General features: G+C 63.8%; 55 protein-coding genes and 1 riboswitch (2 of these 56 only partly in view). Of the genes, 36 read left to right on the top strand and 19 right to left on the bottom strand.

Annotated elements, in window-relative coordinates; translation table 11 throughout:
- Window positions 1-445, top strand: partial view of an aspartate aminotransferase family protein gene (locus NCR93_RS02600; protein ID WP_175979833.1) — the 3' end only. Its footprint begins 887 nt before the window's first position; the window shows 445 of its 1,332 coding nt (coding positions 888-1,332); its start codon lies off the left edge, out of view; it ends in the stop codon at window positions 443-445.
- Window positions 446-453: 8 nt separating this feature from the next.
- On the top strand, window positions 454-1,008 hold the full coding sequence (locus NCR93_RS02595) for a carboxymuconolactone decarboxylase family protein (protein WP_175979832.1): 555 nt from the start codon (window positions 454-456) through the stop codon (window positions 1,006-1,008).
- A gap of 16 nt (window positions 1,009-1,024) precedes the next feature.
- Here NCR93_RS02595 and NCR93_RS02590 read toward each other — a convergent pair whose 3' ends face one another.
- Window positions 1,025-1,912 carry a glutamate/aspartate ABC transporter substrate-binding protein gene (locus NCR93_RS02590; protein WP_175979831.1) on the bottom strand — a complete coding sequence of 296 codons (888 nt, stop codon included), beginning with the start codon at window positions 1,910-1,912 and terminating at the stop codon, window positions 1,025-1,027.
- A gap of 319 nt (window positions 1,913-2,231) precedes the next feature.
- Between NCR93_RS02590 and NCR93_RS02585 the strand changes: the two genes are divergently transcribed.
- Window positions 2,232-2,723 (top strand): hypothetical protein, encoded by a 492-nt coding sequence (locus NCR93_RS02585; RefSeq protein ID WP_175979830.1) that lies wholly within the window; start codon window positions 2,232-2,234, stop codon window positions 2,721-2,723.
- A 321-nt stretch (window positions 2,724-3,044) separates the two neighbouring features.
- Here the strand turns inward: NCR93_RS02585 and NCR93_RS02580 are convergent, their stop codons facing one another.
- From NCR93_RS02580 to NCR93_RS02570, 3 genes are read right to left on the bottom strand one after another with little or no spacing between them, the layout of a single operon-like run.
- Window positions 3,045-3,440, bottom strand: a complete 396-nt coding sequence (locus NCR93_RS02580; protein ID WP_008351376.1) for a hypothetical protein — start codon at window positions 3,438-3,440, stop codon at window positions 3,045-3,047.
- A gap of 8 nt (window positions 3,441-3,448) precedes the next feature.
- Complete coding sequence (locus NCR93_RS02575; RefSeq protein WP_033536569.1) at window positions 3,449-3,997, bottom strand: lipoprotein; 549 nt, start codon at window positions 3,995-3,997, stop codon at window positions 3,449-3,451.
- Window positions 3,998-4,039: 42 nt separating this feature from the next.
- Complete coding sequence (locus NCR93_RS02570) at window positions 4,040-4,969, bottom strand: peptidoglycan DD-metalloendopeptidase family protein (RefSeq protein ID WP_239294298.1); 930 nt, start codon at window positions 4,967-4,969, stop codon at window positions 4,040-4,042.
- 314 nt (window positions 4,970-5,283) lie between these two features.
- Between NCR93_RS02570 and NCR93_RS02565 the strand changes: the two genes are divergently transcribed.
- The gene (locus NCR93_RS02565; protein WP_008351379.1) at window positions 5,284-5,535 is read left to right on the top strand and encodes a GlsB/YeaQ/YmgE family stress response membrane protein; all 252 of its coding nucleotides are present in this window, start codon (window positions 5,284-5,286) and stop codon (window positions 5,533-5,535) included.
- A 58-nt stretch (window positions 5,536-5,593) separates the two neighbouring features.
- Here the strand turns inward: NCR93_RS02565 and NCR93_RS02560 are convergent, their stop codons facing one another.
- Both NCR93_RS02560 and NCR93_RS02555 read right to left on the bottom strand, forming a co-directional pair.
- On the bottom strand, window positions 5,594-6,253 hold the full coding sequence (locus NCR93_RS02560) for a DedA family protein (protein ID WP_008351380.1): 660 nt from the start codon (window positions 6,251-6,253) through the stop codon (window positions 5,594-5,596).
- A 182-nt stretch (window positions 6,254-6,435) separates the two neighbouring features.
- Window positions 6,436-7,737, bottom strand: coding sequence for an esterase/lipase family protein (locus tag NCR93_RS02555; protein ID WP_175979828.1), 1,302 nt, complete (start codon window positions 7,735-7,737; stop codon window positions 6,436-6,438).
- Between the two features lie 501 nt (window positions 7,738-8,238).
- Between NCR93_RS02555 and mutL the strand changes: the two genes are divergently transcribed.
- Together mutL and miaA are read left to right on the top strand one after the other, a co-directional pair.
- The gene (gene mutL / locus NCR93_RS02550) at window positions 8,239-10,200 is read left to right on the top strand and encodes a DNA mismatch repair endonuclease MutL (protein WP_175979827.1); all 1,962 of its coding nucleotides are present in this window, start codon (window positions 8,239-8,241) and stop codon (window positions 10,198-10,200) included.
- Window positions 10,197-11,144: a tRNA (adenosine(37)-N6)-dimethylallyltransferase MiaA gene (gene miaA, locus NCR93_RS02545; protein ID WP_175979826.1), complete on the top strand. Its 948-nt coding sequence runs from the start codon at window positions 10,197-10,199 to the stop codon at window positions 11,142-11,144. The genes mutL and miaA overlap by 4 nt, the downstream gene beginning before the upstream one ends.
- Before the next feature lie 655 nt (window positions 11,145-11,799).
- On the opposite strand, the gene purM is transcribed toward miaA, so the two are convergent.
- The gene (purM, locus tag NCR93_RS02540; RefSeq protein ID WP_008351388.1) at window positions 11,800-12,855 is read right to left on the bottom strand and encodes a phosphoribosylformylglycinamidine cyclo-ligase; all 1,056 of its coding nucleotides are present in this window, start codon (window positions 12,853-12,855) and stop codon (window positions 11,800-11,802) included.
- Between the two features lie 250 nt (window positions 12,856-13,105).
- On the opposite strand from purM, the gene hda reads away from it, so the two are divergent.
- From hda to NCR93_RS02505, 7 genes are all read left to right on the top strand, one after another.
- Window positions 13,106-13,900 (top strand): DnaA regulatory inactivator Hda, encoded by a 795-nt coding sequence (gene hda, locus NCR93_RS02535; RefSeq protein ID WP_008351391.1) that lies wholly within the window; start codon window positions 13,106-13,108, stop codon window positions 13,898-13,900.
- 11 nt (window positions 13,901-13,911) lie between these two features.
- The gene (locus NCR93_RS02530; RefSeq protein ID WP_008351393.1) at window positions 13,912-14,598 is read left to right on the top strand and encodes a histidinol-phosphatase; all 687 of its coding nucleotides are present in this window, start codon (window positions 13,912-13,914) and stop codon (window positions 14,596-14,598) included.
- On the top strand, window positions 14,591-16,168 hold the full coding sequence (gene pcnB / locus NCR93_RS02525) for a polynucleotide adenylyltransferase PcnB (RefSeq protein WP_008351395.1): 1,578 nt from the start codon (window positions 14,591-14,593) through the stop codon (window positions 16,166-16,168). Before NCR93_RS02530 ends, pcnB begins: the two co-directional genes overlap by 8 nt.
- A 78-nt stretch (window positions 16,169-16,246) precedes the next feature.
- Entirely contained in the window at window positions 16,247-16,801 is a 555-nt protein-coding gene (folK, locus tag NCR93_RS02520) for a 2-amino-4-hydroxy-6-hydroxymethyldihydropteridine diphosphokinase (RefSeq protein WP_008351396.1), read from the top strand.
- Window positions 16,798-17,478: a deoxynucleoside kinase gene (locus NCR93_RS02515; protein WP_008351398.1), complete on the top strand. Its 681-nt coding sequence runs from the start codon at window positions 16,798-16,800 to the stop codon at window positions 17,476-17,478. The genes folK and NCR93_RS02515 overlap by 4 nt, the downstream gene beginning before the upstream one ends.
- Window positions 17,479-17,516: 38 nt before the next feature.
- Window positions 17,517-18,332, top strand: a complete 816-nt coding sequence (panB, locus tag NCR93_RS02510) for a 3-methyl-2-oxobutanoate hydroxymethyltransferase (RefSeq protein ID WP_034470688.1) — start codon at window positions 17,517-17,519, stop codon at window positions 18,330-18,332.
- Between the two features lie 109 nt (window positions 18,333-18,441).
- Window positions 18,442-18,741, top strand: coding sequence for a hypothetical protein (locus NCR93_RS02505; protein WP_008351402.1), 300 nt, complete (start codon window positions 18,442-18,444; stop codon window positions 18,739-18,741).
- 18 nt (window positions 18,742-18,759) lie between these two features.
- On the opposite strand, the gene NCR93_RS02500 is transcribed toward NCR93_RS02505, so the two are convergent.
- On the bottom strand, window positions 18,760-19,692 hold the full coding sequence (locus tag NCR93_RS02500; RefSeq protein WP_175979825.1) for a CopD family protein: 933 nt from the start codon (window positions 19,690-19,692) through the stop codon (window positions 18,760-18,762).
- 461 nt (window positions 19,693-20,153) lie between these two features.
- On the opposite strand from NCR93_RS02500, the gene NCR93_RS02495 reads away from it, so the two are divergent.
- The 4 genes from NCR93_RS02495 (at window position 20,154) to NCR93_RS02480 (ending at window position 24,678) form a co-directional block, all read left to right on the top strand.
- Entirely contained in the window at window positions 20,154-20,900 is a 747-nt protein-coding gene (locus NCR93_RS02495) for a c-type cytochrome (protein ID WP_008351405.1), read from the top strand.
- A 21-nt stretch (window positions 20,901-20,921) separates the two neighbouring features.
- Window positions 20,922-22,220: a c-type cytochrome gene (locus tag NCR93_RS02490; protein ID WP_008351407.1), complete on the top strand. Its 1,299-nt coding sequence runs from the start codon at window positions 20,922-20,924 to the stop codon at window positions 22,218-22,220.
- A 92-nt stretch (window positions 22,221-22,312) separates the two neighbouring features.
- Complete coding sequence (gene trhA, locus NCR93_RS02485; protein WP_008351409.1) at window positions 22,313-22,933, top strand: PAQR family membrane homeostasis protein TrhA; 621 nt, start codon at window positions 22,313-22,315, stop codon at window positions 22,931-22,933.
- Between the two features lie 236 nt (window positions 22,934-23,169).
- Entirely contained in the window at window positions 23,170-24,678 is a 1,509-nt protein-coding gene (locus tag NCR93_RS02480) for a DEAD/DEAH box helicase (RefSeq protein ID WP_175979824.1), read from the top strand.
- Window positions 24,679-24,693: 15 nt separating this feature from the next.
- On the opposite strand, the gene NCR93_RS02475 is transcribed toward NCR93_RS02480, so the two are convergent.
- The 4 genes from NCR93_RS02475 to ggt all read right to left on the bottom strand — a co-directional run bounded on the left by NCR93_RS02475 (window position 24,694) and on the right by ggt (window position 29,542).
- On the bottom strand, window positions 24,694-25,206 hold the full coding sequence (locus tag NCR93_RS02475; RefSeq protein WP_175979823.1) for a hypothetical protein: 513 nt from the start codon (window positions 25,204-25,206) through the stop codon (window positions 24,694-24,696).
- Window positions 25,207-25,245: 39 nt separating this feature from the next.
- The gene (locus NCR93_RS02470) at window positions 25,246-26,070 is read right to left on the bottom strand and encodes a ferritin-like domain-containing protein (protein ID WP_008351417.1); all 825 of its coding nucleotides are present in this window, start codon (window positions 26,068-26,070) and stop codon (window positions 25,246-25,248) included.
- A gap of 349 nt (window positions 26,071-26,419) precedes the next feature.
- Window positions 26,420-27,754: an MFS transporter gene (locus NCR93_RS02465; protein WP_502799843.1), complete on the bottom strand. Its 1,335-nt coding sequence runs from the start codon at window positions 27,752-27,754 to the stop codon at window positions 26,420-26,422.
- A 150-nt stretch (window positions 27,755-27,904) separates the two neighbouring features.
- Window positions 27,905-29,542 carry a gamma-glutamyltransferase gene (gene ggt, locus NCR93_RS02460; protein ID WP_250532167.1) on the bottom strand — a complete coding sequence of 546 codons (1,638 nt, stop codon included), beginning with the start codon at window positions 29,540-29,542 and terminating at the stop codon, window positions 27,905-27,907.
- A gap of 460 nt (window positions 29,543-30,002) precedes the next feature.
- Here ggt and NCR93_RS02455 point away from each other — a divergent pair, with 460 nt between their 5' ends.
- Window positions 30,003-30,200, top strand: a complete 198-nt coding sequence (locus NCR93_RS02455) for a hypothetical protein (RefSeq protein ID WP_008351420.1) — start codon at window positions 30,003-30,005, stop codon at window positions 30,198-30,200.
- Window positions 30,201-30,273: 73 nt separating this feature from the next.
- On the opposite strand, the gene NCR93_RS02450 is transcribed toward NCR93_RS02455, so the two are convergent.
- On the bottom strand, window positions 30,274-30,654 hold the full coding sequence (locus tag NCR93_RS02450) for a hypothetical protein (protein ID WP_034470682.1): 381 nt from the start codon (window positions 30,652-30,654) through the stop codon (window positions 30,274-30,276).
- A gap of 224 nt (window positions 30,655-30,878) precedes the next feature.
- Here NCR93_RS02450 and glpK point away from each other — a divergent pair, with 224 nt between their 5' ends.
- Both glpK and ribB read left to right on the top strand, forming a co-directional pair.
- The gene (gene glpK, locus NCR93_RS02445; protein ID WP_250532166.1) at window positions 30,879-32,375 is read left to right on the top strand and encodes a glycerol kinase GlpK; all 1,497 of its coding nucleotides are present in this window, start codon (window positions 30,879-30,881) and stop codon (window positions 32,373-32,375) included.
- Between the two features lie 107 nt (window positions 32,376-32,482).
- Window positions 32,483-32,646, top strand: a riboswitch (FMN riboswitch).
- Window positions 32,647-32,820: 174 nt separating this feature from the next.
- Window positions 32,821-33,531: a 3,4-dihydroxy-2-butanone-4-phosphate synthase gene (gene ribB / locus NCR93_RS02440; protein WP_175979885.1), complete on the top strand. Its 711-nt coding sequence runs from the start codon at window positions 32,821-32,823 to the stop codon at window positions 33,529-33,531.
- A gap of 3 nt (window positions 33,532-33,534) precedes the next feature.
- On the opposite strand, the gene NCR93_RS02435 is transcribed toward ribB, so the two are convergent.
- Together NCR93_RS02435 and NCR93_RS02430 are read right to left on the bottom strand one after the other, a co-directional pair.
- Window positions 33,535-34,221, bottom strand: a complete 687-nt coding sequence (locus NCR93_RS02435) for an HAD family hydrolase (RefSeq protein ID WP_008351424.1) — start codon at window positions 34,219-34,221, stop codon at window positions 33,535-33,537.
- Between the two features lie 37 nt (window positions 34,222-34,258).
- Window positions 34,259-35,437 carry an MFS transporter gene (locus tag NCR93_RS02430; RefSeq protein ID WP_034470678.1) on the bottom strand — a complete coding sequence of 393 codons (1,179 nt, stop codon included), beginning with the start codon at window positions 35,435-35,437 and terminating at the stop codon, window positions 34,259-34,261.
- Window positions 35,438-35,541: 104 nt separating this feature from the next.
- Between NCR93_RS02430 and NCR93_RS02425 the strand changes: the two genes are divergently transcribed.
- From NCR93_RS02425 to NCR93_RS02360, 14 genes are all read left to right on the top strand, one after another.
- Entirely contained in the window at window positions 35,542-36,513 is a 972-nt protein-coding gene (locus NCR93_RS02425; protein WP_200889180.1) for a LysR family transcriptional regulator, read from the top strand.
- A 114-nt stretch (window positions 36,514-36,627) separates the two neighbouring features.
- Complete coding sequence (miaB, locus tag NCR93_RS02420) at window positions 36,628-37,989, top strand: tRNA (N6-isopentenyl adenosine(37)-C2)-methylthiotransferase MiaB (protein ID WP_008351429.1); 1,362 nt, start codon at window positions 36,628-36,630, stop codon at window positions 37,987-37,989.
- A gap of 21 nt (window positions 37,990-38,010) precedes the next feature.
- Window positions 38,011-39,129 (top strand): PhoH family protein, encoded by a 1,119-nt coding sequence (locus NCR93_RS02415; protein ID WP_175979817.1) that lies wholly within the window; start codon window positions 38,011-38,013, stop codon window positions 39,127-39,129.
- Window positions 39,129-39,590: an rRNA maturation RNase YbeY gene (gene ybeY, locus NCR93_RS02410; protein WP_008351433.1), complete on the top strand. Its 462-nt coding sequence runs from the start codon at window positions 39,129-39,131 to the stop codon at window positions 39,588-39,590. The genes NCR93_RS02415 and ybeY overlap by 1 nt, the downstream gene beginning before the upstream one ends.
- Window positions 39,591-39,625: 35 nt before the next feature.
- Window positions 39,626-40,315, top strand: coding sequence for a gamma-glutamylcyclotransferase (locus NCR93_RS02405; RefSeq protein ID WP_034470668.1), 690 nt, complete (start codon window positions 39,626-39,628; stop codon window positions 40,313-40,315).
- 201 nt (window positions 40,316-40,516) lie between these two features.
- Entirely contained in the window at window positions 40,517-41,422 is a 906-nt protein-coding gene (locus tag NCR93_RS02400) for a CorC family transporter (protein ID WP_008351437.1), read from the top strand.
- Between the two features lie 81 nt (window positions 41,423-41,503).
- The gene (lnt, locus tag NCR93_RS02395; protein ID WP_008351439.1) at window positions 41,504-43,171 is read left to right on the top strand and encodes an apolipoprotein N-acyltransferase; all 1,668 of its coding nucleotides are present in this window, start codon (window positions 41,504-41,506) and stop codon (window positions 43,169-43,171) included.
- Between the two features lie 172 nt (window positions 43,172-43,343).
- The gene (gene glyQ / locus NCR93_RS02390; protein ID WP_075583488.1) at window positions 43,344-44,372 is read left to right on the top strand and encodes a glycine--tRNA ligase subunit alpha; all 1,029 of its coding nucleotides are present in this window, start codon (window positions 43,344-43,346) and stop codon (window positions 44,370-44,372) included.
- Window positions 44,373-44,389: 17 nt separating this feature from the next.
- Complete coding sequence (gene glyS / locus NCR93_RS02385) at window positions 44,390-46,489, top strand: glycine--tRNA ligase subunit beta (RefSeq protein ID WP_034470666.1); 2,100 nt, start codon at window positions 44,390-44,392, stop codon at window positions 46,487-46,489.
- A 12-nt stretch (window positions 46,490-46,501) separates the two neighbouring features.
- Window positions 46,502-47,074 (top strand): D-glycero-beta-D-manno-heptose 1,7-bisphosphate 7-phosphatase, encoded by a 573-nt coding sequence (gmhB, locus tag NCR93_RS02380; RefSeq protein ID WP_008351447.1) that lies wholly within the window; start codon window positions 46,502-46,504, stop codon window positions 47,072-47,074.
- Between the two features lie 10 nt (window positions 47,075-47,084).
- Window positions 47,085-47,858 (top strand): lysophospholipid acyltransferase family protein, encoded by a 774-nt coding sequence (locus NCR93_RS02375; protein ID WP_008351449.1) that lies wholly within the window; start codon window positions 47,085-47,087, stop codon window positions 47,856-47,858.
- Between the two features lie 82 nt (window positions 47,859-47,940).
- Window positions 47,941-48,867 carry a M48 family metallopeptidase gene (locus tag NCR93_RS02370; protein WP_250433723.1) on the top strand — a complete coding sequence of 309 codons (927 nt, stop codon included), beginning with the start codon at window positions 47,941-47,943 and terminating at the stop codon, window positions 48,865-48,867.
- A 77-nt stretch (window positions 48,868-48,944) separates the two neighbouring features.
- A complete protein-coding gene (gloA, locus tag NCR93_RS02365; protein ID WP_008351454.1) occupies window positions 48,945-49,331 on the top strand; it encodes a lactoylglutathione lyase in 387 nt (128 codons plus the stop codon).
- Window positions 49,332-49,478: 147 nt separating this feature from the next.
- Entirely contained in the window at window positions 49,479-50,408 is a 930-nt protein-coding gene (locus NCR93_RS02360) for a DMT family transporter (RefSeq protein WP_008351457.1), read from the top strand.
- Between the two features lie 7 nt (window positions 50,409-50,415).
- Here NCR93_RS02360 and NCR93_RS02355 read toward each other — a convergent pair whose 3' ends face one another.
- On the bottom strand, window positions 50,416-51,429 hold the full coding sequence (locus NCR93_RS02355) for a DedA family protein/thiosulfate sulfurtransferase GlpE (protein WP_250532165.1): 1,014 nt from the start codon (window positions 51,427-51,429) through the stop codon (window positions 50,416-50,418).
- Window positions 51,430-51,580: 151 nt separating this feature from the next.
- On the opposite strand from NCR93_RS02355, the gene NCR93_RS02350 reads away from it, so the two are divergent.
- Window positions 51,581-52,441: an MBL fold metallo-hydrolase gene (locus NCR93_RS02350; protein ID WP_034470664.1), complete on the top strand. Its 861-nt coding sequence runs from the start codon at window positions 51,581-51,583 to the stop codon at window positions 52,439-52,441.
- Here NCR93_RS02350 and NCR93_RS02345 read toward each other — a convergent pair.
- Window positions 52,438-53,118: a FadR/GntR family transcriptional regulator gene (locus tag NCR93_RS02345; RefSeq protein WP_033536533.1), complete on the bottom strand. Its 681-nt coding sequence runs from the start codon at window positions 53,116-53,118 to the stop codon at window positions 52,438-52,440. The two genes, NCR93_RS02350 and NCR93_RS02345, sit on opposite strands and share 4 nt — an antisense overlap.
- 140 nt (window positions 53,119-53,258) lie before the next feature.
- Between NCR93_RS02345 and dgoD the strand changes: the two genes are divergently transcribed.
- Complete coding sequence (gene dgoD / locus NCR93_RS02340) at window positions 53,259-54,407, top strand: galactonate dehydratase (RefSeq protein WP_008351463.1); 1,149 nt, start codon at window positions 53,259-53,261, stop codon at window positions 54,405-54,407.
- A gap of 6 nt (window positions 54,408-54,413) precedes the next feature.
- Here dgoD and pabB read toward each other — a convergent pair whose 3' ends face one another.
- A complete protein-coding gene (gene pabB, locus NCR93_RS02335; protein ID WP_502799842.1) occupies window positions 54,414-56,192 on the bottom strand; it encodes an aminodeoxychorismate synthase component I in 1,779 nt (592 codons plus the stop codon).
- 37 nt (window positions 56,193-56,229) lie between these two features.
- Window positions 56,230-56,739, bottom strand: partial view of a molecular chaperone DnaJ gene (gene dnaJ / locus NCR93_RS02330; protein ID WP_008351467.1) — the end only. Its footprint extends 627 nt past the window's final position; only the last 510 of its 1,137 coding nucleotides appear in the window; the start codon falls outside the window, past its right edge — the gene reads right to left on this strand; the stop codon is at window positions 56,230-56,232.

The following is a 56,739-nucleotide window of genomic DNA, read 5'->3' as shown; positions in this document are numbered from 1 at the left end:
CTTCTTTCAGCACGGCCACACGTATATCGGTCACGCGACGGCGTGCGCCGCGGCACTCGAAGTGCAGAACGTCATCGCCGAAGACAAACTGCTCGACAACGTGAAGGCGCGCGGCGAACAACTGCGCGCGTTGCTGCGCGAGCGGCATGCGGATCATCCGTTCATCGGCGATGTGCGCGGCCGCGGCCTGTTCACCGGCGTCGAACTGGTTCAGGATCGCGCGGGCAAGATGCCGTTCGATCCGAAGCACAGGCTGCACGCGGTCATCAAGAGCGAGGCGATGAAGCGCGGCCTCATGGTGTATCCGATGGGCGGCACCGTCGACGGCCGCATCGGCGATCACGTACTCATCGCGCCGCCGTTCATCACGACGAGCGCGCAAATCGAGACGATCGTCGAGCGGCTCTCCGATGCAATCGATGGCGCGCTTTCCGTCATCCAGTGAGAACAAACATGAAGAAGCGACTTCCCGATTTCGACATCGCGCAGGCTTCCGATGCGCAAAGAGCCGTGTTGCAGGACATCGTGAGCGGACCGCGCGGCAATCTGAACGGGCCGTTTCTCGGTTGGATCTTCAGCCCGGAACTCGCGCAGCACGCGCAAAAACTCGGCGCGTTCTGCCGCTACGAGACCGGCCTGCCGCTGCGCCTTTCCGAGCTTGCGATTCTCGTGACCGCGGCGCGCTGGCGCTCGCAGGCGGAATGGCACATTCATCATCCGATCGCGCTCGATGCCGGCCTGCCCGCCGATCTCGCCGAAGCGCTGCGCACGGGAAAGACGCCGACATTCGCCGATGCCGACGACAAGCTCATCTTCGATTTCGCCAGCGAACTCTACGACACGAAGCGCGTGAGCGATGCAACCTACGACGCCGCCGTCGCACGCTTCGGGCACACGGTCGTCGTGAATCTCGTCGGCTTGCTGGGCTATTACGCGCTCGTCGCGATGACCCTCAACACGTTCGCGATGCGCGCCGAAGGGCAGACGGATCTGCCCTTCGCGGAATGACGCGCGCGCCGTCGCGCTATTCGAACGCCTTGTCGTTCGGTTCGGCGTAGAGCTTCTGCATCGCTTCGCTCATCGGAAAATCGAAGTTGATGTTCTTCGGCGGCACCGGCTTCATGAACCACTTGTCGTACATCGTCTTGATCTCGGGGCTTTTCATCACCTGACTCATGGCGTCGTCGACGAGCTTTCTGAACTCGGGATCGTCGCGACGCATCATGAAGCCGTACGCCTCCGACGACTGCGGCGTGCCGACGAGCACCCAGTCCGACGGCTTCGCCGTCAGCGAGCGCGTGCCGGCGAGCAGCACGTCGTCCATCATGTAGGCCACCGCGCGGCCGGTTTCGAGCGTCGCGCGCCCTTCGCCGTAATCCTTCGCGCTGATGATGCTCATGTTCATCTTCTTCTCTTCGTTCATCTTGCGAAGAATGCGCTCGGACGTCGTGCCCTGATTCGTCACGACGGTCTTGCCCGCGAGATCGGGAAAGTCCTTGATGCCGGAATCCTTTTTCGTCAGCAGACGCGTCGTCGCGACGAAGAACGTGTCCGAAAACGCAACCTGATTCTGCCGCGACGTGAGATTCGTCGTCACGCCGCATTCGAGATCGACCGTGCCGTTCTGCACGAGCGAAATCCGATTCTGCGATGTCACCGGAATGAAGCGCACGCGTAGATCCGGATGCTTCGTTTTCGCCTTGACCGCATCGATCACCTTGTTGCACAAGTCCTGCGAAAAGCCGATGACGTCGTTGTTCGCATCGACGTACGAAAACGGCACCGACGTCTCGCGATGCCCGATCGCGATGAGATTGGCGCTCTGGACCTTGGCAATCGTGGATTGGCCGTAGCTTGCGCCCGCAACCAGAGTTAACGCGACAGTCGATGTGAGCAACGACGCAAATTTCATGACGTCCTCTTTGAGAGTGGAATGATACATATGTTGCCATCGACAAAATTAACGCAACATATGTATTCACCCTAGGCCACATCGCACGGCGGCCTCTTGCGACTTTTACTTACAAATGTCACAGCACATGCGTCCACCGCCGTCGTCGCGCGGCGTTATAGCTGGCAGCATCCGGCGGTTACGCGCCTTAAGACACAGCTAATTTTCCGGTGCGATGATGCTTTCAACGTCAAACGCATCCAAACGCATCCAACGCATTCGCGTCCCGGCGCGACAGACAGCACCGGCGTTAAGCGAACACCTTTTCGGGAGCACTGCCGTGAAGAAGAAATCGACGAACATGAAATCCGCCCGTCCCGCGATGTCGCCGCTTCTGCGCGCGCTGACCTACAGCCGCGCCGCCCGCGAACCGATGATCGACGCGATGATGCTGCGCTGCTATGTGGCGCTCGACGCGTTTCATCGCGGACACGGATCGCAGCCGCTCTTCATGACGCTATGCCGTCACATGCTGGTCGCGGAAGAGTTGTGCCAGTTGGGCCACGCGGCGGAATGCGACCACGACATTACGCTTGCGCACGAAGCGCTCGTCGAACTGGACGCGCGTCATTCGGACGAAGGCGTCTGGACGCTCGATGCCGGTCAGCACGCACGTCTGTGCACGGCGCTCGCCGTTTTCGCGGCGCAACTGGAAGAAGCGACGCTCGAGCACATCGCGCAGGCGGAAGCGCGCATGGTCACGCAATCGCTCGTCGCGGCGAACATGCGTTCGGGTATCGGGCGTGTGGAAACGGTGTCGTCGGCCGACTGAAGATCGCTTCGCGGATCGGGACTTCCCCGCAGATGCTTATCAATTTGCGAATGTGTTTGCGAGCGTACATTCTTAGGAATGGCCATTTGCAATACTTTTTCCAGCGCACGGGGGGCAGCAGCAAAACGCGCTGAGAGACCGACAAACAGGATGGGCGGCACTCGATCAGGTCGTGGGTAAAAGCAAAGCGCGAGAATAAAAAAGCAAAGCGCGAGTTTTTGCCAACGGCGCGACGAGTCGCAGGCGAAAGAGGCCAGCGCCCCGACAAAGAAGCTCAAAAGCCGGCATTCGCCGGCTTTTTCTTTGATGCCGTTGGATCGGTCAGCGGACGGCCGCGAACACGGTGCGCGCGCACTCGCTGCACCAATGGCGCGACACCGCATCGGGAGTCGCATCCCAAACGTGACCGTACGCGCATCGCCAGCTCAAGGGCGTCGCGGCATCGACATAGCGGTGCGAAAGCAGCGCGCCGCCGCGCGCTTGCGCGATGTCCTGCAGACGCTTCGTCTCCAATTCGCGCCGCTCGGTCGCGCAATTCATGCAGCGCACGTTCTGCGCGATGTCGAGCGTCTTGTCCCAGCGATGCCCGCGCCCGCAATCCCAGAGCACAAGCTGCTTTGCGCCGGCCTGGCGCGACGCCTGATCGCGATAGCGCGACGCTTCGTCCATCAGGCGAAGGCGCGTGTCGTATGTCACCGAATCACTCATCGTCGTCATGCCGGGAATCAGCGTTGACCGCCGCGGATCGCTTCGGAACGCGACGTCGTCACCACGGTGCCATCCGGACCGAAGTGCACGTTGAACATGGCGTCCTGATTCACGCCGTCTTCGAGCCAGTGCCAGCTCCAGACGCGCTCCTTCTTCAGCCGATACTCCGCGATTTCGGTCGGCTTGCCGAGCAGTCTGCGCACTTCGTCCATCGTCATGCCGAGGCGCACTTTCGCGAAGTTCTCGGCGGTCAGCACCTGCGTCACGGAAACGAAATGCCCGCGGGGGTCGAGATCGACCATGTAGGTGTTCGTGCCCGCCGGGCCGCGCGGATATTCGAGGCGCTTGCTTCCGTCGGTGAACGTGCGCTCCGTCTCGGGTTCGCCCATTTGGTCGCGGATCTGCGCCTCGGTCGTGACGCCGGGCTGCAGGTTCTTGAGCAGCAAGTTGTCCGGCTTCACTGCATTGAAAAATGCCTTGAGCTTGTTCAACGCTTCCTCGCTCTGCTGCTGCTCGCAGCCGGAAAGCAGCGACGTCAGCGACGCCGCGGTCAGCGCGGCGATCATGATCTTCTTCACCTTTCGGCTCCCTTCCCGCCCGGCCAGGAATCAGCCGCCGGCCGCGCCGAGCAACGGCATCGGATCGACCGCGGTGCCCGACTTTCTCACTTCGAAATGCAGCGCGGGCGTGCCGCCCGGGCCGGTGCCCATGTCGGCGATGGTCGCGCCCTGCTTGACGGAATCGCCTTCCTTCACGAGCAGCTTCTCGTTGTACGCGTAGGCGGTCAGATAATCGTTGCCGTGCTTGACGATGATCATGCGCCCGTAGGAACGCAAGCCGCTTCCCGCATACACGACCTTGCCCGACGCCGCTGCCTTGACTGGCTGTCCGACCTTGCCTTCGATGTCGATGCCCTTGTTGCCGCTCGCGCCGAACTTGCGCACGACGTCGCCGTGCGCGGGCCAGACGAAGGTGCCCTTGGATGCAGTCGCGGTGACTGCGGATTGATGTTCTTCGCTGGCCGCAGCGGCGGGCTTTTCCGCCGCTGGCTTCTGCGCCACAGATTTCTCCGGCGTCGGCAGAAGCGGCGGCTGCGCCATCTTCGATCCGACGGTCGCCGAACTCACCGTCGTTGACGACGCACCCGGCGGCATCACGCGCAACACCTGCCCGACGTTCACCTGCCTGCTTTCCGGCAACGTGTTCCACTTGGCCAGATCAGCGGGCTTCTGCTTGAAGGTGCGCGAAATGCCGTAAAGCGTGTCGCCCGGCTTAACGCGATAAAAGCCCGGTTCGACGGGCGCGGGTGTCGTCGGCCCGAGCGGCACGACTGGCGCGGGCGTCACGATCGGCGACCCGCTCTGCACCACCGGCGGCGCGCTCAGCGCGGAACTTTCGACGATCGGCGCGGGCTCGCGCGGCGTCGATGAACATCCCGTCAATCCGGCAGCCAACCCCGCTGCGAGCGCCACGCCCGCGATCGCCCCGCGCGGGCCCGATCCGAAACCTTCCTTGTGCATCACCACCAGCTTTCTCATGCTTGTCGTCTTGAACTTTTTCAACCAATTCCGCCAGCATAAAACATTACAGATACAAATTCGCCTCAGTGACCTAAACGACACACTTCGCCCAAGCGCCGACCGAACCTTTTGGCAATCCAAATTTTTGACGTATTTTGCCCCGGCCATGTGTCATCTGTCGTCCGCGCTGTTTGCCGACGCTGCATCGACAATCCTTGACAGTTGACAATCCCCCGCCACGGTCATTTCCGCTACATTGCCCGCGCCCGATTGCAGGTCCCGCCTGCGTCCCGCATCTCTCAATTCGACTGGAGTCTCAACGCATGCAAATCATGCAACACGGAATCATCCTCAGCCTCATCATCGGCGGCGTGGCGGGCTGGCTCGCCGGCCTCATCATGAACGGCAGCGGCTTCGGCGTGATCGTCGACATTCTCGTCGGCATCGTCGGCGGCGTGATCGGCGGATGGCTCTTCAGCACGCTCGGCATCTCATTCGGCGGCGGCATCCTCGGCACGCTGATCACCGCGGTGATCGGCGCGGTCGTGCTGCTTTTCGTGATCCGCCTGTTCCGGCGCCGTTAAGCGGTTTCGCGGCGTGAGCGAGGCCGGCATCCGACGGCCTCGCGCATCCCGCTCTTCCTCAAGCCTTCGAATTGCGACGGCTCATCTTCCATAGCGCGCCGATCGCCACCGGCACGATGGCCGCGCCGATCCCCACCAGCACGATCACGTTCAGATACTGCTTGATGAACGGAATGTTGCCGAAGAAATAGCCGAGCAACACGAGCAACAGCACCCAGATGAGCGCGCCCAGAATATTGAAGAGCTGGAAGCGCCCGTGACTCATCGACGACACGCCCGCGACGAACGGCGCGAACGTCCGCACCACCGGCACGAAACGCGCGATCACGATCGTCTTGCCGCCGTGCTTCTCGTAGAAGTTGTGGGTTTTCTGCAGCGCGGCGCGGTCCAGAAATCGTTCGAGCACGGGAATGTTCGTATCGAAAACTTTCGGCCCGATGGCGCGGCCGATCCAGTAATTCACCGTGTTGCCGGTCACGGCCGCGATGAGCAGGAGCGCGATCAGCGCGAAGAGATCCATTTCGTGCGACGCGGCGAACGCGCCGCCGATGAACAGCAGCGAATCGCCCGGCAGGAACGGAAACACGACGAGCCCGGTTTCGCAGAACACGATCAGGAACAACACCGCGTACACCCAGGCGCCGTAATTCTGGATGAAGACACCGAGCGACTTGTCGATGTGAAGGATGAGTCCCAGGAATTGCAGCAACGTGTCCAAAAATCTTTCCTCAAAAAGTAAGCCGGCGCCGGAAAAGCGGCGCATCGGCAACAAATGCGGGAGTCGCGCCATGATACCGAAGTGGCGCGGCGCCGGGCTCGCTCACACGAATGTTCACCCGGAAGCGCGCGCAACCCGGCGCCCGAAAGCCCCACAGGAAAGATCAGGCTCCGGCCGGGTCGCTAAATTGGCAGCGCCTTGTTATAGGCCGCGATTTTCCCAAAAAATTCCTCCAGCCACTCGAGCGTCGTGCTGCCGACCGGCTGCACGATGCCGATATGATCCACGCCGGCGATCGGAGGATGAACGTACCAGACGCCCTTCTTCGGCGGATGAGCGGGGTTGTCCTCGACGAACTCGTGCGCGTGCCCGATCGGGTACTGCGCCGACGGAACCGGGACGCAACCGTCATTGGGACGCCAGTTCAGGAATCCGCCCGCAAGATCCCTTTCATTGAGGCCGAGCGCCGCGCCGCCGCCGAGGAGCAACGGGTTCATGTTCGACATCGGAACACGCGTGTCGGCGAGGCCGGGCACCGTTCCATCGGCGCAATACGACGCGTAATAAGTGTGCGGCGACGTCTTTACCCAGATGTTCTGCAGTCGGGCCGCGGCGAAGGAAAGATCGTAGATTGCGCTGTCAGTCGTCTTCCAGGCCTTGCTGAGCATGATCTTTTTGGCGTATTCGACCAGATCCTCGCCCTTCTCGCGGTGGATGCCCCACTGCTTCAAGTCGAAGTCGAAAAGCAGATCGCGGTTATCGGCGCCGCACAGGCTCGCCAGGCTCAATAGCAGGTCGGACATCGGCTCGCCGAGATCGTCTGCGACCGGGGTGCCGTTGTTGACGCCAGCGATGGACGTGATGCTATGTACCCATTGCTTGCCGCCCTTGAAGAGTTCGGAGGTGCCGGCTTCCCGCGAACTCGGCGCGAAGGCAATTTCATCCGGATCGCCATGTTCCAGCAATTGCACGAGAGTGCGGATGGTCGGACCGCCCATGCTGTGTCCGATCAGATGAACCTTGTGTTCTTCGCTCCATTCGGGAAATACGCCGGGGTACGAACGTCCATAACGTTCGTGGCCGTAACGCGCCGAATGCACCGCGCCGTAATCCACCACGCCGCCCTTCAAGAAATAATAAAGCTCGCAGGCCCGGTCCCAGTTACTGGATAACGGTCCGACCGCAGCGGTGAAAGTCTGGTAACCCCTATTATTGAGATATTCCTGAATATCGCCTGTGCCGCCGAAATAGTGATAAATCTTGCTCGTCAGCGTTTCGCGACCCCAACCGCAAAACCCATGCACGAGCACATTCGGAAAGTTGTTTCCGCTTTTACCGTTTGCCGCCACACGACTTTTCTGAGTTTTTGCTTCCGCGTTCTTATGACTGGAATGCGCGCCTGCCTGCTGGCCTTTCGTCGGCGGCGCTTCGGTCACAGCATGATTTCCAGTCGGTTTCTTTTTTTCTGAAGCGATACGGGACATGAATTATCCTTTTTCTGAAGTTTCGAAAACATAACCCAATACATTTGGCCTCCGGCGGAATCCCGTGGCTGAATCGCTCTGCATTTGCGGATAACCGGCATGATCAAAATCGTCGCGACCATACGAAAACTCTTAAACAATTAATGCCCGAAATGATTATTAGGCCGTGACGATTACCCGATTCAACGGTCGCGAACGCGGCATTCGAAACACAAACGAATTCATACTCAGCAGGAATCGCCGCCTCGATGGCAAACAAATTGGCGGTGCGAGCGAAATATTGCGTGAGTGAGATCGACGGATTGATTGCGCGCGGCCTGGCAGAACTCTCTTGCGGCGGCGTAATGCATTGTACGCGTGGACCCGAAAAAACTCAGTAATGCAAATAAATTGCGGCGCAAGAAAGTCCCGCTCTGGCCCGCGCTCTTGGATACGTGCGCGCCCGGACCGATGCAGCCGGCCACCCGAAGCCCGAACGTTGCGAATCGTTATAATTTCGCCATGTCCGACCTAAACGAAACCTCCGCTGGCGCTTCGACAGCCGATGCCGGGCGCCGTCCGCGCGCCATCGCCCCGCTGCCCGATCAGCTCATCAGCCAGATTGCCGCTGGCGAAGTGGTGGAGCGGCCTGCGTCGGTCGTCAAGGAACTGCTGGAAAACGCACTCGACGCCGGCGCGACGACACTGCGCATCACGCTCGACGAAGGCGGCGTGAAACGCATCGTGATCGCCGACGACGGCTGCGGCATTCCGCCGAACGAGCTTCCGCTCGCGCTGATGCGCCACGCGACCAGCAAGATCCGCTCGCTCGCGGAACTCGAAGCCGTTGCGACGCTCGGGTTTCGCGGCGAGGCGATTGCGTCGATCGCGTCGGTTGCGGAACTGTTCATCACGAGCCGCACCGAAAGCTGCCCGCACGCGACGCGCATCGACGCGCAAACCGGCGCCATCTCGCCCGCCGCGGGCACCGTCGGCACGACAATGGAAGTGCGCGAGCTGTATTTCAACACGCCCGCGCGCCGCAAATTCCTGAAGAGCGAGCAGACCGAGCTCGGGCATTGCCTCGACGTGATTCGCCGCACGGCGCTCGCACGGCCCGACGTCGCGATTTCAGTGATGCACAACGGCAAAGCCGTCGAGCACTGGAACGCGAGCGATCCGCAGACGCGCGTCGCGAAGATTCTCGGCGAGGTGTTCGAAACCGCGCATCTGCCGCTCGACGAACGCGCCGGGCCGCTTGCGGTCTACGGCTGCGCGGGTTTGCCGACCGCGAGCCGCGGGCGCGCCGATCAGCAATATTTCTTCGTGAACGGCCGCTTCGTGCGCGACAAGCTGCTCACGCACGCCGTGCGCGCCGCGTATGAAGATGTGCTGCACGGCAATCGCTATCCGGCGTACGTGCTGTTTCTCGATTTGCCGCCCGAATCCGTCGATGTGAACGTGCATCCGTCGAAGATCGAAGTGCGCTTTCGCGATTCGCGCTCGATTCATCAATACGTCTTTCACGCCGTGCAGCGCGCGCTGGCGCGGCATGCGGGCGCGTCGCCGGAAACGACGGCGGGCGGACACGCGGCGCAATTGCAGCCGACCGGGCCGGCTTCGTTCAGCGCAAAGCCTTTCGCCGGCACGCCGGATTCGCTCACGCTGAAAAGCGAGAACGGCACGAACTGGATGCGCCAGTCGCGCATGACGCAGGGCACGCTGCCCGTCGCGCAGCCGCTCGCGCTTTACGACGCGCTGTTCGGTCGCAAGGACATCGGCGCGGGTACGTCAGGCGCGACGACGACCATCGACACGCCGTATCCGTCGATGAACGAGCGCCCTCCCGCGCCGCTGATCGCCAGTGACAGTGCGGACAGTGCGCTCGATCACGCCGATGAACAGCCGCTCGGTTTCGCCGTCGGCCAGATTCACGGCATCTATGTTTTGGCGCAGAACGCGCGCGGCCTCGTGATCGTCGACATGCATGCCGCGCACGAGCGCATTCTTTACGAGCAATTCAAGCACGCGCTCGCCGATCGCGCGATCGCGGTGCAGCCCCTGCTGATTCCCGTGTCGATGACAGCGGAGCCGGTCGAGATTGGCATCGTCGAGGAAGAGCGCGCGACGCTCGATGCGCTCGGCTTCGATCTCGCGGTGTTGTCGCCGACGTCGATCGCGATCCGCGCCGTGCCCGCGTTGCTGAAGGACGCCGACCTGCAATCGCTCGCGCGCGCCGTGCTCGCCGATCTGCACGCGTATGGCGGCTCGCGCGTGCTCACCGAACGTCAGCACGAATTGCTCGGCACGCTCGCGTGTCATAACGCGGTGCGCGCGAATCGCCGGCTCACGCTCGACGAGATGAACGCGCTCCTGCGCCAGATGGAAGCGACCGAGCGCGCCGATCAGTGCAATCACGGCCGTCCGACGTGGTATCAGCTCACGCTCGCCGATCTCGACCGACTCTTCATGCGCGGACAATGAGCGCTTCCGCCTTGCCTGTTGCGTGTCTTCTCGGGCCGACGGCGTCGGGAAAGACCGCGGCCGCGCTCGCGTTCGCGGCGCTGCATCCGGTGGAAATCGTCAGCGTGGATTCGGCGCTCGTCTATCGCGAGATGGATATCGGCACGGCCAAGCCGAACGCCGAGGAGCGCGCGGCGGCGCCGCATCATCTGATCGATATCATCGATCCCGCCGAAACGTATTCCGCCGCGCAGTTTCGTGCGGATGCGCTGCGGCTCGTCGGCGAGATCGTCGCGCGCGGCAACGTGCCGTTGCTGGTCGGCGGGACGATGCTGTACTACAAGGCGCTGACGCAAGGTCTGAACGATCTGCCGACCGCCGATGCCGACGTGCGCGCCGCCCTCGACGCCGACGCCGCCCGCGATGGCTGGCCCGCGCTGCATGCGCGGCTCGCGGCGGTCGATCCGCAAACCGCCGCGCGGCTTGCGCCGAACGACTCGCAGCGCATCCAGCGCGCGCTCGAAATCTTCATGCTGTCCGGCCAGCCGATGTCCGCGCTGCTCGCCGCGCCGCGCGTTCAGGATGCGGATGCGCCGTATCGCTTCGTGCCGGTCGCGCTGGAGCCGTCGGATCGCGCGGTGCTGCATGCGCGCATCGCCGCACGTTTCGATGCGATGCTCGCGCACGGCTTCATCGACGAAGTGCGCGCGTTGCGTGCGCGCGGCGATCTGGATCTTTCGATGCCGTCGATGCGCTGTGTCGGCTATCGGCAAGCGTGGGACTATCTCGACGGCACGACGGGTTACGACGAGATGCGCGACAAGGGCGTTTTCGCGACGCGGCAGTTGTGCAAGCGGCAGTTGACGTGGCTGCGCGCGATGCCGGAGCGAGTCGTGGTGGATTGCTGCGCGGGGGACGCGACGGAGCGGGCGGTAGCAGCGATTAGGAAAACTTCGAAAGTCTGAAAAGTCATACTGAAATTTTGCACACGATCGTTCTATAAGCTTAGTATCAAAAGGCTTCGCTGAGCGGCGCCACTGCGCCACGGGCTTGCCAATGTCAGACAGTCACGGCCGCGGCCGAAAGCTTCCAAGGCAGGAAGGACACTTTAACGCTCCTGATGCCGCGGCTGTCGTTTCCGTCCGGCGATACAGCGTTGATGCCACCTGGCTTGAAGATGTACGTGCCGCGCTACGAGGCGCTTACGACGTTCCTTCGGGTCGATCTATCCGAAAAATACAGCGACCCACGCACGCTCGATCAATTGAGCGCGTGGTACAAGCGAGAAATCCAATCGTTTGGCGGCCATCGCTACATGTGGGTGCAGGGGACCTCTATCGGGCTGCTCACGGAGAGCGCGAACTGGATCGTCGAATACAACGGCGCGTTGTACAAGGGCGAGTTGTTACACCCGGATTGCGCCCGCCTTACCTGCCCAACGGCGTTTCGCACGTCGATCCAAGACCGGCCTATAACAAGACAGCTATGGACTTCCTCCTCAAGCAACTGGGGCCGAATCCGCAGCAAATTCGGTCGCCTTACATGCGGCCGATGTAATCCCCAAACAAAAGACCCTCGCACTCCGCGAGGGTCTTTCGTATCAGCGCGACAACGGCACTATCAAACCACCACCGTCTGCGCCTCACCTTCCTTGCTCTCGCGCACGACGCCGATCTTCCACACCTGCTCGCCCGCGCCCGACAACAGGCCGGTTGCCGCATCGGCATCTTCCGCCGCAACGATCACCGCCATGCCAATACCGCAGTTGAACACGCGATGCATCTCCGCATCCGCGACGCCGCCGTGCTTCTGCAGCCACGCGAACAGCGGCGGCAGCGGCCACGCGCGATGATCCAGCTCCGCCGTCAGCCCATCGCGCAGCACGCGCGGAATATTCTCGACGAGACCGCCGCCTGTGATATGCGCCATGCCCTTCACCGTGACGCTTTGCATCGCCGACAAGAGCGGCTTCACGTAGATGCGCGTGGGCGCCATCAGCGCGTCGGCAAGCGTTCGGCCGTCGAAATCGGCGTTGAGATCCGGATTCGCGCGCTCGATGATCTTGCGCACCAGCGAATAACCGTTCGAGTGGATGCCGCTCGATGCCAGGCCCAGCACGACATCGCCCGGCTTGATCGTGCTGCCGTCGATGATCTTGCTCTTTTCCACCGCGCCGACCGCGAAGCCCGCGAGGTCGTATTCGCCGTCCGGATACATGCCCGGCATTTCCGCCGTCTCGCCGCCGATCAGCGCGCAGCCCGCCAGCTCGCAGCCCGTGGCGATGCCCTTCACGACGTCCGCCGCGGTGTCGACATCCAGCTTGCCGCACGCGAAGTAATCGAGGAAGAAGAGCGGCTCGGCGCCCTGCACGAGAATGTCGTTGACGCTCATCGCGACGAGATCCTGGCCGACCGTGTCATGCCGGTTCAGCGTGAACGCGAGGCGCAGCTTCGTGCCGACGCCGTCCGTGCCCGATACGAGCACCGGCTCCTTGTACTTCTTCGGCACCTCGAAGAGCGCGCCGAATCCGCCGATGCCGCCCAGCACGCCGTCGCGCAACGTTTTCTTGGCAAACGGCTTGATCCGGTCGACGAGCGCGTCGCCCGCGTCGATGTCCACGCCCGCGTCGCGATACGACAAACCTTGGGCGTCCGGTGCGGATTTCGGTTGATTCATGGAGGGAGGAGCAAGAAGGTCGGTAAAATGCGATTTTACCCGATGATGACCCGTCGACGGTCGGCCAGCCGGATTTTCCCGCGCACGCCAGAATCCGCGAAGGCGCTTTTTTCGAGATCGCAGACAATCTCAGAAGCGCCCGAGCCATTGGCGCGCAGGGCCGTCCGCCGCGGCTTTGCGCGTATACCCGCAGCTCATCCGGCAGTTTTCAAGATTCGCCCGACTCAAGGCCCGACGATACCGATCTCCCGTGCAACGCCAACTGACGCTCGATCTGGGCACGCCGCCGCCCGCCACCTTCGATAACTTTTTCGCCGCCGGCAATCACGAACTGATCGCGCGGCTGCGCGAACTCGAAGGCGCGCTCGCGGCCGGGCCGGTCGCCGACCGCACGTTCTACGTGTGGGGCGAGCCGGGCAGCGGCCGCAGCCACCTGCTGCAGGCGCTCACGCACGAGGCGAACGGCCATGCGCGCTATCTCGGCCCGCAGAGCGCGCTCAACGCATTCGGGTTCGATCCGCGCGTGACGCTTTACGCCGTCGACGATTGCGACCGCCTTTCCCCCGCGCAGCAGATCGCCCTTTTCAATCTCTTCAACGAAGTGCGCGCATATCCGGCGAGCGCGCTCGTGGCCACCGGCAACGACGCGCCGCTCGCGCTCACGGTCCGCGAAGACCTGCGCACGCGGCTCGGCTGGGGCCTCGTGTTCCATCTTCAGCCGCTTTCCGACGAAGCGAAGGCATCGGTGCTGAAGCACGCGGCGCGCGAACGCGGCATCGTGCTCGCCGACGACGTGCCCGCCTATCTGCTCACGCACTTTCGCCGCGACATGCCGAGCCTCATGGCCCTGCTCGACGAACTCGACCGCTTCTCCCTGGAACAAAAGCGCGCGGTGACGCGAGCGCTGCTGCGCACGATGCTCCAGCAAACCGGCCGGGCCGCGCCCCTCGTTCCCGTATCGGCGCCGGAAGAAACGCCCGCCGATCCGAACGGCCCCGAATCCGGCCCCGCCGCGCCGGACAACGATCCGACCCGCTTCAAGTAGAATGCGCTCCCATGAACCTTGCCCTCTTTGATCTCGATCACACGCTCATTCCCACCGACAGCGACCACGAATGGGGCCGCTTCATGGTGAAGCTCGGCATCGTCGAGGCGGAATCCTTCGCGCGTCAGAACGACGCCTTCTACGCCGATTACAAGGCGGGCGTGCTCGACATCAACGCGTATCTGCACGCGATGCTGGCCCCGCTCGCGAAATACTCGCGCGAACAGCTCACCGACTGGCACGCGCAATTCATGCGCGAAGTGATCAACCCGCGCATCGTGCCGGCCGCCGTCACGCTCGTGCGCGAGCATCAGGACGAAGGCGATCTCTGCTGCCTCGTCACCGCGACGAACGCGTTCATCACCGCGCCGATCGCCGAAGCCTTCGGCATCGAAACGCTGATCGCCTGCGAAGTCGAAACGGTCGACGATCATCCGCTCGGCGCGCTCACCGGCCGGCCGACGGGCACGCCGAGTTATCGCGAAGGCAAGATCGTGCGCGTCGAGCAATGGCTCGCGACGCTCGGCAAGACGCTCGACGACTTCAAGCACAGCTATTTCTACAGCGACTCGCACAACGACATCCCGCTGCTCGAGCGCGTCACGGATCCGGTCGCGACCAATCCCGACGACACCCTGCGCGCGCACGCGCAAGCCAAAGGCTGGCGCATCCTGAACCTGTTCGACACTCGTGATTAAAAAACTCATCCGCAAGCTGTTCGGGCAAGAAACCGCCTCTGCCGACGAAGGCCACGACGTCCCCGCCGCTGCTTCCGAAGCCGCGCCGAAACCCGCTCGCAAGAGCACGCGCAAGAAAGCCGCCGCGCCCGTGAAGCGCGATCCGAACGTGCCGGTCATCCTGTCGTCGGAGATTCACGGCATCGATCCTTCGCTGATCTCGAAGAACGCGATACGCGTGACCGACGGCCTGCAGCAGGCCGGGCATCGCGCGTTCATCGTCGGCGGCGCGGTGCGCGACCTGCTGCTCGGCGTCGCGCCGAAAGACTTCGACGTCGCCACCGACGCCACGCCCGATCAGGTGCAGAAGCTCTTTCGCCGCGCGCGCATCATCGGCCGGCGCTTCCAGATCGTGCATGTGCAGTTCGGGCAGGAGATCATCGAGACATCGACGTTCCGCGCGCTCATGGACGCGCCGCCGGAGCCTTCCGCCGAACCGCCGCGACGCCTCAAGCGCGGCGAGCTCGATGCGCGCACGCACGCCGTCGATGCGAGCGGCCGCGTGCTGCGCGACAACGTCTGGGGCGAGCAGCACGAAGACGCCACGCGCCGCGACTTCACCATCAACGCGATGTACTACGATCCGGCCACGCAAACGGTGCTGGATTATCACGACGGCATGGCCGACATCCGCGCGCGCCTGTTGCGCATGATCGGCGATCCGGCCACGCGTTATCGCGAAGATCCGGTACGCATGCTGCGCGTCGTGCGTTTCGCGGCGAAGCTCGGCTTCGAGATCGATGAAGCCACGCGCGCGCCGATCAAGGATCTCGCCGACCTGATGAACAACGTGCCGGCCGCGCGTCTCTTCGACGAGATGCTGAAGCTGCTCTTGTCCGGCCATGCGCTCGCGTGTCTCACGCGGCTGCGTCAGGAAGGGCTGCATCACGGCGTGTTGCCTCTGCTCGATGTCGTGCTCGAACAGCCGCACGGCGAGAAGTTCGTCACGCTCGCGCTCACCAGCACCGACGAGCGCGTGCGCGCCGGCAAGGGCGTGTCGCCGGGCTTTCTCTTCGCGACGCTCCTGTGGCACGACGTGCAGACGCGCTGGCAGCAATACACCGCGAACGGCGACTATCCGGTGCCCGCATTGCATCGCGCGATGGACGATGTCCTCGATATGCAGACGGAGAAACTCGCGATCCACAAGCGCTACTCGTCCGACATGCGCGAGATCTGGGGTCTTCAGCATCGACTGGAAAAACGCGGCCGCAGCGCGCTGAAGCTGCTGGAACACCAAAGATTCAGAGCGGGGTATGATTTCCTGCTGTTGCGTTGCGAATCGGGCGAGCTCGATGCGGCCATCGGCCAATGGTGGAGCGACTTCATCGACGGCGATCACGCCGAGCGCGAAGCACTCCTGTCGCAAGGCGGCAAGGATCGCAACGCACCGAAGAAGCGCCGGCGCCGCAGCAACGCGAAGCGTCGCTCGGGCGAACCCGGCGCGCAGGACGAGCAAGCCGCGCAGGCAGGCAATGACGACGCGGTATCGAGTGCGGCGAACAGGCGCGAAGCCGCCGACGACGAGTAACGCCGGATTTGGTTACAGTAGCGAAGAGCGATCCTGTTCTCCCGCTTTCCGCTGTGACCCACGCGTAGGACTTCTGCCATGACGATTGCTTATCTGGGCCTGGGGGCGAATCTCGGCGATGCGCGCCAGACCCTGAAAGACGCAGTCGTGTGTCTCGCCCAGCAGCACACGATCACCGTGCTCGCGAAATCGAGCGTCTATCGCACCGCGCCGATCGATTCATCGGGCGACGATTACTTCAATTGCGTCGTCAAGCTCGAAACGAGCCTGCCCGCGCGATCGCTGCTGCGCCTGTGTCATCACATCGAGTTGCAGTTCGGGCGCGAGCGGCCGTATCGCAATGCGCCGCGCACGCTCGATCTCGACATCCTGCTGTACGGCGCATCGAGCATCGACGAAGCCGATCTCGTCGTGCCGCATCCGCGCATGACCGAGCGCGCCTTCGTGCTCGTGCCGCTCGTCGAGCTCGAGCCGGATCTCATCCTTCCTCAACGCGGTCGCGCCGATGCGTTCATCGACGGCGTCGCCGATCAGCGCATCGAGAAAGTCGCGACGTGTCAGTGCATGGTCGCGACGCAACCGCGCGGCTCCAACGCAACCGACTCCCCTTCCACGAAGACAGACTGCCGATGAGCGTTCCGCCACTCACCGTCACCGCGCCTCAACTGCGGCCGCCGCATCGTTACATCGCGATCGAAGGGCCGATCGGCGTCGGCAAGACCACGCTCGCGACGCTGCTCGCCGAACGGTGGTCGATGCGCACGCTGTTCGAGCGCCCGCAGGACAATCCGTTTCTCGAGCGCTTCTATCGCGACACCACGCGGCACGCGCTCGCCACGCAGTTGAGCTTCGCGTTGCAGCGCGCATCGCAGACGCAGGAAGCCGCCGATATCGTCACGAGCGGCGCCGCGCTGATGACCGACTTTCTCACGCAGAAGAGCGAGCTCTTCGCGCGCCTCACCCTGCCCGACGACGAGTTCCAGCTCTACAAGGACATCGCCTCGCGCATTCATGCGAGCGCGCCCGCACCCGATCTCGTCGTCTATCTGCAGGCGAGTCCGGAAGTGCTTTTTTCGCGCATCCAGAAGCGCGCGCTGCCGATGGAGCTGCAAATTTCCGATTCGTATCTGCGCGCGCTCTGCGATGCTTATAACGACTTCTTCTATCACTACGACGCGACGCCGTTGCTCACGGTGAACGCGGAGCACCTGAACCCGCTCGCCTCGGATGACGACCTCGCGCTTCTGATCGAGCGCATCGGCGCCATGCGCGGGCGCAAGGAATTCTTTGTCAAAGGCGTATCGGTCTGAATTCGCAGCCCGGCCACGCTCTCTTCAGTGAAACGACCATGACGTATCTGCAGGAAACGAATCGCGCGACGATCACCGTCCCCAAGCTCCAGACCATGCGCGAAAACGGCGAGCGCATCGCGATGCTCACGTGTTACGACGCGAGCTTCAGCGCGCTGCTCGAACGCGCGGGCGTCGATGTCATGCTGATCGGCGACTCGCTCGGCAATGTGCTGCAAGGCCACAACACGACACTGCCAGTGACGCTCGCGGACATCGCGTATCACACGGCGTCGGTCGCGCGCGGCAATCGCAGCGCGCTGATCGTCGCGGACATGCCGTTCGGCACCATCGGCTCGAAGGAAGACGCCTATGCGAACGCCGTGCAACTGATGCGCGCGGGCGCGCAGATGGTGAAGATCGAAGGCGGCGAATGGCTCGCGGATACCGTGCGCTTTCTCGTCGAGCGCTCGATTCCGGTGTGCGGGCACGTCGGTCTCACGCCGCAATCGGTGCACGCATTCGGCGGCTTCAAGGTGCAGGGCAAGTCCGAAGCGGCGGCCGAGCAGATGAAGCGCGACGCCATCGCGCTGCAGGAAGCCGGCGCGCAACTGCTCGTGATCGAAGCCGTGCCGACGTTGCTCGCGCGCGAAGTGACCGCAGCGCTCGCGATTCCGACGATCGGCATCGGCGCGGGCGTCGACTGTTCCGGACAAGTGCTCGTACTGCACGACATGCTCGGCATCTTTCACGGCAAGCGGCCGCGCTTCGTCAAGGATTTCATGCAGGGTCAGCCGAACATTTTCGCCGCCGTCGAAGCCTATGTGCGCGCGGTGAAGGACGGCAGTTTTCCCGGGCCGGAGCACACGTTTTGAGCGAATGCGGCCCCGCGCGGGCCGCGCTTCACGATCTGCGTTTTCTCGTACATACTGGCGAGCTTCTTGCGCATACGCTGCCGATAGTCACCAAAAAGCGAGAACAATCATGTGGCAGGTCCTTCCCGATGAATACGTCCGTGCCCAGCTCGCGGTCGGCTCGCTCGTCGCGCTGGGCGTGGCGCGCGTGGTGGCCGCGGGAATCGGGGCGCAGCGCGGCTGGCGCATCGCGGCCGTGACGCGCTGGTTCATCGGTGCGGCGGTCGTGTTCTGCCTGCCGCAACTGGTCGAAGTGATCTTCGTCGGCGGTTCGCATACGGCGTTCGTCGAGTTGCAGGGCAAGATCATCGGCTGCGCGGTGGCGCTGTTTTGCGCGCCCATCGTCAGTCACAGGCTCGGCTACGAGTAACGCCGCGCGTCGCCGTTTTCATCCCGCGAGCGACGAACCCGGCACGCTGTGCGACAGCACCGCCGCCGCCACGAACACACCCGCCATCATCAGCGCTTCGACGCGCATCACGTTGATGACCGTATGCGCGTCCATCGTCGATGCCGAGCGCGACAGGCGCGGCAACGCCGACCAGCGGTTGAGCGCGCCGAACGCGAGCGCCGCCGCAACCAGCAGCATCTTCACGATCAACGCATGACCCCACGCGCTCGCGGTCAGCACCGCGGCCGATCCGCCGATGCCGCGCCACGCGTTGAACACGCCCGTCAGCACGACGAACGCGACCGCGATCGACGCCGCTCGCGACATGCGCGCGACCGTGCGGATCAGATATGCGCGCGCAAGCGACGTATCGAGCGCCGGCAACACGAACGCACCCGCGATCACAATGCCGCCCCACGCCGCCGTCGCGAGCAGATGCAGCGTCTGAACCGCTTCGGCGAGCGAGAACGCGCCGGCATCGGCGGCATGGCCGATCGCCGATTTGCCCGCCGCGACGATCAGCGCGGCAACGAGCGCCATGCCGATCCGCGTACCGGAAAGCGCGCCGCCGCCCGCCGACGCGAGCAGCAACAGCACGCTGCCCGCCAGTGCCACCGACCAGCCGATGCCCGCGTGCGTGCCCGTCGCGACGAGCCACAACGCGCCGCCCGCCTGCACGATCGGCGCGCCGCTCATCGCCGCCGCCTGCAGCCACAGCGAAGCGAAGTTGCACAGAACGAGCGCGATGGCTGCGATCGGACCGCCGCGCGCCGCCCGCAACCAGCCGCGCCGCGCGGGCGATACGGTCGCGAACGCCTGTTCGCGCGACAGCCACACGTTCAGCAGCAGCGCGCCGAGCACGCAGGCGAAGGCCAGATCGGCGAGCGCGGCGAAGGCCGTCTGCGCGAGCGAGAGAGGATCGTCGTTCATCATGCGGAACCGGGCGCGGCGTGAACGCGCATTGCTAAAGGGAAGGTCATCGAAGGAATTTTGCGGAGTCTGAATGAAGGTCCGCGGTGCAGCACAGCATCGAACATGAGCGAAACGCCTTGAATTTTTGCCGGACGCTTCCGAAACTGCATGAAGCACGTCGATCGGGCGTCTCGCATCGAGTCGAATATTTGTCGAGAGGCAATGAACCACACGCGCCTAGGAAGTTCGTCGCGGGTGGTCAATAGCCGCGCGGCATATTGTCGCGAATGCGCTGCAGCGGGACTTAGAGCGAGATTGTGTCAAATAGTCATCATCATGCATCGATGATAGAATGCCGCGTCGCATCAGAGGCTCGTCGAGCCGCTGTGGCCGTGGTCCGCCACCCACCGCCCCCTGCGTGGCCGTGGTTCGCCACCTTCGCACCGAGCCGCACGAAGCTCGGCAGGTCCCCGAATTTCATGGAGTGTCGCGTGTTTTCAAGACGCATTTTTCGTCCGCTGCTCGCTATGGCTTTTGCCTCGGCTCTGGTAGGCAGCGCTGGCGTTTTCAGCTCCGCCGCGCAGGCGCAGAACCAGCCGATCGCACCGGACACGATGGCCGCGCGCGTGCAAGGCTGTACCGCGTGCCACGGCGTTCACGGTGAAGGCACGGACAACGATTACTTCCCGCGTCTTGCCGGCAAGCCTGCCGACTATCTGTACAACCAGCTCCAGAATTTCCGCGAAGGGCGGCGCAAGTACCCGCCGATGAACTACCTCGTCACGTATCTCTCGGACGATTACCTTCATCAGATCGCGACGTACTTCTCGAACCAGCGCCCGCCGTATCCGACGCCCGTGAAGTCGAACGTGTCGGCCACGACGCTCGCGCGCGGCCAGCAGCTCGTGCTGAACGGCGATGCATCGAAGAACATTCCCGCGTGCGCGGCCTGCCACGGCAAGGGTCTGACCGGCATGCAGCCGGCCATCCCGGGTCTCGTCGGCCTGCATTCGGACTACATCAGCGCGCAAGTCGGCGCATGGAAGTCGGGCACGCGTCACGCGAAGGCGCCCGATTGCATGCAGCAGATCGCCTCGCGCCTGACGGACGACGACGTGACCGCCGTCGCCGCATGGCTCTCTACGCAAACCGCACCCGCCAACCCGGTGCCCGCGCCCGCTGGCTCGTTGAAGATGCCGCTCAAGTGCGGCAGCGAACCGCAATAAGGCGTCTGGAGCGACAACACAATGAAACGCAAGTCCCTGTTTGCACTTTCCTCGGCTGTCGTGGTGGCAGCCGTCGCAGCCGGCGCCGTCCTCTGGTCGGGCGGCGACAACCTGCATTCGGGCGGCGCCATCGCGGCGACGCCTGCCGACAAAGCCGCGCTCATCAAACAAGGTGAGTACCTCGCCCGCGCCGGCGACTGTATCGCGTGCCACACGGTTCGCGGCGGCAAGGAATTCGGCGGCGGCCTGCCGATGGCCACGCCGTTCGGCACGATGTTCACGCCGAACATCACGCCGGACGATCAATACGGCATCGGCAAGTGGACCTCCGACGACTTCTATCGCGCGATGCACACGGGCCGCTCGAAAGACGGTTCGCTGCTCTATCCGGGCTTCCCGTTCACGAGCTACACGAAGGTCACGCGCGCGGACTCGGACGCGATCTACGCGTATCTGCGCTCGGTGCCGCCGGTTTCCGAACCGAGCCGTCCGCATGAACTGCGCTTCCCGTTCAACAACCGCAACCTGCTGATCGGCTGGCGCACGCTGTTCTTCTCGGAAGGCGAGTACAAGCCGGATCCGACCAAGTCGGTCGAATGGAACCGCGGCGCGTATCTCGTCGAAGGCCTCGGTCACTGCGGCATGTGCCACACGTCGATCAACGCGATGGGCGGCCCGGTCAGCTCGGCGGCCTTCGCCGGCGGCCTCATCCCGCTGCAGAACTGGTACGCGCCGTCGCTGACGTCGAACAAGGAAGCCGGTCTGGGCGACTGGGACCTGAAGGACATCAACGATCTGCTGAAGACCGGCGTGTCGCAGCGCGGCGCGGTGTTCGGCCCGATGGCGGAAGTGGTTCACAACAGCCTGCAGTACATGACCGACGCGGACATCAACGCGATCTCGACGTATCTCAAGTCGATTCCGCAAAAGAAGGAAGCGCCGGAAGTCATGCAGCTGGAGACGTCCGAGAAGTTCGGCGGCGAACTGCTCACGCTCGGCAAGAAGGTCTACACCGAAAACTGCGCGAAGTGCCACGCGGAGAACGGTCTCGGCAAGCCGCCTGCATACCCGCCGCTCGCGAACAACCAGTCGATCCAGATGCAATCGGCCGTCAATCCGATCCGTATGACGCTGAACGGCGGTTATCCGCCGAGTACGGAAGGCAACCCGATGCCGCACGGTATGCCGCCGTTCGCACAGTCGCTGTCGGATACGGAAGTCGCCGCAGTCGTGACGTACATCCGTATGTCGTGGGGCAACCACGGCACGCCGGTGTCGCCGCAGCAGGTGAGCAACCTGCGTTCGGCGCCGCTCGACTGATGGCTTCATAGGTCCTTCGCCGGGACAGCGTACAATACGCATATGGGGCGCAGCCTTCGTGGCCGCGCCCCTTGTCTTTTGGTGAATTCGATATGCATGTCGGCGAGCGTTTCAACAGCATCAGCCATTTGATCGGCGCGCTGCTGTCGGTTGCGGGTCTGGCTGCGCTCGTCACGATGGGCGCGCTCGACGGTGACGCGTACAAGGTCGTGAGCTTCGCGGTGTACGGCGCGATGCTCTGCGCGCTCTACGTGATCTCCACGCTGTATCACTGCGCGCGCTCGCCGCGCATGAAAGCGATACTGCAGAAGTGCGATCACTCGGCCATCTACTTGTTGATAGCCGGCAGCTACACGCCGTATACACTAGTGACCTTGCGCGGTCCCTGGGGCTGGTCGCTCTTCGGCGTGAGCTGGGGGCTCGCCGCGCTCGGGATCGTGCAGGAACTCACGCTCGGGCGGCGAACCCGCAGCGTTTCGATGGTGCTGTACGTGTTGATGGGATGGCTCGCGCTCGTAGCCATTCATCCGCTCGTGACGGCGCTGCCGCCCGCGGGAACCGCGTGGCTGGTGGCGGGCGGCGTCGTGTACACCGCGGGCATCTGGTTTTTCATCAACGACGAGCGCATCCGGCACGGACATGGCATCTGGCATCTGTTCGTGCTCGCAGGCAGCCTGTGCCAGTTCGTGAGCGTCGCGCGCTATGTCGCGTGAGCGCCGGCTGGAACGGGTGCCGCAGCGTCGAAGTGTCCATCGATGCAACTAAGCGCCAGATGACGTGTCTTGATAGCACGTCGAACCTCGCGGCAACGCCCGGCGATCGCTGATCGCCAACTGGCCCGCCGCCCGATTTTCCTTCGAGCGATGCACATGCGCTCTGCCGGCCGAAACTTTTCGCCGTGGCCCATTCGCATGCGCGCCGTTCGACACAACGAATAAGCATCCAATTTATGTCCTTTGATTCACTCGGCCTGTCCGAACCTCTGCTTCGCGCCGTCAACGAACTCGGCTATTCCAGTCCCACTCCGATCCAGCTTCAGGCGATTCCTGCCGTTCTGAAAGGCGGCGATCTGCTCGCGGGCGCGCAGACGGGCACCGGCAAGACCGCCGGCTTCACGCTGCCTATCCTGCAGCGCCTGTCGCAACTCGCGCCCGTCACGGGTGGCGCCAAGCGTCCGGTGCGCGCGCTCATCCTCACGCCCACGCGCGAACTCGCCGCGCAGGTCGAAGAAAGCGTGCGCGCGTACGGCAAATATCTGAAGCTCAAGTCGACGGTGATGTTCGGCGGCGTCGGCATCAATCCGCAGATCGACGCGTTGAAGCGCGGCGTCGATATCGTCGTGGCGACGCCGGGACGTCTGCTCGATCACATGCAGCAAAAGACGATCGACGTTTCGCAGCTCGAAATTCTCGTGCTCGATGAAGCCGACCGCATGCTCGACATGGGCTTCATCCACGACATCAAGCGCGTGCTCGCGCGCCTGCCGGCGAAGCGCCAGAACCTGCTGTTCTCGGCGACTTTCTCCGACGAGATCAAGGCGCTCGCCGACAGCCTGCTCGATTCGCCCGCGCTGATCGAAGTCGCGCGCCGCAATACGACGGCTGAGACCGTCGATCAGAAGATCCATCCGGTCGATCGCGATCGCAAGCGCGAGTTGCTCACGCATCTGATCCGCGGCAACAACTGGTTCCAGGTGCTCGTGTTCACGCGCACGAAGCACGGCGCGAACCGGCTCGCCGAGCAGCTCACGAAAGACGGCATCAGCGCGCTCGCGATTCACGGCAACAAGAGCCAGTCGGCCCGCACGCGCGCGCTCGGCGAATTCAAGGCCGAGACGCTGCAGGTGCTCGTCGCCACCGATATCGCGGCGCGCGGCATCGACATCGATCAGTTGCCTCACGTCGTCAACTTCGATTTGCCGAACGTGCCGGAAGACTATGTGCATCGCATCGGCCGCACGGGTCGCGCGGGCGCGGAAGGCGAAGCGGTGTCGCTGGTGTGCGTGGACGAGCATCAACTGCTGAAGGACATCGAGCGCCTCATCAAGCGGCCGATTCCGCGCGAAGTGATTCCCGGCTTCGAGCCGGATCCGAACGCGAAGCCGGAGCCGATCCAGCGCCGCAGTCAAGGACGCGGCCAGGGACAAGGTCAAGGTCAGGGACGCCAGAATCCGCGTAACGGCGAGGGACGTTCGAGTGGCGAAGCACGCCGCGAAGGCGGCCGTCCGAACGGCGATGCACGCGGCGCGCGTCCGGCGAAGCCGAACAACGGCGGCGCGCAGCCTTCGCGCGATGCGCGCACTCACAGCAAGCCGAACGTGAACGCGGGTTCCGCGCCGCGTCGTCAGGAGCCGGTTCAGGCCGGTCAGGTCGCGAACTCGCGCAAGCCTGGCGGCAATCCCGGCGCATTGCTCGGCGGACGGCGCGACGCATTGCGATCGGGCGATCGCAGCCGTTAATGCATCTGTCGTGATTCAGGCGGCGACGCTCGCCGCCCGCTTCAGCCAGTCGAGTTGCTCGCGCCAGCGCGCGAGCGCCGATTGCGCTTCGGTCAGTTCGAAGGCGATTCCGTTCGTGAGTCGCGCATATCCCACCCGTTGAACCTCACCGCTCTCGATCGTGCCGACGAAGCACGCGAGCGGCACATCGTCGAGCGGCACGCGACGCACGTCCAGATGCACTTGATAAAACGCCTCATCGTATACGAAGGCGAGTGTCGCGCGTCCGCTCGCGGCGACAGCCTGCGCCGTCCGCGACGACGGCCACAACGCGAACGCGAGTCTGCGCGCATCCGGCGCGTACAGCTCACCGGCGCTCAACAAAGCGGTTCGCACGCGATGAGCCTCATCCGCCGCGCATAGCGAAACGGTGAAGCCGTCGTCGGCGCGAGCGAGCGCGCCGTCGAAGCGCGCGCGCAGCTCGGGCGGCCATTCATCGAAAACGGATTGCGACGAAAGCGACGGTCGGGGCGTGTTGTGATCGGTCATGAAAAGATGCCGGCTTTGCGCCGGCATCGTCGAACAAGGTTAGCGGAAGAATAACTGCGTCATCTTCGACAGCGGATAGTGCACGCCGGGTTGAATGCGCGCGGGCAGATCGAGCGGCTTGAGCAGCATCTTGATGGCCTGATCCGCCGACAGATTGCGCCGCACGAGCGCATTCACTCGCGCGGAGAGCTCGCGGTTGTACTCGACATCCTGCGCGCGCTCCGGGTAACGAATCGCGAAGACGTGCCGCAGCGCGATCTCCGAATCCTCGCTCTTCAGTTCCACGACGCGCCGCACGAGCGCGCCGAGCACGGCCATGCGGCCATTGCCCTCGATCTTGTTCCACTTCTTGAAGAAATGGAAAAAGTGCTTGTAATGCCGCACTTCGTCCGTGCGGATGTTGTCGGTGATTTCCTTCAGCACCGGTTCATCCGAACAATCGTTGATCGCGCGATAAAGCGTGGCCGTTCCCGTCTCGACGACGCAGCGCGCAACCATCTCGAGCGCGCGCTTCTTCTCGAACTCCTCGTATGAACAAGTGAGCGAGTATTCGTCGAAGAAATTCCTGAACGCAGTGTCCCAGTCGAACTCGGGCCACACATGGTTGATGTAGGTCTTGAGCGCCCTGCCGTGCTGCATCTCTTCGGGCTCCCATTCGTTGTTGAGCCACGCCGAGATTTCGGGATCGTCGTGAAAATACTTGCTGAGATTGCTCGTATAGAGGTCCGTCCCGCTCTCGATGAACGAGCAGGCGCACAACAACAAGAGAAGGTGCTCGTTGGATGCCGCCTTCTGACGATCGATTCGCGTGAGATCGATGTCTTCGATGCGCCAAGGCATCACATGTGTACTGTCCGTATGCATATATCGCGCTCCCTGGCTGGACTGAACGCGCCATCGGCCGATGAGAAACGGCCGAGGTTCAGGCGACGCCGTGATTGGATCGACCCCGGCGCTGTTGACTTCAAGTGTCAGCGGCTTGTTTTCATCTTAGCCGCCCTGCAATGAGTTTGCAGACATGGGGACAGACTCACCCGCGGCCCGCCAGTTCCATGCGTTCCAAATTCTTACGATCCGGCGCGGTCGAGTCGTCGGTGCGCTGCAGCATTATTCATGCCGGTCGGCTCTGTATATGGTTGCGTCGTGTTCGAAATGCAAAAGGCGGCCGAAGCCGCCTCGATTGTTTCGCGCGATGCCGTCGCGCAGCGCGCCGTTACGTTGCGCGTCGTGCCGCGCGCATGCGCCAGGCGACGATCGCCAGCGAGATTCCCGACAAGACGGCAGCCAGCAACACGTAGTAACTCGGCGCGAGCTTGTCCCCCGTGACATGGATGGAGGCTTCCACGATGGTCGGCGCAAAACCGCCAAACAGCGTGACGCCGAGCGCATAGCCGATGGAAAGACCCGTCGAACGCACGCGAGTCGGGAAGATTTCGGACATAAGCGCGGGCATTGGACCGGAATACGCGGCCTTGAGAATGCCCGCGACCGATTGGAGAACGACCAGCGACGCGACTGTCGGATGCGCTTGCAGCCACGCAAACATCGGATAAATCGTGACGCCCATGAAAATCGATGTACCGAGCATGATGCGGATGCGCCCGAGCCGGTCGGAGAGCGCGCCCATCAACGGAGAGAAGATGAACTGAAGTCCGCCATTGAGCACCACGACGGCGAACGATGCGGTCGCCGGCAGGTGCAACTGCTTGACTGCGTACAGCGGCATATAGAGTTGCAGGACGTACACGCCGACCGTCGATTGCGCGACGATGCCCACGGCCAGCAAAAGATTCAGCCATTGATTCGCGAACGACACGCCTGGCGCGCTCGCCTTCTGCGCGGAGCGCGTCGCGAGAAACTCCGGCGTTTCGTCCAGATGCGAGCGGATGTAATAGCCAACCGGCCCGACGAGCAGACCGAAGACAAACGGAATGCGCCAGCCCCAGCTTTCGAGTTGCGGCTGCGGCAGCCAGGCGTTGAGTACCGAGCCGAACGCCGCGGCCATGATCGCGGCAAGCCCTTGGCTCGCGAACTGCCAGCTCGCGTAGTAGCCGCGCCGCGCTTCGCTGTGCTCGACCATGAACGCGGTCGCGCTGCCGAACTCGCCGCCGACCGCGAAGCCCTGCACGAGACGCGCGAGCAAGATCAAAAGCGGCGCGGCGATTCCGATGTGCTGATACGAAGGCATCACGGCCATGGTGAGCGTGCCGACCATCATCAGCAGAATGGCGAGCGTGAGCGCGGCCTTGCGTCCTTTGCGGTCGCCGTAGATGCCGAGCACGATCGCGCCGAGCGGGCGCATCAGGAACGAGATGCCGAACGTGCCGATGGCAAGCATCGTCGAGAGCCATTCGTCATTCGACGGGAAGAACGCCTTCGCGATGACCGTCGCGAAATAGCCATAGACGAGAAAGTCGAACCACTCGAGCGCGTTGCCGATCGACGACGAGAACACGATGCGGCGGATCATCGCCTTGGATGGCGCCGGGTGCGGCGCGGGCGTTTGCGCCTGCGTCGGAGCAGCGCCTTGATACACGCGTTCGTTCATGATTTCTCCTATCCCGCTTCCATGTCGTGATGTCCGACCGAGGCCACGAGGCGCGGGCGCGCGGCCCCCTCGCCTGCACAATTGCGGCGATCGGATGCGTGGTTTTTTATCGACGGAGACCGGCCGACGGCGCGGCCTCCGATGGCAGCCTCAGAAGCCTGCGGCGAGTCCGTCGCGCCGGCTGTCGCTCGCCGCGACATAGCCGCGCTCCGGATCATTGCGATCCAGCTTCCAGATGTACTGGCCGGAGCCGAAGTCCATGTAGGGATCGTCGATGGACTTGATCGTGTGGCCGAGACCCTCGAGCGCGCGCGCGGTTTCGAGATCGAGCGTGGCTTCGATTTCGATCGTGAAGTCGCGGTTCACCTTCCAGCGCGGCGCGTCGCACGCGGCCTGCGGCTGCTGGCCGTAGTCGAGCATGCGTACGATGGATTGCAGATGGCCTTGCGGCTGCATGTCGCCGCCCATCACGCCGAAGCTCATGACGGCTTCCTGCCTGCCATCGACCTGCTGAGTGAGGAAAGCCGGAATGATGGTATGGAACGGACGCTTGCCGCCTTCCACGACGTTCGCGGACTTCGGATCCATCGAAAAGCCGCAACCGCGGTTCTGCAGCGCGATACCGGTGTCGGGAACGACCACGCCCGAACCGAAGCCCATGTAATTCGACTGGATGAAGCTGACCATCATGCCGCGCTCATCGGCGACGGACATATAGATGGTGCCGCCCGCCTTGGGCATGCCGAAGTCGAAGTGCGTCGCCTTTTTCGGATCGATGAGCTTCGCGCGTTCGGTCAGATAGGCGTCGTCGAGCATGTGTTCCGGCGTGACTTCCATCGAGCGCGGATCGGCGACGTAGCGATAGACATCCGCGAAGGCGAGCTTCATCGCCTCGATTTGCAGATGCTGCGACTCGATGCGATCGACGTTCAAAGCGCTCACGTCGAACTTGTCGAGAATGCCGAGCGCGATGAGCGCCGCGATGCCCTGTCCGTTCGGCGGAATCTCGTGCACCGTGTAGCCGCGATAATCCTTGCTGATCGGCTCGACCCAGTCCGCGCGATAGTTGCGCAGGTCGTCCATCGTCAACGCCGCGCCGCCCGCGCGCGCGAACGCGGCGATGCGCTCGGCGATCTCGCCTTCGTAGAACGCGCGCGGACCTTGCTGCGCGAGCAGGCGCAGCGTTTTCGCGTGGCCGGGAAAGCGCACGAGTTCGCTCACGTCAGGCGCGCGGCCGTGCGGCATGAATACATCGGCGAAACCCGGCATGTCCTTGAGCTCCGGCACCGCCGCCGCCCACTTGTAGGCGACGATGCTCGCCACCGCATGACCGCGCTCGGCGATTTCGATGGCTGGCTCCATCAGATCCGCGAAGGGCAGCGTGCCGAACTTCGCGTGCAACGCTTCCCACCCGGCGATGACACCCGGCACCGTCACGGCGTCCCAGCCGCGCTTGGGCTGGCGCGCGAGACCGTTTTCCTCGCCGTACTTGCGCCGGAAATAATCGACGTTCCACGCCGCCGGCGATACGCCCGAAGCATTCAGCCCGTGCAGCTTCCGACCGTCCCAGACGAGCGCGAAAGCGTCGCCGCCCAGCCCGCATGACACGGGTTCCACCACCGTAATGGCCGCCGCGGCCGCGATGGCTGCATCGACCGCATTGCCCCCCTTCCATAGCATGCGCAGACCGGCCTGCGCGGCGAGCGGATGAGATGTCGAAACGATATTGCGGGCGAACACCGGAAGGCGCGGGGTGGGATACGGGTTTTGCCAGTTGAAGCGAGTCATTGAATGAAGTCCGAAATTCCAGCGGGCAGAACGTGCCGGCCGACCTTGTGGCCAATCCGGGCAAAGGGGGAATATTGCATTGTCCGCTTAATCCAAAACAAATTCATTTATCGTATAAATTAATGCGCATTTCGCATTAACCGGGCGATCAGGCGTCGCTGATTGCGTGTGCTCGCATGCCGATCCTTGTGTGCGCCGCCGCACGAACCTCAAGTGGATTCTTCAAATTCGCGTGAGCGATGAACCGCTTCTGCATTGATAAAAAGTCAAAGCCAAAATTTTCTCGGCAAATTTGGCACTTGTCAGACGCTTGCCTACAATCCCAATTCCCGGCATCCGCAGCACAAAATCGACGCGTTTGCCCGGCAATTTTTCAGTTTTCCCGTACAACGTTTCGAAGCAAAAAGACCCGGCTTACAAGGCCGGTTGCTTATGCCGTTCGGTCGTCATGGAGAACACAATGCTGAGTCCGCACGAATTCGCCACGCTGCTATTGGTTCAGGAAGCGCCTAATCAGGTCGACATGGAACGCGAAGAGCTCGACGCCCTGCTCGAACGTCAGCTCGTCCAACTCGAAAATCTCGCATCGGGACGTCAGCAATGGCGCCTCACCGCCACCGGCGACTCCACAGTCAAGGCTTTCAAGCGTTACTCGTAGCACGCGGCAGGACTCGGGACGCGGTGCAAGGCCGCGTCCGCTTCACTTTCCCTTCACCTAGCGTCAAGTCGCGTCAGCCGGCCCGCAGTGTCGGGTCCACTGCCGCGCGCCAGCTCAGCGCCTGCGCGCGCTGCTCCAGGAAGAACTTCGCCCACGCGCTTTGCGCTTCGGGGCCGGGATTCGCGCGATAAGCACGATACCGTTCTGCAATCGCCGCCTGGAATGCGCAGAAGCGCTCCTTCTGCAACCCGCCGCGCCGTTCGGCCACATAGGCATCGTAGAAGGCTGAATAGACCGATTGCGCGTCCGCGCCGTAGTCGACGGGCGAGGTCCCGCACATGTCCTGCAGCGCGCTGAACGACGGCGCGCCCAATGAGCCGTCCAGGCTGGGCGTGCCCACGCAGCCCGTCAGAAGCGCCGCGCCCAGCACGCCGGAAATCAACAGCATACGCATCGCACTCACCCTTCAATCGGTTTCGTGCCGCCAGTATCGGACGAACACGAACGCCGCGCCACTCGGCCGAATGGCATAGGCCAAATCCGCATTCGAGCGGTCGATGTCGCGCGGCTTATGCCGTTCGGCCAGCTTGTCCGCGTCGCCTCGCTCCGATAGATTGCGCAAACGGACAGCGCCTTTGCTGCCCGAAACGTCGACGTCCGTTCGAACCGGAGGAGACCATGCAGGATCAGTACGTTCTCGCGCTCGATCAGGGCACCACCAGCTCACGGGCCATGCTGTTCGACCGGAACGGCAACATCGTGTCCTTGGCGCAGAAGGAATTCCAGCAAATTTATCCCGAGGCGGGCTGGGTCGAACATGATCCGCGCGAAATCTGGTCGACGCAGGCAGGCGTCGCCGCGGAAGCCGTCACGCGCGCCGGCGCGAGCGCTGCTTCGATCGCGGCAGTCGGCATAGCGAACCAGCGCGAGACTACGATCGTCTGGGATCGCGAGACGGGCGCGCCGGTCTATAACGCGATTGTCTGGCAGGACCGCCGCACGGCCGGCTTCTGTGACGAGCTCAAGTCGCGCGGCCTCGAAGCGATGGTTCGCGCGAAAACCGGTTTGCCTATCGACGCATACTTTTCGGCGACGAAAATCCGCTGGATTCTCGATAACGTAGAAGGTGCGCGCGACAAGGCGAAGCAAGGGCGGCTCGCGTTCGGCACCGTCGATAGCTGGCTCGTGTGGAATTTCACGCGTCACGGCTTGCATGTCACCGACGTCACGAACGCCTCGCGCACGATGCTCTTCAACATTCACGAACGCCGCTGGGACGACGAACTGCTCGACGCGCTCGACATTCCCCGCAGCATGCTTCCCGAAGTGCGGACGTCGTCGGAACGTTATGGCACGGCGCGAGGCACCGTGTTCAACGCCGATGTCCCGCTTGCAGCGCTTGCCGGCGATCAGCACGCCGCGCTCTTCGGCCAGATGTGCACGGATTCCGGCATGGTGAAGAACACCTACGGCACCGGCTGCTTTCTCGTCATGAACACGGGCGACAAGCCCATCGAGTCGCGCAACAACCTCGTCACCACGATTGCCTGGCAGATCGGCGATCACGTCAGCTACGCGCTCGAAGGCAGCATCTTCATCGCGGGCGCGGTCGTTCAATGGCTGCGCGACGGCCTCGGCCTCATCCGGCGCGCGAGCGAAATCGAGACGCTCGCGCGCGGCGTGCCGCACAGCGACGGCGTGTATCTCGTGCCTGCGTTCGCCGGGCTCGGCGCGCCGCACTGGAACGCGCGCGCACGCGGCACGCTCTTCGGCGTCACGCGCGGAACGACATCGAGTCATGTCGCGCGGGCGGCGCTCGATTCGATCGCCTATCAGTCCCTCGACGTCTTGAAAGCCATGGAAGCGGACTCGGGCATCCGCATCGGCGAATTGCGTGTCGATGGCGGCGCCTGCGCGAACGATCTGCTGATGCAATTCCAGGCCGACATTCTCGGCGTCGATGTCTCGCGTCCGCGCATCGCCGAGACGACGGCGCTCGGCGCGGCTTATCTGGCGGGGCTCGCGGTCGGCTACTGGAAGGACGTCGACGAACTCAAGGCGCAATGGCAACTGGAGCGCCGCTTCACGCCGTCGATGCCGAAACCGGAGATCGATTCCTGCCTCGCCGGGTGGCGCCGCGCGGTCAACGCGGCGAAGGCATGGGCGGACAGCTAACGGCTATGCATGGCGTATCGCACCCTTTCGCGTCATGCGGCGGTGCAAAAACCGCCGGCGTGCGGTATCCTAAAAAAGCTCGCGAGCCTTGCGGCTTGCGGCATCGAGTACGTCTTCAGGGCGGGGTGCAATTCCCCACCGGCGGTATGTGGCGAGGCTTCGCGGCCGGACCACGAGCCCGCGAGCGCCCGCGCAGGATTCACGCGCGGGGTCAGCAGATCTGGTGAGATGCCAGAGCCGACGGTCATAGTCCGGATGAGAGAAGATGTGCAGATGGTCATGTCCGTCCCCTTGGCGATTTCCGCATCGTGCCGAACCGGACGCCGCCGCGCCTCTTGGCGCGTCGCCGTGGGGTGCCGTTCTGTCTGTTTGCAATGCCCTGAAACGTTTTTCGCTTACATTTCCTGCGAGAGCGTTTCACATGTCCCAGTCCCAAGCTGCCAGCCTGTCGTTCGCCACACCGGCCGTCATCGCCGATGACGCTTCTGCCGACCTTCCCCAGCTCGCTTCGTTCGACGTTCCGCCGCGCATCGCCGCCGCGCTCGACGCCATGCGCGGAGGCCGTCCGGTCGTGCTTCAGGACGACGACGATCGCGAGAACGAAGCCGATCTGATCGTCGCCGCCGAAAAACTCACCGACGCCACCATGGCCCTTCTGATCCGCGAATGCAGCGGCATCGTGTGCCTGTGTCTGCCCGACGACAAAGTACGCGCGCTCGAACTCCCGCCGATGGCCGCCGCGAACGGCAGCCGCTACGGCACGGCGTTCACCGTATCGATCGAAGCGCGTGAAGGCGTGACGACGGGCGTATCGGCGGCGGATCGCGTCACGACGATCCGCGCGGCGATCGCCGAAAACGCGAAGCCGGCGGACATCGTGCGGCCCGGCCACGTCTTTCCGCTGCGCGCGATGCCCGGCGGCGTGCTCGCGCGGCGTGGTCACACCGAAGGCACGGTCGACCTGGCGATCCTCGCCGGCCTCAAGCCTGCCGGCGTACTCTGCGAACTGATGAACGCCGACGGCACCATGACGCGCGGCGCGCAAGTCGAGCGTTTCGCGCAGGAGCGCGGCCTGCCGATGCTGACCATCGCGGAACTGGTGGAATTCCGCGCGGCGCTTGCGGCCGCGCGTGAATCCGTCGAGGAAGCGGCGTAAGGATCAGGAGAGCACGTCGCCGAAATCCCCGCGCACGCCCGCCGCGACGAGCGCGGGCAGCTCGTCCATGTGCTCCATGATTCGCGTGATGCCGGTTTCGCGCAGCACTTGCGCGTAGCCGGACGGAATATGGCTCGCGCCGACGAACGCGATGGTCTTCATGCCCGCCGCGCGCGCCGCCGTCAGTCCGGCGACGCTGTCCTCGACGACGAGGCAGCGCTCGGGCGCGACATCGAGCGTGCGCGCCGCGAGCAGATACACGTCGGGATAAGGCTTCGGCCGCTCGACTTGCTGCGCGCTGAACACGCGCGCGCCGACGATCTCGGAGAGCCCCGCCCGCCGCACCGACGCGCGCACGCGCTCCATCCGGCTGTTCGACACGACCGCCACCGGCAGGCCGCAGCCTTCCAGCGCGGCGCGCACGCCGGCGATCGGTCCGACCGAGCGCGCGAGTTCCACCGAGACGCGCGCCTCGATCGTATCGACGAAATCGGGCGGCATCACGATGCCGAACTTCGTCTCCAGATGAGTCAGGAAGCGCGAGGTCTGCTGTCCGAAAGCCGTCTTGACGACCGGTCTGAAGTCGATGCCGGGAAACGTCTCGGTGAGCACGTCCAGCATCACGCGATCCGCGATGACTTCACTATCGACGAGCACGCCGTCGCAATCGCAGATGAGATGATCGATCATGTTGGCTCGAATTACGTTGAGCCAACATGATAAGCGCTCAGCAAGCGTCGGCTGCTTTTATGTCCGAGGTAACGCGCGGGACATCCAGGCGCGCGGCGAACCACGTCACCGCGAGCGCGGCCAGCGCGACCGCCGCCGCGGCCCACGGAAGCGCGTCGAGACCGTGACCGTGCGTCAGCACCGCGCCGCCGAGCCACGCGCCGCCCGCATTGCCGACGTTGAACGCGCCGATATTGAGCGTCGAAGCGAGATTCGGCGCGTCCTTCGCTTTCTCGACGACGCGCGTCTGCAACGGCGGCACCGTCGCGAACGCCGCGATGCCCCAGACGAAAATCGTCAGGATCGCGCCGGTCTGGCTGTGGCTCGTCTTCGCGAACACCGCCATCACGACGGCGAGCGCGAACAGAATGCCCATCAGCGACGGCATCAGCGCGCGGTCCGCGAGCTTGCCGCCGATCGTGTTGCCGATCGTCAGCCCGACGCCGAACAGCACCAGGATCAGCGTGACGGCGCGCGGCGAGAAGCCGCCCACCTGTTCGAGAATCGGCGCGATGTACGTGAACACGACGAACACGCCGCCGAAACCGAGCACCGTCATCGTGAGCGCGAGCCAGACCTGGCCGTCGCGCAGCACGCGCACTTCCCGGCCGAGCGTGCTCGGCGCGGCGTCGTGGCGGTTCGGCACGAGCGCGGTCACGCCGAGCGCGGACAATACGCCCAAGCCCGCGACGATCCAGAACGTCGCGCGCCAGCCGAGCTCCTGTCCGATGAACGTCCCGAACGGCACGCCCAGCACGTTCGCCAGCGTGAGCCCGGTGAACATCAGCGCGATGGCGCTCGCGCGCTTTTCCGCCGGAACGAGCGACGCGGCCACGACCGCGCCGATGCCGAAGAACGAGCCGTGCGCGAACGACGTCACGACGCGCGCGACCATCAGCAGGCCATAGCCCGGCGCGAGCGCACACAGCACGTTGCCGACGATGAACACGAGCATCAGCAACTGCAGCGCGAGCTTGCGCGGCAGCTTGCTCGTCAGCACGGCGAGCAGCGGCGCGCCGACCGCGACACCGAGCGCGTAGCCCGTGACGAGCAGCCCCGCCGATGGAATCGTCACGGAGAGATCGTGCGCCACGTTGGGCAAGAGGCCCATGATGACGAACTCCGTCGTGCCGATGGCAAATGCGCTGATCGCAAGCGCGAGAAGTGGAAGAGGCATGATGAGGTGGAAGGGTTTACACGTAGCGCATTGTGCAAGCCGCGCAGCGATTTGAGAATTGGCCTACCCTTTGAATTATTCTCAAACCGGATTTGAAAATGACGATGGATCGGCTCGGCGACATGCGCCTGTTCGTGGAAGCTGCGTCGGCGGGAAGCCTGTCGGCGGCGGGCCGCAAGCTGGGCCTGTCGCCGGCGGCGGCGAGCGCGCGGCTCATCAAGCTGGAAAAAGCGCTGCACACGCGGCTCTTCGAGCGCACGACGCGCCAATTGCGCGTAACCGACGAAGGCCGCGTGTATTTGCAGCATTGCCGGATCGCGCTGCAGGCGATCGACGATGCCGAAGCCGCGCTGCAGGCCGGCCAGAACGTCGTGCGCGGCAAGGTTCGCATTTCGGCGACATCGAATTTCGGTCGCTCGATGCTGAACGGCTGGCTCGACGGATTCAGCGCGCTGCATCCGGACGTGAAATTCGCGCTCACACTATCGGATTCGGTGTCGAATCTTTTGCTGGAAGAGATCGATCTCGCGATCCGCTTCGGCGCCCCGCCCGACAGCGGCCTCGCCGCCCGCGCGCTCGCGCCGAATCGCCGCGTGCTGTGCGCGTCGCCCGCGTATCTCGCGCGCATGGGCGTGCCCGAAACGCCCGCCGATCTGACCGGGCATGACTTCCTCGTCGTCGTTACGGCGAACGGGCCGCTCAACGAGCTCGTCTTCGTGCGCGGCGACGAGCGTTACGCGTACACGATTCCGCTCGCCGACGCCTGGGAAACCAACGACGGCGCGCTGCTGCGCGAATGGGCGCTCGCGGGCCACGGCATCGCGCATAAATCGATCTGGGATATCGCCGCCGACGTGCGCGCCGGCACGCTGCAGATGGTGTTGCCCGACTGGTGTACGCACGAAGCCGCCGTGCACGCGCTTTTTCACGCCAATCGGTACATGGCGCCGCGCGTGCGGGTGCTGCTGGACTTTCTCGTCGAGCGTTTCGAAAAAACGACGAACGACCTGCTCGGCGACCTGGCGTATCCGCCCGACGCGCGCGGGAAGCGTCGGGAATGGCGGCCAGAGCTATAATATTGGGTCAAATACAGTAAAAAGCGGTGCAGATCAGTGTAATTGCGCCGCAAATTCCCTCTTTAATCTCTTTTACAGCGCCCCCAGGTTAACCACTGCGACCGGCGACGATTCATGACCAAGAAAGTTTATGTAAAGACCTTCGGCTGCCAGATGAACGAGTACGACTCCGACAAGATGGTCGACGTGCTCGGCGCGGCGGAAGGACTCATCAAGACGGATACGCCCGAAGACGCGGACGTCATTCTGTTCAATACGTGCTCGGTGCGCGAAAAAGCCCAGGAGAAGGTGTTCTCCGATCTCGGCCGTGTGCGCGAGCTGAAGGAAGCGAACCCGAATCTGCTGATCGGCGTCGGCGGTTGCGTCGCGAGTCAGGAAGGCGCGTCGATCGTCGCGCGTGCGCCGTATGTCGATCTCGTGTTCGGTCCGCAGACGCTGCATCGTCTGCCCGCGATGATCGATCAGCGCCGCGCGACCGGCCGCGCGCAGGTCGACATCACGTTTCCGGAAATCGAGAAGTTCGATCATCTGCCGCCGGCGCGCGTCGATGGCCCGAGCGCGTTCGTGTCGATCATGGAAGGCTGCTCGAAATACTGCAGCTACTGCGTCGTGCCGTACACGCGCGGCGAGGAAGTGTCTCGCCCGCTCGACGACGTGCTCACCGAAGTCGCCGGTCTCGCGGACCAGGGCGTGCGCGAAGTCACGCTGCTCGGCCAGAACGTGAACGCTTATCGCGGCGCGCTGACGCTCGGTTCGAGCGAGATCGCGGATTTCGCGACGCTCATCGAATACGTCGCGGACATTCCGGGCATCGAACGCATCCGCTATACGACGTCGCATCCGAAGGAATTCACGCAGCGCCTGATCGACACTTACGCGAAAGTGCCGAAGCTCGTCTCGCATCTGCATTTGCCGGTGCAGCACGGCTCGGATCGCATTCTGATGGCGATGAAGCGCGGCTACAGCGTGCTCGAATACAAGTCGGTCATCCGCAAGTTGCGCGCGATCCGCCCGGATCTGTCGCTGTCGACGGATTTCATCGTCGGCTTTCCCGGCGAGACCGAAGACGATTTCAACAAGATGATGGCGCTCGTCGACGAGATGAGCTACGACACGAGCTTCTCGTTCATCTACAGCCCGCGCCCCGGCACGCCGGCAGCGAATCTGCACGACGACACGCCGCGCGAAGTCAAGCTGAAGCGTCTGCAGCATTTGCAGGCGACGATCGAGGAAAACGTGCAGCGCATCAGCGAATCGATGGTCGGCAAGGTCGAGCGCATTCTGGTCGAACGCCCGGCGCGCAAGGATCCGAACGAACTCGCGGGACGCACGCAGAACAATCGCGTCGTCAATTTCCCGGCGCCGGCAGAATCGCACGCGCGGCTCATCGGCCAGATGATCGACGTGAAGATCGTGCATGCCTATCCGCACTCGCTGCGCGGCGAACTGGTCATGGCGCCCGAGCTTGCGCACTAAAGACAGGAACTCAAGTTCACTTTGAAGAACGCTCCCACGCAGCATCTGGAATTCACCGCTCCGCGCGACGAAAACGCGCGGCTCGCCAACCTCTGCGGCCCGCTCGACGAAAACCTGCGGCAGATCGAGCAGGCGCTCGATGTGACGCTTTCGCGACGCGGCCACAAGATCGCGATTCGTGGTCGTGGCGCCAAAGTCGCGCTCGCGGCGCTCGAAAACTTCTACAACCGCGCGCGGGATCCGATTTCCGTCGACGACATTCAGCTCGCGCTCGTCGAAGCGCGTCATGCGACGCGTCGCGCGAAGGATGCGCGCGAAGCTAACGGCGAAGAAGGCGAAATCGATCCGCGTTTTCGTGGCGATCCCGATCATCCGTTCGATGAACCGAGCGCGACGATCGATCTCGGCGAAGACGAAGACCACGGTCCGAAGCTCTACACGCGACGCGCCGATCTGCGCGGACGCACGCCCGCGCAGCGCGAGTATCTGAAGCAGATCATCGCGCACGACGTGACCTTCGGCATCGGGCCGGCGGGCACGGGCAAGACGTATCTCGCGGTCGCGTGCGCGGTCGATGCGCTCGAGCGCGATCAGGTCAAGCGCATCGTGCTGACGCGCCCCGCCGTCGAAGCGGGCGAGCGGCTCGGTTTTCTGCCGGGCGATCTCGCGCAGAAGGTCGATCCGTATCTGCGTCCGCTTTACGACGCGCTTTACGATCTGCTCGGCTTCGACAAGACCGCGAAGATGTTCGAGCGCCAGATGATCGAAATCGCGCCGCTCGCGTACATGCGCGGGCGCACGCTGAATCACGCGTTCATCATCCTCGACGAGGCGCAGAACACCACGCCCGAGCAGATGAAGATGTTCCTGACGCGGATCGGCTTCGGCTCGAAGGCGGTCGTCACCGGCGATACGACGCAGGTCGACTTGCCGCGCGGCCACAAGAGCGGCCTGATCGAGGCGCAGCATGTGCTGTCGGAAGTGCGCGGCATCGCGATCACGCATTTCACGTCGGCGGACGTGGTGCGGCATCCGCTCGTCGCGCGCATCGTCGAGGCTTACGACGCGCAATCGCAGAAAGACGCCGCGCTCGCCGAGGCCGCGCGCGCTGCGCAACAGCAAGCGCAGAAGCCCGAATAATGCCGCGCCTCACGTTGACCCTGCAGTTTCCAGCGGCGAAGGCGTATCCGTCGCACAAGGCGATCCTGCCGCGCGCGACGGTCGCCCGCTGGATCAAGGCGTCGCTGTTCGCGGACGCCGAACTGACCGTGCGCTTCGTCGACGAAGAAGAAGGCCGGATGCTCAACCGCACGTATCGGCAGAAGGATTACGCGACGAACGTGCTGACTTTCGCGTATGCAGAATCGGAGGACGATCCGGTCGCGGGCGATCTGATTCTGTGCTGCCCGGTCGTCGAGCGCGAGGCGGCCGAACAGGGCAAGCCGCTCGCCGCGCATTACGCGCATCTGATCGTCCACGGCACGCTCCATGCGCAGGGCTACGACCATGAAGTCGAGAGCGAAGCGCAAGAGATGGAATCCATCGAGACGGATATCATGCAGTCTCTGGGATTTTCCGATCCTTACGTGCCTTCGACCTGAAGCCGGTCCGATGTCCCCGATGTTCCCAACGCGCCGTGAACGACAAGCTGCCCGAACCCACGCATCCCGAGTCACTTCCTGACATCGCGCCCGAGCCGTGCGCCGGCTATCCGCCCGCGCTCGGCGAATCCGCATTGTGGACGGATGCCGAACTTGCGGCATCGCGCGAGGCGGCGTTCGCGCATTGGGACGGCGAGTCGGACGTGTGGCTCTTCGGCTACGGTTCGCTGATCTGGAACCCCGGGCTGCCGACAGTCGAAGCGGTGCGCGGCAAAGTGCATGGCTATCATCGCGGGCTTTATCTGTGGTCGCGCGTGAATCGCGGCACGCCGCAGCAGCCGGGTCTCGTGCTTGCACTCGATCGCGGCGGCTCGTGCACCGGCATGGCGTTCCGGCTCGCGGGCGTCGGAGCGATCGAGCATCTCGACGTGCTGTGGCGCCGCGAAATGGCGATGGGTTCGTACCGCCCCGCGTGGCTGCCCTGTACGCTCGCGGACGGACGGCGCGTCGATGCGCTCGCGTTCGTCATGCGGCGCGATGCGGCGTCTTATACCGGCAAGCTCGCCGATCCGGTCGTGCGAACGGTGCTCGGCTGCGCGAGCGGCCGATATGGGACGACGCTGGATTACGTCAGCCGGACGGTGGAGGCGCTGCGCGAGAGCGGCATGCCGGATCGGGCGCTGGAGGCGTTGTTGAAGCGTTGCCAGGCGCAGGGCGGACGCTGACGTTGGCGCTTTTTGCCTCCATATGATTTTCGCGCCTGATATCGTCCATTCGGCCAACGCTTTCCGCTGGACATACTTCTCGCACATTTATCGGCTAGCATGGCTGAAGTCATGCGCGCCGCGCCACGCAGCCCGCTTTTTGCCTTGGTGTATGCTTAACTTTCCGCTAACCTGCGCCCGGGAACTCCCGGGCGCTCCGCTATGAACGATCCCTATCCCAGTCGACGCCACACCGACAAACCGCAAGAAAAGCGCTCGCTCCTCGAACGCCTGACCGATTTCATCTCGCACGAGCCGGAATCGCGCGACGAACTTCTCGAAGTGCTTCAGGACGCGCACGAGCGCAACCTGCTCGACGCCGACTCGCTCTCGATGATCGAAGGCGTCTTTCAGGTGTCCGACCTCTGCGCGCGCGACATCATGGTGCCGCGCGCCCAGATGGACGCCATCAACATCGCGGAAACGCCCGCGGAATTCATCCCCTTCGTGCTCGAAAAAGCACACTCGCGCTATCCGGTGTACGAAGGCAATCGCGACAACGTCATCGGCGTGCTGCTCGCGAAAGACCTGCTGCGCTACTACGCCGAAGAAGAATTCGACGTGCGCGGCATGCTGCGCCCCGCCGTCTTCATCCCCGAATCGAAGCGTCTGAACGTACTGCTGCACGACTTTCGCGTGAACCGCAATCACATCGCGATCGTCGTCGATGAATACGGCGGCGTCGCCGGCCTCATCACGATCGAGGACGTGCTCGAACAGATCGTCGGCGACATCGAGGACGAATACGACTTCGACGAGGAAGCCGGCAATATCATCGCGACGCCCGACGGCAAGTATCGCGTGCGCGCGCTCACCGGCATCGAGCAATTCAACGAGGAATTCGGCACCGATTTCTCCGACGAAGAAGTCGATACCATCGGCGGACTCGTCACGCATCGCTTCGGGCGCGTGCCGCATCGCGGCGAAAAAGTACGCATCGACGATTTCGTGTTCGAGATCCTGCGCGGCGACGCCCGCCAGATTCACGTTCTTCTCGTGCGGCGCGTGCCGAATCTCGCGCAGCAACATCACCACGCGGGCGACGACGAAGACGAACTGCGCGACTAAGCGCTTCGCGGGCGCCGCAGCCGAACGGCGCCCGCTGTCAGTCCTACACTCGCTTTTGCCGTTTCATCTCGACCGTCATCAATGGCCGATTCATCGTTTCGCTTTCTCTCCCGTCAACGCGACGTCTCCGTGACACCCGATACGCGTCGCGCATTGCCGTTCTGGCATTACCTCGTCGCGGCCGTGCTCGGCGCGATCAATACGCTCTCCTTCGCGCCGACGCCGCACGGCGGATGGATCGAGCTCGCCGTGTTCGCGTTGTTCTTCTCGTGGCTCTCGCGCACGAACGGCTGGAAAAGCGCCGCCGCGACCGGCTGGGCATTCGGCTTCGGCAACTTCGTGACGGGCGTGTGGTGGCTCTACATCAGCATGCATGTCTACGGCGGCATGGCCGCGCCGCTCGCCGCCGCCGCCGTCGCACTGTTCTCGCTGTATCTCGCGATCTATCCGGCGTTGTCGAGCGTGGTCTGGTCGTTCGTCGCGGGGCGCGCGCGCTTCGGCGATGAAGACGCCGCCACCGCACGCGACATCGAAGCATCGCCGCGCTATGCGCCGACATGGCACGGCGCGTTCGCGTTCGCGAGCGCCTGGGCGCTCGGCGAATGGCTGCGCGGCCTCGTGTTCACCGGCTTTCCCTGGCTCGCGAGCGGTTATGCGCAAGTCGACGGTCCGCTCAAGGGCTTCAGCGCGATCGTCGGCGTGTACGGCGTCGGCTGGGTGCTCGCGCTCGTCGCCGCGCTGATCGTGCAGGCCGTCTATCACTTGCGCAAGACGCGGCGGCTCGCGTTCGCGCCGGGCGTCGTCGCGGTTGCGCTGATCGTCGCGGGCATGCTGCTGTCGCTCGTCCAATGGACGACGCCCGCCAACGCACCGCTCGACGTGCGTCTCTTGCAAGGCAACGTGAAGCAGGAAATGAAGTTCGAGCAGTCGGGCGTCGATGACTCGCTCGCGCTCTACAAGCGCCTCATCACCGAGAAGCCCGCTGATCTGATCGTCACGCCGGAAACCGCGCTGCCGGTGCTGTCGGTGCAGATTCCGCAGGATTTCGCCGTCGCGATCCGCAATTTCGCCGACGACACGAACTCGTCGATTCTCTTCGGCGCGATCGGCGTCACGATTCTGCCCGATGGCCGCGCAACCGATTTCACCAACAGTCTCTTCGGCGTCACGCCGCATGTGAACGGCGTGTATCGCTACGACAAGCATCATCTCGTGCCCTTCGGCGAATTCGTGCCGCCCGGCTTTCACTGGTTCGTGCGCATGATGGGCATTCCGCTCGGCGATCTCGCGCGCGGGCCGATCGCGCAGAAGGCATTCGTCGTGCACAACCAGCCGGTCGCCGTCGATATCTGCTACGAGGACATCTTCGGCGAAGAGATCGCGCGCACGATCCGCGAGCAGGAAACGCCCGCGGGCATTCTCATCAACTCGACGAATCTCGCGTGGTTCGGCAATACCATCGCGCTCGATCAGCACTTGCAGATCGCACGAATGCGGTCGATGGAAACCGGCCGGCCGATGCTGCGCGCGACCAACACCGGCATGACGGCGGCGATCGCGGCCAACGGCGATGTCATCTCGAAGCTGCCGACGTTCGCCACGGGCGTGCTCGAAGCGCGCGTGCAAGGCACGTCGGGCAGCACGCCGTATGTGACGAGCGGGAACATGACGGTGATCGCGGTATCGCTGATTCTGCTGGCGTTCGCGTTCGCATTCGCGCCGAATCGGAAACGTTCGGGCGAGCGTTGAACATCGGCTGAAACAAAGCCGCGTCGCGCGATGCGACGCGGCCCGCCTTCTCCCAAAAAGCCGCACCCGCCCGTCCGTTCGGCTAAAATTCTCCGTTTAAGTACTTCGGCCGAGCCTCCGAGTCGCGTCGTCACGACGATGGCCGCGCCGCGTTCGCCCGCAAAAGGCAATCATGCTCACTTTCCAGCAAATCATTCTGACGCTGCAGTCCTACTGGAACGAAAAGGGCTGCGCGCTCCTCCAGCCGATCGACATGGAAGTCGGCGCAGGCACCTCGCACGTCCACACGTTCCTGCGCGCGATCGGCCCGGAGCCGTGGCGCGCGGCCTACGTTCAACCGTCGCGCCGCCCGAAGGACGGCCGCTATGGCGAGAATCCCAACCGCCTGCAGCACTACTATCAGTATCAGGTCGTGCTGAAGCCCGCGCCGGAAAACATCCTCGATTTGTACCTCGGCTCGCTCGAAGCGCTCGGCTTCGATCTGAAGCAGAACGACGTGCGCTTCGTCGAGGACGACTGGGAGAACCCGACGCTCGGCGCCTGGGGACTCGGCTGGGAAGTGTGGCTCAACGGCATGGAAGTGACGCAGTTCACGTACTTCCAGCAAGCGGGCGGCATCGACTGCAAGCCCGTGCTCGGCGAAATCACCTACGGTCTCGAACGCCTCGCCATGTACCTGCAGAAGGTCGAGAACGTGTACGACCTCATCTGGACCGAATGGGAAGAAGACGGCCCGAACGGCCGCGAACTGCGCCGCCTCACCTACGGCGACGTGTATCACCAGAACGAGGTCGAGCAGTCCACGTACAACTTCGAGCACGCGAACGTCGATCTGCTGTTCACGTTCTTCAAGAGCTACGAAGAAGAAGCGAAGAAGATGATCGATGCGAAGCTCGCGCTACCCGCGTATGAGCTCGTGCTGAAGGCCGGCCATACGTTCAATCTGCTCGATGCGCGCGGCGCCATTTCCGTGACTGAGCGCGCGGCGTATATCGGCCGCATCCGTGCGTTGTCGCGCCTCGTGGCGCAGGCTTATTACGATTCGCGCGAAGCGCTCGGCTTCCCGATGCTCGGCAATCCGGTCAAGGGCGATCGCGATCTCGTCAGCGACGAGCAGGAAGCGCAGCGTCCGGCATGGGCGCCGCCGCTCAAGGTGGAAAGCACGCCGCCGGGCGAACCCAGCAACAACGAACAGGCTTGACGAGGCTCGCTAGAACAATGACGCAATCCAACCACGCTTCGCTCCTCGTCGAGCTGCTCACCGAAGAACTGCCGCCGAAAGCGCTTGCGCGTCTCGGCACCGCTTTCGCCGATGGCATCGTCGAGCGTCTCGCCGCGCGCGATCTCATCGACGGCGCGCCTTCGTTCGAAAAGTACGCGACGCCGCGCCGCCTCGCCGTGCTCATCCGCAATGTGCGCGATGTCGCGCCGGAAAAGCAGGTGCGCGAGAAAGTCTTGCCGGTAACGGTCGCGCTCGATAAGGAAGGCAACCCCACGCCGCCGCTCGCGAAGAAACTCGCGGCGCTCGGCTTCCCCGACTTTCCCATCGCCGAACTCGAACGCGCGCAGGACGGCAAGGCCGAAGCCTTCTTCCTGCGCTACGCCGCGCCCGGCGCGACGCTCGCCGACGGCCTGCAAGCCGCGCTCGACGAAACCCTCGGCAAGCTGCCCATTCCGAAGGTCATGACGTATCAGCGTCCGGACGGCACCAGCGTGCAGTTCGTGCGTCCGGTGCAGCGCCTGATCGCGATGCACGGCCGCGACGTCGTGCCGGTCAGCGCGCTTGGCGTCGATGCGGGCGATACGACCATCGGGCATCGCTTCATGTCGGAAGGCTTCGTCGCGATCGCTCATGCCGACGACTACGCCGACACCCTGCTCGACAAAGGCCGCGTCGTCGCGAACTTCGACGATCGCCGCGAATCGATCCGCACGCAACTGCAGGCGTTTGCGGGCGAAGATCGCGTCGTGATGCCCGAAGCGCTGCTCGACGAAGTGAACGCGCTCGTCGAATGGCCGGTCGTCTACGAATGCCGCTTCGACGAGGAATTCCTGCAGGTGCCGCAGGAATGTCTGATCCTCACGATGCAGACGAACCAGAAATACTTCGCGCTCACGGACCAGAACGGCAAGCTGCGCTCGCGTTTTCTGATCGTGTCGAATATCGATACGAAGACGCCCGGCGAGATCGTCGAAGGCAACGAGCGCGTCGTGCGCCCGCGCCTCGCCGACGCAAAGTTCTTCTTTACGCAGGACAAGAAGAAGCGCCTCGAAGATCGCGTGCCGCTGCTCGCGAACGTCGTCTATCACAACAAGCTCGGCTCGACGCTGCAGCGCGTCGAGCGTCTCGAAGCGCTCGCGGGCGAAATCGCGCCGATGGTCGGGGTCGATCCCGCGCTGACGCGCCGCGCCGCGCGTCTCGCGAAGGCGGATCTGCTGACCGACATGGTCGGCGAATTCCCCGAGCTGCAAGGCACGATGGGCACGTACTACGCGCGTCACGACGGCGAGCCGGAAGAAGTCGCGCTCGCCTGCTCGGAGCATTATCAGCCGCGCTTCTCGGGCGACGAAACGCCGTCGACGGGCGTCGGTGCCGCGGTCGCGCTCGCGGACAAGCTCGAAACGATCGTCGGCATCTGGGGCATCGGGCTCGCGCCGACGGGCGAGAAAGATCCGTTCGCGCTGCGCCGTCACGCGCTGGGCGTGTTGCGCATCCTGCTCGAAAAGAAGCTGCCGGTCGATCTGCGTGATCTCGTCGGCGCGGCGCAACGTCAGTTCGCGGGCATGCCGCAAGTCGCCGATTCGACCGAAGCGGTCTACGCCTTCTTCCTCGATCGTCTGCGCGGACTGTTGCGCGAGCGCGGCTTCGAAGCGAACGATATCGAAGCGGTCCTGAGCCTGAACCCGACGCGCCTCGACGACATCGTCGCGCGCCTCGACGCCGTGCGCGAATTCGCGGCGCTGCCGGAAGCCGCGGCGCTCGCGGCGGCCAACAAGCGCATCTCGAACATTCTGAAGAAGTCGGAGCAAGGCGCGCCTTCGGTGGTCGACAAGGAACTGCTCGTCGAAGCGGCCGAGAAGGATCTGTACGCGCAGATCGAGCAAGTGACGCCGCGCGTGCAAAGCCAGCTCGCCGCGCGCAACTATACGGAGGCGCTCACCGCGCTCGCCGCGTTGCGCGAATCCGTCGATACGTTCTTCAACGACGTGATGGTGAACGCGGAAGACCCGGCGCTGCGCAACAATCGTCTTGCGCTGCTCAACGCGCTGCATCAGCAGATGAACTGCGTCGCCGACATCTCGAAGCTCGCTGCTTAAGAAACGCCGCCCATGGTCATGAACCGCAAACTGGTCATCCTCGATCGCGACGGCGTCATCAACGTCGATTCGGATGCCTTCATCAAGTCGCCGGACGAATGGGTCGCCATTCCCGGCAGTCTCGAAGCGATCGCGCGGCTGAACCAGTCGGGCTATCGCGTGGCGATCGCGTCGAATCAGTCGGGCATCGGGCGCGGTCTATTCGACATGGCCGCACTCAACGCAATGCATCAGAAGATGAATCGCGCGGTCGCGGCCGTCGGCGGGCGCATCGACGCGGTGTTTTTCTGCCCGCACACGGCCGAAGATCAGTGCGATTGCAGAAAGCCCCGGCCCGGCATGCTGCAACAGATCATCGACCGCTTCGAGATCGATCCGGAAGATACGCCGGTCGTCGGCGATTCTTTGCGCGATCTCCAGGCGGGCGCGGCGCTCGGCTTTCCCACGCATCTCGTGCTGACCGGCAAAGGCGAAAAGACGCTCAAGGAAGGCCAGTTGCCCGAAGGCACCCTCGTTCACAAGGACTTGCGCGCATTCGCGCTCGATTTCCTCGCGCGGCATCAGGATCGCGCCGCGGCTCAGTAACAGACATTCCATGCGCTTCATCCGTTCGTTGCTGTTGATGCTTTACTTCGTCGTGTACACGGTGCCGTACGCGATCGCCTGCTTCATCGCGTTTCCGTTCATGCGCGCAGACAAGCGTTACTGGATGGCCGCCGGCTGGTGCAAGTCGACGATCGTCGTGCTGCGGCATCTGATCGGCATTCGCTACACGATCGAAGGCATGGAGAACCTGCCGAATGGTCCGGCCGTGCTGCTGTCGAAGCATCAGTCCGCATGGGAGACGCTCGCGTTTCCCGCGCTGATGCCGCGGCCGCTCTGCTACGTGTTCAAGCGCGAGCTGCTCTATGTGCCGTTCTTCGGCTGGGCGCTCGGACTCCTGAAGATGGTGCACATCGATCGCAAGCAGGGCCGCGACGCCTTCGTCTCCGTCACCAGGCAAGGCCGCGCGCGCATGGACGAAGGCGCGTGGATCATCATGTTCCCCGAAGGCACGCGCACACGCGTCGGCAGCCAGGGCAAGTACAAGACCGGCGGCGCACGCTTCGCGGTTGCAACCGGCGCGCCGGTCGTGCCGATCGCGCACAACGCCGGTCACGTGTGGCCACGCAATTCGTTCATCAAATATCCGGGTATAGTCACGGTGTCGGTCGGCAAGCCGATCGATACGGCCGGTCTCACGCCCGAGGAAGTGAACGCGCGCGTCGAAAGCTGGATCGAGACGGAAATGCGCCGCATCGATCCGCACGCTTACGCCGTGCCGAACGCGCAGCCGGCCAAAGCCGGCGCTGCGGGCGCGGGCCGCTGACGCGGCGGCGTTCGATTCGAGCCGAGGCGTGCCCTACTCTTTCTTCTCGTCATTCCTGCGCCGTGAGCGCAAAGCGGAGCCGATGCAGAAAGCCCCTTCGCGACAGCGCCCCGCCGTCGCGCTCGATACCCTGCAACTCGATCTGCCGTTCGAGCATGCGCCGGCTTACTCCGGCGCGCCGCCCGCGAACGGACCGGCTCCGCTGCGCGGCGATGTTCCCCCCGCCGATCCCGTTCCCGTCCTCACGCCCGCTGCACCGAACGCGCCCACCGCACCGCTGCCCGATGGCGTGCGCCTGCGTCGCATCGTGCTCAAAGCGGGCGCGCTCGAATACCGGTTGCGTCGTTCGTCGCGGCGCACGATCGGCTTTTGCATCGACGGAACCGGGCTCGCGATCACCGCGCCGCGCTGGGTGACGATCGCCGATATCGAAAGCGCGATTCTCGACAAGCAGAACTGGATCGTCAGGAAGCTCACCGAATGGCAGACGCGCGTGGAGCAGCGCGCGCTGCCGCGCATCGAATGGAAGGACGGCGCGCAGTTTCCGTTTCTCGGCAAGACGATCAGCGTGTCGCTCAACTCTGCGAGCGCGCTTTCGTTCGATGACGAAACCGGCGTGCTCACGCTTCCGCTGCCAGCATCCGCCGACGCGCAGCAGATCAAGGATCGCGTGCAAGGCTGGCTGCAAAGCGAAGCGAAGCGCATCTTCGGTGCGCGGCTCGCGGTCTATGCGGCGAAGCTCGGCGTCGAGTACCGCGCGTATGCGCTGTCGTCGGCGGCGACGCGCTGGGGCAGTTGCTCCAGCGACGGCAAGATTCGCCTCAACTGGCGGCTCATCCATTTTCCGATGTCGATCATCGATTACGTCGTCGCGCACGAGCTGGCGCATCTGCGCGAGATGAATCACAGCCCGCGTTTCTGGCAGACGGTGGAATCGATCTTCCCCGAGTTCCGCGAGGCGCGGCATACGCTCAAGCATCATCCGCCGGACTTGCTGCCGGCACTGTGAGCGCGGTCAGCGCGTAAAAAGCGCCGACGGTACAATTTCATTCCTGTCCCCGCAAACCTACAAACAGGAATCCCACCATGCGACTCCTCCACACGATGCTGCGCGTCGGCGACCTGCAGCGTTCCATCGATTTCTACACGCGCATTCTCGGCATGCATGTGCTGCGTCAAAGCGAAAACACCGAGTACAAGTACACGCTCGCGTTCGTCGGCTACGGCCCGGAAAGCGAGAACAGCGTGCTCGAACTGACCTACAACTGGGGCACCGACAAGTACGATCTCGGCACGGCTTACGGCCATATCGCGCTCGAAGTCGATAACGCCGCCGATGCGTGCGAGCGCATCCGTCAGGCGGGCGGCAAGGTGACGCGCGAAGCCGGTCCGGTGAAGGGCGGCACGACGGTGATCGCGTTCGTCGAAGATCCGGACGGCTACAAGGTCGAACTGATCGAAAAGCATTCCTGAACCGCGCTCAATCCACGCTTTCAAAGCGCGCGCCGCACGCTCGTCGCGGCGCGCAATCTCCACGGGCTCGTCCCGACCTTTCGTTCATCGCAGCGGTTCGCTGGCACAATCGACGCTCCAGATCAGTGCACGCTTAACCGACAGCCGATGAGCTCGCCATCCCTCTCCCTGCGCCGCGCCCCCGACGCCACCGCCGTCATCGTGATGATCGCCCTCTGCGGCGCGTGGGGATTCCAGCAAGTCGCGATCAAGGAAGCCAACGCCTCGATTCCGCCGATGCTGCAGGCCGGCATCCGCTCGCTGATCGCGACATTGCTCGTATGGGTCTGGACGCGCACGCGCGGCGTGCCGCTCTTTCAGCGCGACGACACGCTGCCCGCCGGACTGCTCGCGGGCGTGCTGTTCGGCGGCGAATTCGTCTGCATCTTCTTCGGCCTGAGTCTCACGACGGCCACACGCATGGCCGTGTTTCTCTACACCGCGCCCTGTTTCACCGCGCTCGGGCTGCACTGGTTCGTCGCGGGCGAGCGGCTTTCGCGCACGCAGTGGAGCGGCATCGTGCTCGCGTTCTGCGGCATCGCGCTCGCGTTCGCGGACGGCTTTCTGCACGGCAATCCGAATAGCGCATCGACGTTGCAAGGCATCGCTGGCGATGCGCTCGGCATCATGGCCGGCATCTTCTGGGCCGCGACGACGGTCGTCGTGCGCGCGTCCGCGCTCTCCCATGCGAGCGCGAGCAAGACGCTGTTCTATCAGCTGGCGGTATCGGCGGTTCTGCTGCTCGTGCTCGCGGCGGGCATCGGGCAGACGCACGTCGAAGCCGTGTCGCCGATAGCGATCGCGAGTCTCGCGTATCAGGCGATCGTCGTCGCGTTCATCAGCTATCTGACGTGGTTCTGGCTGCTCACGCGCTACATGGCGTCGCGGCTTTCCGTGTTCTCGTTTCTCACGCCGATCTTCGGCGTCACCTTCGGCGTGCTCTTGCTCGGCGAGCATTTCACCGCGCGCTTCATGGTCGCCGCCGCGATGGTCCTCGCGGGCATCGCGCTCGTGAACCGGCCGGCGCGCCGCAGCTAGGGTCGGCTCATTCCGGCGCGGTCGCGCGGATCGTCACCATGTCGTGATCGATGTCGTCGTGATCGGCGGGCGCGCGCAAGTGCTCGGGCGGAATCGGCTCGATCGGATAGCCGTGCTTTTCCCACGCATCGAGCCCGCCCTTCAGCGGCCGCACGTGTCTGAAGCCCTTCGCCCGCAATTGACGCGCGATGGTCTTCGCCGTCGCCTCGTTCGGACACACGCAATACACGACGACCTCGTGCTCCGCATACAACTGATCGACGCGATCCGGCGAATCGAGATCGAGCGCGATCGCGCCCGCGATGCGATACGGCTCGCGACGGCGAATGTCCGCCGGACGCGCGTCGTAGATCACGGGTGGCGTGTCGGAGTGCATCATCGCGTCGAGCTGATCGGGCGTGATGTGATACTTCGCGAGCCACTGACGAAACTGCTCGCGCCGGATCCATCGATACAGCACGAAGCCGAGCGCGATGATCACGAGCACGTCGATCAGCGTCGTGCCGTTCGCGCGCACCAGTTCGATGAGCCGGCCGATCTGCGCCTCGAACGCCGCGCCGCCGAGCATCCAGAAGCTCGCCCACGCCGTCGCGCCGATCAGATCCCACAACACGAAGACGCGCACTTCGATCTGCGTGGTGCCGAGCAGCGGCGCCGACACGAGCCCGAGCCCCGGCACGAACTTCGACAGCGCGAGCAGCGGCACGCCGAAGCGCTCGAACCATCGGCGCGCGGTGCGCAGCGTGGTATCGATCGACAGTGAGAAGCGCACGAGCGAATTGAGAAAGGTTCGGCCGTAGAGACGGCCCGCGGTGAACCACAAGGAATCGGCGATGAGCACCGCGAGCACTGCGGCCACCAGCATTTGCCAGAACGGCACGTTGCCGGCGGCGACGAGCGTGCCGGCGAGAATGAGCATCGGCGCGGCGGGGACCGGCACGCCGAGCTGCGTCGCGAGGACGCTGACGAACACGGCCCACGCGCCCCAGGACGACGCGAGCGCGGTCGGGACGTGCGGCATTCAAACCTCTCGATGGAGCTTTCGCGAAGACGACGGCCGGCGCATCGATGCCCGGCGCAAAGGGTTACACTGTATCGCGATCCTGACAAACACGCCCAATCCATCCGGGCCGCAAAAGCACAGGATCGCGTGACGCACCGGGGGAATCAGCGTGCAAGCGATCATTCAGCCCTTCTTCGACATCAACACCGGCACGATGACGTACGTCGTCTACGAAGCGCCCGGCTCCGCCGCGGCTATCGTCGATCCGGTGCTCGACTACGATCCCAAAGCCGCGCGCACATCGACGAAATCCGCCGATGCGGTCGTCGCGTTCGTGCGGGACCAGCGGCTTTCCGTCGAATGGATTCTGGAGACGCACGCGCACGCCGATCATCTCTCGGCGGCGCCGTATCTGAAACGCACGCTCGGCGGGAAGATCGGAATTGGCGAGTCGATACGCACGGTGCAGGGCGTGTTCAAGAAGATCTTCGATCTCGAACCCGAGTTCCAGCTCGATGGCTCGCAGTTCGATCATCTGTTCGCCGACGGCGAGCGGTTCATGATCGGCGCGCTCGAAGCAACCGCGCTCTTCGTGCCGGGACATACGCCCGCCGACATGGCGTATCGCGTCGGCGATGCGGTGTTCGTCGGCGACACGCTCTTCATGCCGGATCTGGGCACCGCGCGCTGCGATTTCCCGGGCGGCGACGCCCGCGCGATGTATCGATCGATTCAGCGCCTGCTCGCGCTCGATCCCGACACGCGGCTTTTCGTGTGTCACGACTATCCGCCGGAGACGCGCGCTCCGCAATGGCAAGCCACGGTGCGCGAGCAGCGTGAGAAGAACATCCACGTCGGCGGCGGCAAGACCGAGGACGAGTTCGTCGCGATGCGCGAGGCGCGCGACGCGACGCTCGGCATGCCGACGCTCATCTTGCCCGCCATTCAGGTCAATATCCGCGCGGGCCACTTTCCCGACGCGGCGAGCAACGGCACGACCTATCTGAAGATTCCGCTGAACGCGTTCTAGCCCTCAATCCGGCCGCGTGTCACACCAAGCAGACCGGCCATCGCGCGGCGCGCGCCGTTCGAATCGCGCGCGATGATCGCTTCGAAAACCGCCGTATGTTCCGCGAGCGACGCGTTGTAGACGTCGGCGCGCTTCGCGTTCAGGCGCAACTGGCCTTCGAGCGTGCGCTCGATCAGCGCGCCGAGCGGAATCAGCAATTCGTTGCTGCACGCGGCGAGCACGCCCAGATGGAAGTCGAGATCGGCGCGCACCCATTCATCGACGTTCTGCGCGTCCGCCATCGCCTGATGCGCGCGCGTGAGTCGTTCGCGCGTGCGTTCTTCGTGGTTGTCGGCGGCGAGCGCGGCGGCGTACGGCTCGATCATCTCGCGCATTTCCTGAAGCTTGAGTGCGAATTGCAGCGGCGGCGCGACGCGCGAGTACCAGTCGAGCATGTCGGCATCGAGCAGATTCCACGCGTCTTGCGCGCGCACGCGCGTACCGACTTTCGGCCGCGACTCGATCAATCCTTTCGATGTCAGCGTGCGCAACGACTCGCGCAACACCGTGCGGCTCACGCCGAAGCGCTCCATCAGTTCCGCTTCGCGCGGCAATGGCGAACCCGGCGCAAAGTCGCCGCGCAGGATCGCCATGCCCAGTTCATGCGTCACACGGCCATGCAGATCGCGGTAAATGATGGTCTCCCTTCATATTTTGAGCACGATTATCGGGCATTCGACTGATGTTTCGTAAGTCCCAATCTTTACGCGAATAATACTATTAATATGCCCAGACATCGCCTTTTTGCTACCATGTAAAACCCTTCAGGAGACGCTCAATGAAAATCACGAAACTCGAGACCTTCATCGTTCCGCCGCGCTGGTGCTTCCTCAAGATCGAAACCGACGAGGGCATCACGGGCTGGGGCGAGCCGGTTGTGGAAGGCCGCGCGCATACGGTCGCCGCAGCCGTCGATGAACTCGCCGACTATCTCGTCGGCAAGGACCCGCGCCATATCGAAGACTTGTGGCAGGTCATGTACCGCGCGGGCTTCTATCGCGGCGGGCCGATCGGCATGAGCGCGATCGCGGGCGTCGATCAGGCATTGTGGGACATTCTCGGCAAGCATCACGGCGTGCCGGTGCACGCGCTGCTCGGCGGCCAGGTGCGCGACAAGATCAAGGTGTATTCGTGGATCGGCGGGGACCGTCCGAGCGACGTCGCGAACAACGCGCGGGCGGTGGTCGAGCGCGGCTTCAAGGCCGTGAAGATGAACGGCTCGGAAGAGCTGCAGATCATCGATACCTTCGACAAGGTTCAGGGCGTGATCGACAACGTGCAAGCGGTGCGCGAAGCGGTCGGGCCGAACGTGGGCATCGGCGTCGACTTTCACGGACGCGTGCACAAGCCGATGGCGAAAGTGCTCGCGAAGGAGCTCGATCCGTTCAAGCTGATGTTCATCGAAGAGCCGGTGCTTTCGGAAAACGTCGAGGCGCTGCGCGATATCGTCAACCAGACAAGCACGCCGATCGCGCTCGGCGAGCGGCTCTACTCGCGCTGGGATTTCAAGCACATTCTGGCGGGCGGTTACGTCGACATCATTCAGCCGGACGCGTCGCACGCGGGCGGTCTCACCGAATGCCGCAAGATCGCGACGATGGCCGAAGCCTACGATGTCGCGCTCGCGCTGCACTGCCCGCTCGGTCCGATCGCGCTCGCAACCTGTCTGCAGATCGATGCGGTCAGCTATAACGCGTTCATCCAGGAACAGAGCCTCGGCATTCACTACAACAAGGGCAATGACCTGCTCGATTACATCAGGAATCCGGAAGTCTTCAAGTACGAAGACGGGATGGTGTCGATTCCGCAAGGGCCGGGCTTGGGAATCGAGGTGAACGAGGAGAAAGTGCGCGAAATGGCGAAGGTCGGCCATCGCTGGCGCAATCCGGTGTGGCGTCACGCGGATGGCAGCGTCGCCGAGTGGTGATTCTGGCTAACGTTTGAGGCGCGCTTCGACGGCGCCGCGCAGGGCGTTGCTGATCAGCAGGCTCTGCGCGTTGTCGAGTTCGTTCGGCGTAAGCGCGCGTTCGCGCGCGCCGAGTTCTTCCATCAACACCGCGCGCATCACGCCCGGCAGCACGCCGGCATCGATGGGCGGCGTGAACCACTCGCCGTCGAGCTTCACGAACACGCTCGAGCGGCCGCCCTCGGTCAACTCGCCGCGCTCGTTGACGAACAACATGTCGAACGCGCCTTCGGCTTCGGCGGCTTTCCACGCACGATCGTAATCCGCGCGACGCGTCGTCTTGTGTCTGAGCAGCGGATCGGCCGAGCTTTGCGGCGCGAATCCGCGCTCCGAAGCGAGCAGCACGTTCACCGTATCCGATGGCAACGGCGCAAGCGGCGCGCTCGTCATCGTGATGCGCCCGCTCTTGGCCAGCGCGATACGCATTCGATACGGTTTCTGGCCTTCGAAGTCCGCGATATGTTGCGCGGTCTGCTCATGCAACGAAGCTTCGTCGAACGTGAAACCGAGATACGCCGCGCTCGCCTTCAACCGCGCGACGTGGCGCGCGTAATGGCGCACGCCTTCATCGCGTGTCGCGTATGTCGTCTCGAAGAGTTCGAAGCCGAAATCCGCGCCCGTCAGAAAACGCGCTTTTAACAGACACTCCTCGTATTCGTCGGCGGCGACACTATCGAGCACGATGCCCGCGCCGATGCCGAGCACGCCGTGCCGCGCGGCCGCATCGATGACGAGCGTACGAATCGCCACCGACATGCAGAAGTCGCCGCTCGCATCGAGCCAGCCGATCGCGCCGGTGTAAAGCCCGCGCGGCGTGCTCTCGAATTCGTCGATCAGTTGCATCGTCCGATACTTCGGCGCGCCGGTAATCGAGCCGCACGGAAAGAGCGCGCGCACGATGTCCGCGAACGACGTGCCCGGAATGACGCGCGCTTCGATCGTCGACGTCATCTGCCACACCGATGCGTACGGCTCGACCGAGAACAGCGCGGGTACGTTGACCGAACCCGTGACCGCCACGCGCGACATGTCGTTGCGCAACAAGTCGACGATCATCACGTTCTCGGCGCGATTCTTCGGGTCGAGGCGCAGCGATTCGGGATCGGCATCCCGCGGCGCGGTGCCTTTCATCGGCCGCGCGCGCAACAGATCGCCATGTTTCTCGACGAACAATTCCGGCGAGCACGACACGACCGACCTGCCGTCCGGCAACGCGATGAACGCGCCGAAATGCACGGCTTGCCGCTCGCGCAATCGCCGATACAGCGCGAGCGGCGTGCCGAATACATCGAAATTCAGCCGATACGTGTAGTTGATCTGATACGACTCGCCTTCCTTCAACGCCTCCTGAACCGTGGCGATGGCCTCGTCGAACTCGTCGCGGGTGACGCTCGGCGCAATGCCCGCGACGCCTGCAACCTCGTCATCGGCGAGCCAGGCGCTCACTTCCTTACGCGACAGAAACACGCACGAGCGAAACATCAGCACGCGAAGCGCCTGATCTTCACCACGCCCGATTTCACCGAACTGGAGATTGCGTCCGAACTCGTAATCCGCGACGACAAGCGCATGCAGGCCGCTCTGCAGATCGCGCTCGATTTCGGCGCAAACGGCATCGAGATCGCGCGCGTTCACGCACACGCGTTCGCGCACGAAGTCCGTGTACAAACGACTCGACCGCCTTTCGGCGGTCGCATCGCAATCGTCGAGCAGCGCGAACACCGCGCTGCGCTCTTCGGTTTTCATCGTCATACCTGCCCGACGTACGACGCACTCGACCGCATCAATCGAAGAAGCTCTTCACGCGGTCGAACCAGCTCTTGCTTTGCGGACTATGCCGCGCGCCACCCTCGACGAGCGACTTCTCGAACTGCTTGAGCAAATCGCGCTGCGCGTCGGTGAGCTTGACCGGCGTTTCCACCTGGACATGCACATACAGATCGCCGGCGATGCTCGAACGCAAGCCCTTGATGCCCTTGCCGCGCAAACGGAACGTCTTGCCCGACTGCGTGCCTTCCGGCACCGTGAAGCTCGCGCGGCCCGCGAGCGTCGGCACTTCGATCTCGCCGCCGAGCGCCGCCGTCGTGAACGGAATCGGCATCTGGCAATGCAGGTCGTCGCCGTCACGCTCGAACACCGAATGCTGCTTGATGTGGATTTCCACATACAAGTCGCCGGCCGGACCACCGTTGATGCCCGGCTCGCCATTGCCCGCCGAGCGGATTCGCATGCCGTCGTCGATGCCCGCCGGAATCTTCACTTCCAGCGTCTTCGTTTCCTTCACCTTACCAGC

The sequence above is a fragment of the Caballeronia sp. ATUFL_F1_KS39 genome, from assembly GCF_023630985.1.
GTDB classification, from domain to species: Bacteria; Pseudomonadota; Gammaproteobacteria; order Burkholderiales; family Burkholderiaceae; genus Caballeronia; species Caballeronia zhejiangensis.
The sequence above is the reverse complement of the archived record's forward strand: the minus strand, read 5'-3'. Positions and strand labels throughout refer to the sequence as shown.

Coding starts and splice junctions, on each gene's coding strand:
- NCR93_RS02595 (WP_175979832.1), top strand. CDS start 454: ATGAAGAAGCGACTTCCCGATTTCGACATCGCGCAGGCTTCCGATGCG.
- NCR93_RS02590 (WP_175979831.1), bottom strand. CDS start 1,912: ATGAAATTTGCGTCGTTGCTCACATCGACTGTCGCGTTAACTCTGGTT.
- NCR93_RS02580 (WP_008351376.1), bottom strand. CDS start 3,440: ATGACGACGATGAGTGATTCGGTGACATACGACACGCGCCTTCGCCTG.
- NCR93_RS02575 (WP_033536569.1), bottom strand. CDS start 3,997: ATGATCGCCGCGCTGACCGCGGCGTCGCTGACGTCGCTGCTTTCCGGC.
- NCR93_RS02570 (WP_239294298.1), bottom strand. CDS start 4,969: ATGAGAAAGCTGGTGGTGATGCACAAGGAAGGTTTCGGATCGGGCCCG.
- NCR93_RS02565 (WP_008351379.1), top strand. CDS start 5,284: ATGCAACACGGAATCATCCTCAGCCTCATCATCGGCGGCGTGGCGGGC.
- NCR93_RS02555 (WP_175979828.1), bottom strand. CDS start 7,737: ATGTCCCGTATCGCTTCAGAAAAAAAGAAACCGACTGGAAATCATGCT.
- mutL (WP_175979827.1), top strand. CDS start 8,239: ATGTCCGACCTAAACGAAACCTCCGCTGGCGCTTCGACAGCCGATGCC.
- miaA (WP_175979826.1), top strand. CDS start 10,197: ATGAGCGCTTCCGCCTTGCCTGTTGCGTGTCTTCTCGGGCCGACGGCG.
- purM (WP_008351388.1), bottom strand. CDS start 12,855: ATGAATCAACCGAAATCCGCACCGGACGCCCAAGGTTTGTCGTATCGC.
- NCR93_RS02530 (WP_008351393.1), top strand. CDS start 13,912: ATGAACCTTGCCCTCTTTGATCTCGATCACACGCTCATTCCCACCGAC.
- folK (WP_008351396.1), top strand. CDS start 16,247: ATGACGATTGCTTATCTGGGCCTGGGGGCGAATCTCGGCGATGCGCGC.
- NCR93_RS02515 (WP_008351398.1), top strand. CDS start 16,798: ATGAGCGTTCCGCCACTCACCGTCACCGCGCCTCAACTGCGGCCGCCG.
- panB (WP_034470688.1), top strand. CDS start 17,517: ATGACGTATCTGCAGGAAACGAATCGCGCGACGATCACCGTCCCCAAG.
- NCR93_RS02505 (WP_008351402.1), top strand. CDS start 18,442: ATGTGGCAGGTCCTTCCCGATGAATACGTCCGTGCCCAGCTCGCGGTC.
- NCR93_RS02500 (WP_175979825.1), bottom strand. CDS start 19,692: ATGAACGACGATCCTCTCTCGCTCGCGCAGACGGCCTTCGCCGCGCTC.
- NCR93_RS02495 (WP_008351405.1), top strand. CDS start 20,154: ATGGAGTGTCGCGTGTTTTCAAGACGCATTTTTCGTCCGCTGCTCGCT.
- NCR93_RS02490 (WP_008351407.1), top strand. CDS start 20,922: ATGAAACGCAAGTCCCTGTTTGCACTTTCCTCGGCTGTCGTGGTGGCA.
- trhA (WP_008351409.1), top strand. CDS start 22,313: ATGCATGTCGGCGAGCGTTTCAACAGCATCAGCCATTTGATCGGCGCG.
- NCR93_RS02480 (WP_175979824.1), top strand. CDS start 23,170: ATGTCCTTTGATTCACTCGGCCTGTCCGAACCTCTGCTTCGCGCCGTC.
- NCR93_RS02475 (WP_175979823.1), bottom strand. CDS start 25,206: ATGACCGATCACAACACGCCCCGACCGTCGCTTTCGTCGCAATCCGTT.
- NCR93_RS02470 (WP_008351417.1), bottom strand. CDS start 26,070: ATGCATACGGACAGTACACATGTGATGCCTTGGCGCATCGAAGACATC.
- NCR93_RS02465 (WP_502799843.1), bottom strand. CDS start 27,754: ATGAACGAACGCGTGTATCAAGGCGCTGCTCCGACGCAGGCGCAAACG.
- ggt (WP_250532167.1), bottom strand. CDS start 29,542: ATGACTCGCTTCAACTGGCAAAACCCGTATCCCACCCCGCGCCTTCCG.
- NCR93_RS02455 (WP_008351420.1), top strand. CDS start 30,003: ATGCTGAGTCCGCACGAATTCGCCACGCTGCTATTGGTTCAGGAAGCG.
- NCR93_RS02450 (WP_034470682.1), bottom strand. CDS start 30,654: ATGCGTATGCTGTTGATTTCCGGCGTGCTGGGCGCGGCGCTTCTGACG.
- glpK (WP_250532166.1), top strand. CDS start 30,879: ATGCAGGATCAGTACGTTCTCGCGCTCGATCAGGGCACCACCAGCTCA.
- NCR93_RS02435 (WP_008351424.1), bottom strand. CDS start 34,221: ATGATCGATCATCTCATCTGCGATTGCGACGGCGTGCTCGTCGATAGT.
- NCR93_RS02430 (WP_034470678.1), bottom strand. CDS start 35,437: ATGCCTCTTCCACTTCTCGCGCTTGCGATCAGCGCATTTGCCATCGGC.
- NCR93_RS02425 (WP_200889180.1), top strand. CDS start 35,542: ATGGATCGGCTCGGCGACATGCGCCTGTTCGTGGAAGCTGCGTCGGCG.
- miaB (WP_008351429.1), top strand. CDS start 36,628: ATGACCAAGAAAGTTTATGTAAAGACCTTCGGCTGCCAGATGAACGAG.
- ybeY (WP_008351433.1), top strand. CDS start 39,129: ATGCCGCGCCTCACGTTGACCCTGCAGTTTCCAGCGGCGAAGGCGTAT.
- NCR93_RS02400 (WP_008351437.1), top strand. CDS start 40,517: ATGAACGATCCCTATCCCAGTCGACGCCACACCGACAAACCGCAAGAA.
- lnt (WP_008351439.1), top strand. CDS start 41,504: ATGGCCGATTCATCGTTTCGCTTTCTCTCCCGTCAACGCGACGTCTCC.
- glyQ (WP_075583488.1), top strand. CDS start 43,344: ATGCTCACTTTCCAGCAAATCATTCTGACGCTGCAGTCCTACTGGAAC.
- glyS (WP_034470666.1), top strand. CDS start 44,390: ATGACGCAATCCAACCACGCTTCGCTCCTCGTCGAGCTGCTCACCGAA.
- gmhB (WP_008351447.1), top strand. CDS start 46,502: ATGGTCATGAACCGCAAACTGGTCATCCTCGATCGCGACGGCGTCATC.
- NCR93_RS02375 (WP_008351449.1), top strand. CDS start 47,085: ATGCGCTTCATCCGTTCGTTGCTGTTGATGCTTTACTTCGTCGTGTAC.
- NCR93_RS02370 (WP_250433723.1), top strand. CDS start 47,941: ATGCAGAAAGCCCCTTCGCGACAGCGCCCCGCCGTCGCGCTCGATACC.
- gloA (WP_008351454.1), top strand. CDS start 48,945: ATGCGACTCCTCCACACGATGCTGCGCGTCGGCGACCTGCAGCGTTCC.
- NCR93_RS02360 (WP_008351457.1), top strand. CDS start 49,479: ATGAGCTCGCCATCCCTCTCCCTGCGCCGCGCCCCCGACGCCACCGCC.
- NCR93_RS02355 (WP_250532165.1), bottom strand. CDS start 51,429: ATGCCGCACGTCCCGACCGCGCTCGCGTCGTCCTGGGGCGCGTGGGCC.
- dgoD (WP_008351463.1), top strand. CDS start 53,259: ATGAAAATCACGAAACTCGAGACCTTCATCGTTCCGCCGCGCTGGTGC.
- pabB (WP_502799842.1), bottom strand. CDS start 56,192: ATGAAAACCGAAGAGCGCAGCGCGGTGTTCGCGCTGCTCGACGATTGC.